50 protein-coding genes and 4 pseudogenes (1 of these 54 only partly in view) are annotated in these 57,671 nt (G+C 41.6%); 27 read left to right on the forward strand and 27 right to left on the reverse strand.

Annotation, left to right across the window (positions count from 1 at the left end; translation table 11 throughout):
* Nucleotides 1-63: 63 nt before the first annotated feature.
* The 4 genes and pseudogenes from K8B83_RS17470 to K8B83_RS17485 form a co-directional block, all read right to left on the reverse strand.
* A pseudogene (locus K8B83_RS17470) lies at nt 64-303 on the reverse strand (integrase core domain-containing protein); the annotation flags it as partial.
* A gap of 30 nt (nt 304-333) precedes the next feature.
* Nucleotides 334-1,029 (reverse strand): hypothetical protein, encoded by a 696-nt coding sequence (locus K8B83_RS17475; RefSeq protein ID WP_223418479.1) that lies wholly within the window; start codon nt 1,027-1,029, stop codon nt 334-336.
* 322 nt (nt 1,030-1,351) lie between these two features.
* Nucleotides 1,352-3,820 carry an alpha/beta hydrolase family protein gene (locus K8B83_RS17480; RefSeq protein ID WP_223418480.1) on the reverse strand — a complete coding sequence of 823 codons (2,469 nt, stop codon included), beginning with the start codon at nt 3,818-3,820 and terminating at the stop codon, nt 1,352-1,354.
* Nucleotides 3,821-3,916: 96 nt separating this feature from the next.
* Nucleotides 3,917-4,603, reverse strand: a complete 687-nt coding sequence (locus tag K8B83_RS17485; protein ID WP_223418482.1) for a DUF6933 domain-containing protein — start codon at nt 4,601-4,603, stop codon at nt 3,917-3,919.
* Between the two features lie 458 nt (nt 4,604-5,061).
* On the opposite strand from K8B83_RS17485, the gene K8B83_RS17490 reads away from it, so the two are divergent.
* Entirely contained in the window at nt 5,062-6,471 is a 1,410-nt protein-coding gene (locus K8B83_RS17490; RefSeq protein WP_223418484.1) for an MBL fold metallo-hydrolase RNA specificity domain-containing protein, read from the forward strand.
* A 46-nt stretch (nt 6,472-6,517) separates the two neighbouring features.
* On the opposite strand, the gene K8B83_RS17495 is transcribed toward K8B83_RS17490, so the two are convergent.
* Nucleotides 6,518-8,575, reverse strand: coding sequence for a TonB-dependent receptor plug domain-containing protein (locus K8B83_RS17495; protein ID WP_223418485.1), 2,058 nt, complete (start codon nt 8,573-8,575; stop codon nt 6,518-6,520).
* A gap of 392 nt (nt 8,576-8,967) precedes the next feature.
* Between K8B83_RS17495 and K8B83_RS17500 the strand changes: the two genes are divergently transcribed.
* The 3 genes from K8B83_RS17500 to tnpC (K8B83_RS17510) all read left to right on the forward strand — a co-directional run bounded on the left by K8B83_RS17500 (nt 8,968) and on the right by tnpC (K8B83_RS17510) (nt 11,233).
* Complete coding sequence (locus tag K8B83_RS17500) at nt 8,968-9,303, forward strand: IS66 family insertion sequence element accessory protein TnpB (RefSeq protein WP_223418487.1); 336 nt, start codon at nt 8,968-8,970, stop codon at nt 9,301-9,303.
* Nucleotides 9,300-9,650, forward strand: coding sequence for an IS66 family insertion sequence element accessory protein TnpB (gene tnpB / locus K8B83_RS17505; RefSeq protein WP_223418489.1), 351 nt, complete (start codon nt 9,300-9,302; stop codon nt 9,648-9,650). Before K8B83_RS17500 ends, tnpB (K8B83_RS17505) begins: the two co-directional genes overlap by 4 nt.
* Before the next feature lie 80 nt (nt 9,651-9,730).
* The gene (gene tnpC / locus K8B83_RS17510) at nt 9,731-11,233 is read left to right on the forward strand and encodes an IS66 family transposase (RefSeq protein WP_223418490.1); all 1,503 of its coding nucleotides are present in this window, start codon (nt 9,731-9,733) and stop codon (nt 11,231-11,233) included.
* 312 nt (nt 11,234-11,545) lie between these two features.
* Here the strand turns inward: tnpC (K8B83_RS17510) and K8B83_RS17515 are convergent, their stop codons facing one another.
* The 3 genes from K8B83_RS17515 to K8B83_RS17525 all read right to left on the reverse strand — a co-directional run bounded on the left by K8B83_RS17515 (nt 11,546) and on the right by K8B83_RS17525 (nt 13,731).
* Entirely contained in the window at nt 11,546-12,814 is a 1,269-nt protein-coding gene (locus K8B83_RS17515) for a vWA domain-containing protein (protein ID WP_223418492.1), read from the reverse strand.
* Nucleotides 12,815-12,837: 23 nt separating this feature from the next.
* Nucleotides 12,838-13,479 carry a P-loop NTPase family protein gene (locus K8B83_RS17520; protein WP_223418494.1) on the reverse strand — a complete coding sequence of 214 codons (642 nt, stop codon included), beginning with the start codon at nt 13,477-13,479 and terminating at the stop codon, nt 12,838-12,840.
* A 63-nt stretch (nt 13,480-13,542) separates the two neighbouring features.
* Nucleotides 13,543-13,731, reverse strand: coding sequence for a TerD family protein (locus K8B83_RS17525; RefSeq protein ID WP_449618985.1), 189 nt, complete (start codon nt 13,729-13,731; stop codon nt 13,543-13,545).
* Nucleotides 13,732-14,046: 315 nt separating this feature from the next.
* On the opposite strand from K8B83_RS17525, the gene K8B83_RS17530 reads away from it, so the two are divergent.
* Complete coding sequence (locus K8B83_RS17530; RefSeq protein ID WP_223418496.1) at nt 14,047-16,053, forward strand: methyl-accepting chemotaxis protein; 2,007 nt, start codon at nt 14,047-14,049, stop codon at nt 16,051-16,053.
* Between the two features lie 138 nt (nt 16,054-16,191).
* Here K8B83_RS17530 and K8B83_RS17535 read toward each other — a convergent pair whose 3' ends face one another.
* Nucleotides 16,192-18,333 (reverse strand): sensor domain-containing protein, encoded by a 2,142-nt coding sequence (locus tag K8B83_RS17535; protein WP_223418498.1) that lies wholly within the window; start codon nt 18,331-18,333, stop codon nt 16,192-16,194.
* Nucleotides 18,334-18,927: 594 nt separating this feature from the next.
* A complete protein-coding gene (locus K8B83_RS17540; RefSeq protein ID WP_223417375.1) occupies nt 18,928-20,181 on the reverse strand; it encodes an RNA-guided endonuclease InsQ/TnpB family protein in 1,254 nt (417 codons plus the stop codon).
* A gap of 124 nt (nt 20,182-20,305) precedes the next feature.
* Between K8B83_RS17540 and tnpA (K8B83_RS17545) the strand changes: the two genes are divergently transcribed.
* The 3 genes from tnpA (K8B83_RS17545) (at nt 20,306) to K8B83_RS21655 (ending at nt 21,354) form a co-directional block, all read left to right on the forward strand.
* On the forward strand, nt 20,306-20,710 hold the full coding sequence (tnpA, locus tag K8B83_RS17545; RefSeq protein WP_223418500.1) for an IS200/IS605 family transposase: 405 nt from the start codon (nt 20,306-20,308) through the stop codon (nt 20,708-20,710).
* 211 nt (nt 20,711-20,921) lie between these two features.
* On the forward strand, nt 20,922-21,065 hold the full coding sequence (locus K8B83_RS17550) for a hypothetical protein (RefSeq protein ID WP_223418502.1): 144 nt from the start codon (nt 20,922-20,924) through the stop codon (nt 21,063-21,065).
* Between the two features lie 163 nt (nt 21,066-21,228).
* On the forward strand, nt 21,229-21,354 hold the full coding sequence (locus K8B83_RS21655) for a hypothetical protein (RefSeq protein WP_263180516.1): 126 nt from the start codon (nt 21,229-21,231) through the stop codon (nt 21,352-21,354).
* A 405-nt stretch (nt 21,355-21,759) separates the two neighbouring features.
* Here the strand turns inward: K8B83_RS21655 and K8B83_RS17560 are convergent, their stop codons facing one another.
* Nucleotides 21,760-22,113 (reverse strand): hypothetical protein, encoded by a 354-nt coding sequence (locus tag K8B83_RS17560; protein ID WP_223418504.1) that lies wholly within the window; start codon nt 22,111-22,113, stop codon nt 21,760-21,762.
* A gap of 779 nt (nt 22,114-22,892) precedes the next feature.
* Between K8B83_RS17560 and K8B83_RS17565 the strand changes: the two genes are divergently transcribed.
* Together K8B83_RS17565 and K8B83_RS17570 are read left to right on the forward strand one after the other, a co-directional pair.
* Nucleotides 22,893-23,207, forward strand: a complete 315-nt coding sequence (locus K8B83_RS17565) for a type II toxin-antitoxin system RelE/ParE family toxin (RefSeq protein ID WP_223418506.1) — start codon at nt 22,893-22,895, stop codon at nt 23,205-23,207.
* A gap of 10 nt (nt 23,208-23,217) precedes the next feature.
* Nucleotides 23,218-23,535, forward strand: a complete 318-nt coding sequence (locus K8B83_RS17570; protein WP_188741208.1) for a HigA family addiction module antitoxin — start codon at nt 23,218-23,220, stop codon at nt 23,533-23,535.
* 432 nt (nt 23,536-23,967) lie between these two features.
* Here K8B83_RS17570 and tnpC (K8B83_RS17575) read toward each other — a convergent pair whose 3' ends face one another.
* The 6 genes from tnpC (K8B83_RS17575) to K8B83_RS17600 all read right to left on the reverse strand — a co-directional run bounded on the left by tnpC (K8B83_RS17575) (nt 23,968) and on the right by K8B83_RS17600 (nt 29,406).
* A complete protein-coding gene (gene tnpC, locus K8B83_RS17575) occupies nt 23,968-25,602 on the reverse strand; it encodes an IS66 family transposase (RefSeq protein WP_223418508.1) in 1,635 nt (544 codons plus the stop codon).
* Nucleotides 25,603-25,625: 23 nt separating this feature from the next.
* A complete protein-coding gene (tnpB, locus tag K8B83_RS17580; RefSeq protein WP_086904928.1) occupies nt 25,626-25,943 on the reverse strand; it encodes an IS66 family insertion sequence element accessory protein TnpB in 318 nt (105 codons plus the stop codon).
* Nucleotides 25,940-26,299: a hypothetical protein gene (locus K8B83_RS17585; protein ID WP_086904927.1), complete on the reverse strand. Its 360-nt coding sequence runs from the start codon at nt 26,297-26,299 to the stop codon at nt 25,940-25,942. The genes tnpB (K8B83_RS17580) and K8B83_RS17585 overlap by 4 nt, the downstream gene beginning before the upstream one ends.
* Nucleotides 26,300-26,439: 140 nt before the next feature.
* The gene (locus K8B83_RS17590) at nt 26,440-27,621 is read right to left on the reverse strand and encodes a J domain-containing protein (RefSeq protein WP_188926762.1); all 1,182 of its coding nucleotides are present in this window, start codon (nt 27,619-27,621) and stop codon (nt 26,440-26,442) included.
* A 233-nt stretch (nt 27,622-27,854) separates the two neighbouring features.
* Nucleotides 27,855-29,087: a type II toxin-antitoxin system HipA family toxin gene (locus K8B83_RS17595; RefSeq protein ID WP_188741206.1), complete on the reverse strand. Its 1,233-nt coding sequence runs from the start codon at nt 29,085-29,087 to the stop codon at nt 27,855-27,857.
* Nucleotides 29,080-29,406, reverse strand: coding sequence for a helix-turn-helix domain-containing protein (locus K8B83_RS17600; protein WP_223418510.1), 327 nt, complete (start codon nt 29,404-29,406; stop codon nt 29,080-29,082). The genes K8B83_RS17595 and K8B83_RS17600 overlap by 8 nt, the downstream gene beginning before the upstream one ends.
* Nucleotides 29,407-29,955: 549 nt before the next feature.
* On the opposite strand from K8B83_RS17600, the gene abiEi reads away from it, so the two are divergent.
* The 3 genes from abiEi to K8B83_RS17615 all read left to right on the forward strand — a co-directional run bounded on the left by abiEi (nt 29,956) and on the right by K8B83_RS17615 (nt 31,900).
* Nucleotides 29,956-30,492 carry a type IV toxin-antitoxin system AbiEi family antitoxin gene (gene abiEi, locus K8B83_RS17605; RefSeq protein WP_223418511.1) on the forward strand — a complete coding sequence of 179 codons (537 nt, stop codon included), beginning with the start codon at nt 29,956-29,958 and terminating at the stop codon, nt 30,490-30,492.
* Nucleotides 30,482-31,402 carry a nucleotidyl transferase AbiEii/AbiGii toxin family protein gene (locus tag K8B83_RS17610; RefSeq protein WP_223418513.1) on the forward strand — a complete coding sequence of 307 codons (921 nt, stop codon included), beginning with the start codon at nt 30,482-30,484 and terminating at the stop codon, nt 31,400-31,402. Before abiEi ends, K8B83_RS17610 begins: the two co-directional genes overlap by 11 nt.
* Nucleotides 31,403-31,603: 201 nt before the next feature.
* Nucleotides 31,604-31,900: a helix-turn-helix domain-containing protein gene (locus K8B83_RS17615; protein WP_223418515.1), complete on the forward strand. Its 297-nt coding sequence runs from the start codon at nt 31,604-31,606 to the stop codon at nt 31,898-31,900.
* Between the two features lie 137 nt (nt 31,901-32,037).
* Here the strand turns inward: K8B83_RS17615 and K8B83_RS17620 are convergent, their stop codons facing one another.
* Nucleotides 32,038-33,291 (reverse strand): RNA-guided endonuclease InsQ/TnpB family protein, encoded by a 1,254-nt coding sequence (locus K8B83_RS17620; protein ID WP_223418516.1) that lies wholly within the window; start codon nt 33,289-33,291, stop codon nt 32,038-32,040.
* A gap of 124 nt (nt 33,292-33,415) precedes the next feature.
* Between K8B83_RS17620 and tnpA (K8B83_RS17625) the strand changes: the two genes are divergently transcribed.
* The 3 genes from tnpA (K8B83_RS17625) to K8B83_RS17635 all read left to right on the forward strand — a co-directional run bounded on the left by tnpA (K8B83_RS17625) (nt 33,416) and on the right by K8B83_RS17635 (nt 36,124).
* Nucleotides 33,416-33,820, forward strand: a complete 405-nt coding sequence (tnpA, locus tag K8B83_RS17625) for an IS200/IS605 family transposase (RefSeq protein WP_223418518.1) — start codon at nt 33,416-33,418, stop codon at nt 33,818-33,820.
* Nucleotides 33,821-34,382: 562 nt separating this feature from the next.
* Complete coding sequence (locus K8B83_RS17630) at nt 34,383-35,732, forward strand: type II toxin-antitoxin system HipA family toxin (RefSeq protein ID WP_223418520.1); 1,350 nt, start codon at nt 34,383-34,385, stop codon at nt 35,730-35,732.
* Nucleotides 35,729-36,124: a helix-turn-helix domain-containing protein gene (locus tag K8B83_RS17635; RefSeq protein WP_223418521.1), complete on the forward strand. Its 396-nt coding sequence runs from the start codon at nt 35,729-35,731 to the stop codon at nt 36,122-36,124. Before K8B83_RS17630 ends, K8B83_RS17635 begins: the two co-directional genes overlap by 4 nt.
* Before the next feature lie 62 nt (nt 36,125-36,186).
* On the opposite strand, the gene K8B83_RS17640 is transcribed toward K8B83_RS17635, so the two are convergent.
* From K8B83_RS17640 to K8B83_RS21755, 3 genes and pseudogenes are all read right to left on the reverse strand, one after another.
* Entirely contained in the window at nt 36,187-37,497 is a 1,311-nt protein-coding gene (locus K8B83_RS17640; RefSeq protein WP_223418523.1) for a type II toxin-antitoxin system HipA family toxin, read from the reverse strand.
* On the reverse strand, nt 37,497-37,778 hold the full coding sequence (locus tag K8B83_RS17645; RefSeq protein WP_188926925.1) for a helix-turn-helix domain-containing protein: 282 nt from the start codon (nt 37,776-37,778) through the stop codon (nt 37,497-37,499). Before K8B83_RS17645 ends, K8B83_RS17640 begins: the two co-directional genes overlap by 1 nt.
* Before the next feature lie 439 nt (nt 37,779-38,217).
* Nucleotides 38,218-38,472 (reverse strand): annotated as a pseudogene (locus K8B83_RS21755) (IS66 family insertion sequence element accessory protein TnpA); the annotation flags it as partial.
* A gap of 413 nt (nt 38,473-38,885) precedes the next feature.
* Here K8B83_RS21755 and K8B83_RS17650 point away from each other — a divergent pair.
* Nucleotides 38,886-40,196 carry an ATP-binding protein gene (locus K8B83_RS17650; RefSeq protein ID WP_188741115.1) on the forward strand — a complete coding sequence of 437 codons (1,311 nt, stop codon included), beginning with the start codon at nt 38,886-38,888 and terminating at the stop codon, nt 40,194-40,196.
* 341 nt (nt 40,197-40,537) lie between these two features.
* On the opposite strand, the gene K8B83_RS17655 is transcribed toward K8B83_RS17650, so the two are convergent.
* The 5 genes from K8B83_RS17655 to K8B83_RS17680 all read right to left on the reverse strand — a co-directional run bounded on the left by K8B83_RS17655 (nt 40,538) and on the right by K8B83_RS17680 (nt 44,418).
* Nucleotides 40,538-41,071 carry a GNAT family N-acetyltransferase gene (locus tag K8B83_RS17655; protein ID WP_137224162.1) on the reverse strand — a complete coding sequence of 178 codons (534 nt, stop codon included), beginning with the start codon at nt 41,069-41,071 and terminating at the stop codon, nt 40,538-40,540.
* On the reverse strand, nt 41,068-41,337 hold the full coding sequence (locus K8B83_RS17660; RefSeq protein WP_123776315.1) for a type II toxin-antitoxin system TacA family antitoxin: 270 nt from the start codon (nt 41,335-41,337) through the stop codon (nt 41,068-41,070). The genes K8B83_RS17655 and K8B83_RS17660 overlap by 4 nt, the downstream gene beginning before the upstream one ends.
* A gap of 732 nt (nt 41,338-42,069) precedes the next feature.
* Complete coding sequence (locus tag K8B83_RS17670) at nt 42,070-42,216, reverse strand: hypothetical protein (RefSeq protein WP_188741255.1); 147 nt, start codon at nt 42,214-42,216, stop codon at nt 42,070-42,072.
* 649 nt (nt 42,217-42,865) lie between these two features.
* Nucleotides 42,866-44,116: a type II toxin-antitoxin system HipA family toxin gene (locus K8B83_RS17675; RefSeq protein ID WP_223418525.1), complete on the reverse strand. Its 1,251-nt coding sequence runs from the start codon at nt 44,114-44,116 to the stop codon at nt 42,866-42,868.
* Entirely contained in the window at nt 44,113-44,418 is a 306-nt protein-coding gene (locus tag K8B83_RS17680; RefSeq protein WP_223418526.1) for a helix-turn-helix domain-containing protein, read from the reverse strand. The genes K8B83_RS17675 and K8B83_RS17680 overlap by 4 nt, the downstream gene beginning before the upstream one ends.
* Nucleotides 44,419-45,592: 1,174 nt before the next feature.
* Between K8B83_RS17680 and K8B83_RS17685 the strand changes: the two genes are divergently transcribed.
* The 6 genes and pseudogenes from K8B83_RS17685 to K8B83_RS17710 all read left to right on the forward strand — a co-directional run.
* Entirely contained in the window at nt 45,593-46,120 is a 528-nt protein-coding gene (locus tag K8B83_RS17685; protein ID WP_223418528.1) for a hypothetical protein, read from the forward strand.
* Nucleotides 46,117-47,700: a site-specific integrase gene (locus tag K8B83_RS17690; RefSeq protein ID WP_223418530.1), complete on the forward strand. Its 1,584-nt coding sequence runs from the start codon at nt 46,117-46,119 to the stop codon at nt 47,698-47,700. Before K8B83_RS17685 ends, K8B83_RS17690 begins: the two co-directional genes overlap by 4 nt.
* Nucleotides 47,701-47,704: 4 nt before the next feature.
* On the forward strand, nt 47,705-50,584 hold the full coding sequence (locus tag K8B83_RS17695) for a site-specific integrase (protein WP_223418532.1): 2,880 nt from the start codon (nt 47,705-47,707) through the stop codon (nt 50,582-50,584).
* Between the two features lie 12 nt (nt 50,585-50,596).
* Nucleotides 50,597-51,853 (forward strand): hypothetical protein, encoded by a 1,257-nt coding sequence (locus K8B83_RS17700; protein WP_223418533.1) that lies wholly within the window; start codon nt 50,597-50,599, stop codon nt 51,851-51,853.
* A 327-nt stretch (nt 51,854-52,180) separates the two neighbouring features.
* Complete coding sequence (locus K8B83_RS17705; protein WP_223418535.1) at nt 52,181-53,347, forward strand: Arm DNA-binding domain-containing protein; 1,167 nt, start codon at nt 52,181-52,183, stop codon at nt 53,345-53,347.
* A gap of 171 nt (nt 53,348-53,518) precedes the next feature.
* Nucleotides 53,519-53,720, forward strand: a pseudogene (locus K8B83_RS17710) (IS66 family transposase); the annotation flags it as partial.
* A gap of 14 nt (nt 53,721-53,734) precedes the next feature.
* Here K8B83_RS17710 and K8B83_RS17715 read toward each other — a convergent pair.
* A complete protein-coding gene (locus tag K8B83_RS17715; protein WP_223418536.1) occupies nt 53,735-55,627 on the reverse strand; it encodes a UvrD-helicase domain-containing protein in 1,893 nt (630 codons plus the stop codon).
* Between the two features lie 286 nt (nt 55,628-55,913).
* On the opposite strand from K8B83_RS17715, the pseudogene K8B83_RS17720 reads away from it, so the two are divergent.
* The 4 genes and pseudogenes from K8B83_RS17720 to K8B83_RS17735 form a co-directional block, all read left to right on the forward strand.
* Nucleotides 55,914-56,081 (forward strand): annotated as a pseudogene (locus K8B83_RS17720) (IS66 family transposase); the annotation flags it as partial.
* A gap of 391 nt (nt 56,082-56,472) precedes the next feature.
* A complete protein-coding gene (locus K8B83_RS17725) occupies nt 56,473-56,763 on the forward strand; it encodes a helix-turn-helix domain-containing protein (protein ID WP_188739364.1) in 291 nt (96 codons plus the stop codon).
* Nucleotides 56,764-56,915: 152 nt separating this feature from the next.
* Nucleotides 56,916-57,239: a HipA N-terminal domain-containing protein gene (locus K8B83_RS17730; RefSeq protein WP_263283600.1), complete on the forward strand. Its 324-nt coding sequence runs from the start codon at nt 56,916-56,918 to the stop codon at nt 57,237-57,239.
* A protein-coding gene (locus K8B83_RS17735; RefSeq protein ID WP_223418538.1) for a HipA domain-containing protein crosses the window boundary here: on the forward strand, nt 57,215-57,671 show its 5' portion. Its footprint extends 428 nt past the window's final position; the window shows 457 of its 885 coding nt (coding positions 1-457); it begins with the start codon at nt 57,215-57,217; its stop codon lies beyond the right edge, outside the window. The genes K8B83_RS17730 and K8B83_RS17735 overlap by 25 nt, the downstream gene beginning before the upstream one ends.

Raw genomic sequence — 57,671 nt, forward strand, 5'->3', positions numbered from 1 at the left:
TCACGGACCAGATCGATTCAATGGGTAATATCCCCATTTTTAGCTGAGATCAAAAGTAGAGACTTAGGCCACTAGTGCCAGTTTTTGCTTTGGTGGAACACCAGCAATTGCAGTATTGGGTCTTTCATTGTTATAAAACCATAGCCATTGTGTCGCATACTCCTGTATCTCGGCAATACTAGCCCAAAGATATTGGCTCAGCCATTCGTATCGCACAGTCCGATTATAGCGTTCTACATAGGCATTCTGCTATGGATTGCCAGGCTGAATAAATTTCAGTTCTACATTGTGCTTTTCAGCCCAGGCAGGTTCCTTACATACATTCAACATCTCTCAATACTGTATGTTTAGTTTTGCATATTTTATTAATGCGCGGATTAAAGGGGCGCTATAGTTTTTATCTTTATTGATTGCGACTTGTGTAGAAAGCTTTTTATATTTGAGGATTTCATCTACGATTTGTTTTGGAGTGTACTCATACCGAATGGATAAGCTGACTAGCATATCACTATCAAATCTCACAGATTGCTCCATTGCAGCGTTAATGGCACGAACGCCTTGAAGCTTCAATGCGATTTTACGCTTACGGGTGTTAATTAAGCTTTCTTTCACTCGGCGTTTATGTGTTTTGAACGCTTCGGGGGATTTTAAAGATTTTATGTCACTGATAATCATTTCTATAGAAAATGGCAAAGAAGAAGTGAGATAGTGAAGTAAATCTACTGCATTAAAACCACGTTTTAAGTATAAAATATATACTATCTTATCCCTGCGACATAATACCTCGGGATCGATGATTTCAAGCTCAACACTCACTTCGGTAAAGTCCGTCGTTTCATGTTGCTCATCAAGTTGGTCAGTAATGACAAGATTTGACAGGCTCTGATTAACCGTTTGATCTGCTAACTCATCATTTTCCGTTACATGCTCTGGTATTATCGCATGCACAACCTGATAGTCATTAAAGCCCCCAGATACACCTATAGTGACCGGTTTTTTGTCATCCGTGTTGTGTTTTTGATTAGGCATATAAACACTCAAGGTAGATACATTAAAAATAAAGTATTAATTATCATAAGCATAAATGGAGTTACATTATTAGCGCAAAATAAGCATTCACTTAATCGCCATAAAATGAATTACCTCTATTGTCGATATTATAGCCAACATCAACATCAATACTAAATGCTAGGTGTATCTTTAATACCAATGCCATTTTTATTGTTTCATACTTTTACCGTAATAAGACGTCTATGGCATTTTGCACTAAAAATCGGTAACACTATCTCAAGCGAATAGAAACATAACAGCCCTACATTACAGAGCTGTTATGAGAAACCAAGGTTAACGACTACTTGTCAGCCGTTTCAGGGTAAAGACTGTTCCACCATTGTGGCTCATCTTTAAGTTTCATATCAAACCAGGCCATGGTGGTGTTCCACCAATCAAAACGCGCCTGGCGAGTATTGATGTGATGGTCTTGATCGTTAAACTCCACCAGCTCAACTTCTTTACCTAATAACTTAAGCGCGGTATACATGTAATGGCTTTCACCTACAGGTACGTTGGTGTCGGCATTACCGTGAATAAGTAATAACGGCGTAGTGATTTTGTCTGCATGGTAAAGCGGGCTTTGCTCAACATAAAGCGCTTGGTTATTCCACGGGAAACTTCCACGACTCGCCACCCCAGAATACCCATAACCCCACCAGCCATGGCCCCAGTAAGATGACAAATTACTGATCCCTGCATGTGACATTGACGCCGCAAAGATATCCGTTTGTGTGGCTAAGTACATGGTCATAAAACCGCCATACGACGCGCCCATGTTGCCCACACGTTTTGCATCAACATAACTGTGGGCATTTAAGAATGCTTTAGTGCCTTCAATAATGTCGTCTGCGCTGTACTTGCCCCAGGCATTAACATGACGTCCGCTGAATGCCTGGCCGTAGCCGGTTGCGCCATTAGGTTGCAACACATACACCACATAGCCTTGCGCGGCCCACAAGTTAAAGGGCCAACGTCCAGTAAAGTGACGTCCAACCGGTGACGTGCCGCCATAATAGTACACCAATGCAGGGTACTTTTTATTGGCATCAAAATCGGCAGGTAAATACACGCGGCCGTCAATGTTATGTCCATGCTTGTTAGTAAAATCGAAATCTTCAATCTTACCGAAACGCGTATCGGCATAGCTTTGCTTTTGGCTGTCGAATAACACTTGTTTACGGCTTGAATTAAGCGACATGCTGTAAGCTTTTTGTGGCGAGGTTGCCGAGGTGCCAGCAAAGACTAACGTCGGTGTTGATTGTTTTGCAGCCACACTAAAGCCATCTACCATATCGACACCTGTATCGATTTGGCTAAAACGGCCTTTACGCTTATCAAATAAGTAAAGCGGTGAGCGATCGCCCTCGGTAACCGTTACCAATAAATCATTATTTTCAAGCTTAGTCATGCTACCAATGGCTGGATCAAAGTCTTTGCTTAATGCATTAACATTACCTTTAGCATCACGCCAATATAACTGGCCGTCATAATCATTGACCTCAATATTGGGGTTTTGCATACCCATGCCATCCATAAAGCGCGGACCAGCGGTGATGTACATGCCATCATCGGCGTATAATGCGCCACTGAAGCTGCGATATTCACCAATCAGAGTTTCGCTTAAATCCGCGACATTAAGTTCGATTAGCTGGGTGATGTCATGAGCGGGTTGTTTGTAATCGACAGGTGAACGAGTGAGCAACAAGGTGCCTTTATCGGCGTTACTGTCTAACAGCGAACTGGTGATGCTGTTGTCAGTAAGTTGACGAATAAAACCCGAACCCACATCTAATTGATAAAGTTGACTGTTGTTACGCCAATAGCTCCAACGATCTTCTAGTGCTTGGAAACGTTTAGAGGTGGCTTTGTCATCGGCTTTAAACGGCTTTTCCCAACTAAACAATAAGCTGTCACCAAACCACTGTAAGCCCGAAATATTTTCAAGCTCAGTGGCGGCAATATCGATGCTTAAATCAGCGACATTGAATAACTGAATTTGTTTGTTAGCCACAAACGCGAGGTGTTTTGAATCATCAGACCACACCGCACTGCTCGGGCGGCTATCTTGCCAGCGATAAATCACGCTGTTGTCTGGCAATTTGCGCAGCTCTGTCACTTGGATAGGCTTATCGCCCTGTGCCGCTTGGTATTCAATGGTTGATTGCAGTAAATATTTACCATTAGGCGATAAGATTAAGTTGCTGATGACCTTTGAGTCAAAAAGCTGCTCTGCCGATACGCGTTGTGATTTTTGCGCGCTGAAATCGAGTTCATCAACATCGCTTTTACCTTGCCAATCCAGACTAAAAGACATGTCTTTTTGTAAGCCATCTGCAAGCAACATGAGTTGATAATCACCGTTGGCGAATTCAAGCTCGACCTTGTCGGCTGATTTTACTAGCTGACCGTTAAGATATACCTGCGGGTTTTCAAGGCCTTTAACGGTTAATGTACCTTGCGTAAAGCGCTGTGTAGAAACCGGCAAACGATAGGCTAACCACCCCTCACCTTCTGCTTTGGCTGTCGCAGCTTGCCACGAAAGCGTTTGGTTAAATAGCTTAAGCTTATCGCCCTGCTGCTCTTGGCTGAGCTTCGCCACCACATTGGCACGCAAGGCATCGGCTTGAGCACTTTTAGATAACGCCGTAGCAGAAACTTGTGTTACCGGACCAATACGTTGAATGTATTTTGCGTCAATGTCGACGCCAAATGCCATGCCTGAAACTGCCATGGCTAAACTGGTTAACACCAGAGAAAAAGCTTTCATTGCACGTCCTTTTGTTTGTAAAAACCAGCTTGTATTAAATCAATTTTAATAGGCCAGTTAATTATTTTTAGTGGATTATTAATCAAATAACTGTGTCTATTTTCTATAATCGCTGAGGTAAACCAGGTTAGTGGTGTCTACCGGGCCGTCTTCAATATCAAGATCGTGTAACCAGCTATCGATAAACACATCATTAGCAAAAAAGTGGCTACTGCGCCCTTTTGCATTTCGAGGGAATTTACCCATAAAAACGCTAAAATCAATAAATTCGTTGGGCATTACCAACATTCCATCTTCATAACATTGTTGCTCTAAGTGCCAAGCAACCTCGTTTAAATGCCCTTGAACGCTGCGATCGCCTCGCGGATGAAATGCACAGGTAATAAATTTATCGTGGTATCGTGCTAAGGCTAAATCAGCCTCGACACTGTCCACGCCTTTTTTATTGGCTAAAAACATAAAGTTCGACACCATCATTTTCTCGAACATATTGAGAAAATCGATTTCATCACCCTTTTTTGTCGCCAAAAAAATCAAGCAATAACGGCTAACATAATCCATCACTAATAAGTATTTTTTGCGTTTAACGGTGACACAGTGCACCACCCAATGCCATTGAGTGCCATCGTGTTCTTGTGGTTCAACATCTAAGGGAAAAACAGGCGCAGCGACTGACTCTGCAATGGTTTTATGCGGTGCGGCTTCTAAACAAGACAACACTTCGCCTTTGCGAGTCACACTAAAAAATTCTGCAGCCGCTTTGGTACAGTTAAACACTAACATCAGCAATCCATCGAACATAAGCCAGAAATTAAGCTGATTATATCAACAACAGGATAATAACGACCACAACACACAAGGGATTAATTCAAAATCGTCGACTTAGTTTGTAAGCGCTTGTTATCGCTAAATCACTACTCTACAGCTAATACCATTCCGCATTAATAAGTGAACACTCAGAATGCGTCCAGCGGTTTTTGATTAAGACGTCGCAATGTAACCTGAGCTCGGATAATAAACGCCTTTCAAATAGCGAGAACGCAGAGCAAAAGCGGCTGGGGCATTCCTTTCAGGCGAGTTTTAAAAGGGCTTACACTGCGTTGCATGACTTCAAAAGAGAATAACTATTCATTCAGTCATACGCCTTGTTTAAGCCCTTTTAAATTCTCGCTGAGAGAGCATTTACTAACGCGCAATGGTATAAGTTATCTAACCGGACCTGATTCAATTAAAGGATTAATATGCAGATTATTCATCATGGCGCAGTTAATGGGGTAACGGGCTCTTGTCATCAGCTCGATATCAACCCACAACTTCCAAGCAGTTATCTTATTGATTGCGGGTTATTTCAAGGAGCGGAAACTGCAGGTAAAAACTCTGCAAACCAACTGCAAATAGACTTTAACATCGACACCATCAAAGCGTTAATCGTCACCCATAGTCATATCGATCATGTTGGCCGGATCCCCTACCTACTCGCAGCCGGTTTTAAGCAACCGATTTACGCCACAACAGCAACGGCGTCGTTATTGCCTTTAGTAATTGAAGATGCATTAAAAGTGGGCGTGACTCGCGACCAAAAGCTGATCCAGGCCTGTTTAAACCAGCTGAATAAACTCATTGTGCCGGTAGACTATAACCAGTGGGTTTCATTGCCGATAAACCTCAGCAGCAATGCGACTCAACCTGTTAAGCAAATTAAGCTTAAGTTTAAACCTGAGGGGCATATTTTAGGCTCGGCCTATGTTGAGCTTGACCTTAAAGGGCCAAATTATAAACACAGAGTGGTTTTTTCAGGTGACTTAGGCGCAACCTACGCCCCATTACTGGCAAGCCCCAAAAGCCCTTACCGAGCCGATACTCTAGTGATTGAGTCAACCTACGGTGATAAAAACCATCAAGGCCGTAAAGATCGCAGTAAACAACTCAAAGAGATTATTGAAAAAGCGGTTAAGGATAATGGCGTTGTGCTCATCCCAGCTTTCAGCATTGGCCGTACACAAGAGTTGTTATACGAGTTTGAGCACATTATTTATCGCAACAAGCACAACCCCATGTGGCAACATATCGACATTATTGTCGACTCCCCCATGGCGGCCAATTTTACTCAACAGTACCGTGCATTTAAGGATTTGTGGGACAAAGAGGCCAAGCGAAAACTGTCACAAGGCCGTCATCCACTCGATTTTGCACAACTCACCACCATCGACAGCCATCAGGATCACCTAGCGGTGATCAACTATCTAGACTCAGTCAACAAACCCGCCATCATCATTGCCGCATCGGGTATGTGCACCGGTGGCCGTATTAGCAATTATCTTAGCCGCTTTTTACCCAAGGCCACTACCGACGTATTATTTGTCGGCTATCAAGCCAAAGGCACCACTGGGCAAGACATCCAACAATACGGACCTCAAGGCGGCTATGTGTATATTGATGAACAACGTATCGACATTAAAGCGAGCATTCATACCATTAGCGGGTATTCTGCCCACGCAGACCAACACAACCTCATCAACTTTGTTAAACTCATGCACCATAAACCTAAACACATTCGTATCGTTCACGGCGATTATGAGGCCAAACAAGCGTTAGCCTCAGCATATCAAGCATTGTTACCCATGGCAGAGATTGAGATAGGTAAAGCATGACAACACCCAACAACAATCAATGACATTTCAGCGGTGAGATGACAAGTTAATGGCCAAATTTAACTCTGATGCCTGCGTTAGCAATAAAGCCATCGTTACGTGACCAAATATCAGTGGTCCATTGGCCGCTAGGCGCGCGACTAGGCAACAACATCGGGTGTTCGTCGGTTTGCTTCACATCGAGTAGGTTTTCTAAATTAATAAACCAACTGACGCTGCCCACTGTAATCTCACCCATTAAGCCTAAATGCCAATAGGGATTGGTTTCATCAATATAAGGATTATCATTTACGCGCTGCGTACCTGTGTAATAGGCCTCAAAACCTGCTCTAAAGTTGCCATGTTGCTCCCACATCGCCACAAAACCGCCAGAGTGTTCTGGGGTTAAGGCAATATCTCGTCGCCCTGTCCCTTCTGGAGACTCCTCGCTTGCATCTAAATATAAATAGCTTGCCGTGAGTTTAACATCGCCCAAATAATAACGTAGCAACACTTCAGAGCCGCGAATTTGGCTTTCACCAGATGCATTGACTAATCTCACGGCGTCTAATGTGCCGTTGCTGTTGTTAGAGAAAGACTCTAACGTAGTGACGTTATCCACATTGGAGCCAAACAAGGTCAAACTGGTTTCTACATCATCAAAACGATAAGTAAAATCAAGCGACGCTGTTTTAGCGCGTTCTTCTTGCAAGTTATCAATAGGCGCGAGCCTTGATAAACCAGCGGCCTCAATCTCTTCTACAAAGGGTGTTGGGGCAAAATAGCCTTCACCATAAGAGCCTCTTATGGTTAAGTCATTTGGGCGATAAAGCACTGACACTCTTGGACTAAATTGCGTACCGTATTCGCTGTGTTCATCAATGCGCGCACTGTAAGAGGTGGTGATTTGATCGGTTAATTCATAATCAAGCTGGGCAAACGCGCCGGGAACGTCGTAAGAATAATCAAACTCAGGGAAAGTATCTGAGCTAAAGACTTCAGATTGATACGCTAAACCAACCACCCAATCACTGTTGTCTGTGTAACCTGCAATACTGTTTTCAAATAAATAACTCTCATGTTGATCTTCTTCAATTTCAGTACCATAAACATGCACATGATCTTGCACCATCGCCGAGCCGCGTGTGGTCATGGTTAAGGTCTCTAATAACGGCATGGTAAACACCAAGCCGCCATCAAGCCTTTCTGAATCTTGTGATTGCTCAAATAAGGTGCCATCGGCTACCGTATTATCACCGAGAGTCCCTCCAGTGCGATCTTCGGTCATATAACCGCTGGTGACATACAATGTTTGTCCCGCTTCACCTTCCCAAAATAATCGAGGACGCACGGTATAGCGCTCATACCCTGCCAGATCGATCCAGCCATCGTCGTCAATATCTTGCTCGTCTTGATAATGCGCCCCAGCGGTAATCGACCCTTTGACATTCTGGCTCAGTGGCGACTCCACATAGGTGGTGACATCCTGACCATTGCGAGTGGTACCATTGACCAATACTTCACCACTTAATTCATCGCCAGGCGTGCGAGAAACAAGGTTAATCACTCCACCAAGCGCAGACCCACCATAAAGCGATGATGCCGAGCCTTTAATAATTTCAACACGGCTTAAATCTGTTGGCGGCACTTGCAACAAACCAATCGATGCCGCTTGGTTACCATAAAGCGGTAAACCATCAGCCAGTAATTGGGTATAGCGACCATACAAACCTTGTAAGCGAATATTGGCACTGCCCAGCGCTGGTGATGTGGTTTGTAATCTCACCCCGCCAGTTTCAGCCACCAGCATAGAAATGTTGCCAGGTCTCATTGCCGCTTTTTCTTCAATTTCTTCGCGGTTAACCACTTCTACACGGATAGGCTGTTCATCGGCAATTCGGCCTGAACGGGTAGCTTGTATCACAATGGTTTCCATTTCTTCTTCGTGTTCATGCTCATCTTCATGCCCCTGCTCATGATGATCAGCATCTGCATGACGTTCATCATGAGAGTCTGAGGCGTGTTGCTTAGACGTGTTAATCAAATGCACCTCATCACTTGCGTGACTTATCCCCACAACACTTAGCGACAAAACTAACGATGCCGTAGCACAATAGCTAAACATACAACTTCCTTATAACAACACATGATCTAAAAATGATATGATTGAGCTTAAAGGTTACAGCTACTGGAAGGTCAAGTTGAAAATTAGTGAATTGGCATCAATTGCCCAGGTTTCGGTAAAAACCATCCGATATTATGAATAAATTGATCTACTCCCCCCCCCGCAAACAACCCTCTCTAAATGACGATTACACTGACCCATTAGGCTTTCATATACAGTAGAGTTAAGTCGGCTTTAATAAGAAAATATCCGAGATCAAAGCAAAGCGATGTCGCGGTGTGGTTTATTCTCAGGCTATCGTTTCTCTTACGTAACCGTCTAGCGAACCACACCTCGCATCATTAATCTGCCTATTTGAAAATACCTGCTCAATGATAAATTTGGAGCAGGTGATGAAAACATACAGAACAGCGGCACAGTGGCTCGGTTTACTTCAGCAGCGCAGCAATTTCAAAGGCACTAATGTTGAATTCTGCCAACATCATAATGTCTCGATTACCACTTATTATAAACAACGTGCTTTACAGGCTGAGAACCAGCAAAAAACAACCTTACCAAAGCGCGCTACATCATCACGCTTTATTCAACTAAAACAAACCACCACTGACGTCTGCGAGTACACTCATCAAAATGCACTGCAGTTTGATACCCGCACCGGCCAACTCACCCTACCAGCAGATTTAGCAACGACCGATATCGTTGCCATTATTAAAGGGCTAATGGCATGAAGATGTTTGTTGATGTGCCCACCGTTTATTTATGTGCCGATGTGGTCGATTTTCGTAAATCGATTAATGGGTTAGCCGCCTTAGTGGAAGCTGAGCTTGAACTCCCAGTGCTCAGTGGTGCGCTATTTGTGTTTTGCAATAAAGGCCGTGACAAGCTCAAACTGCTTTATTGGGATAATACCGGCTTTGCGCTGTGGTATAAGCGATTAGATAAACATAAGTTCAAATGGCCAAAACTCATGTCACCCACCATGACATTAACAGAGCAACAATTACACTGGTTATTGTCGGGTTATGATGTCATTGGTCACAGCAAAATTGATGTCGCAGGTAAGCAACTACTTTAATATTTGCGATCGATTGATGATCATCAAAGGATGTTCATTTAGCACTGGAAACCCGCTGGTTACGCCTTAAAATAGGCGTCATGAAAAATGTACTCGCCCTTCAACAGCGCATTGCTGAACTGGAAAAACTGCTCGAAAATGAGCGGCAATTATCTTTACAAAAAGATGCGCAAATCGCTGCGCTAGAAGAACGCTGGCGCCTGGCCCAACAAAAACAATTTGGCAAAAGTGCTGAAGGCTTTGCAGGGCAAGGCGAGTTATTCAATGAAGTAGAAGAGATTGTTGAAGCCGTTGAGGCTGAGCAACAATCCATTAGCTATACCCGCAAAAAACCGGTGCGTAAGCCACTGCCAAAAGACTTACCCCGTGAGCAAGTTATCCACGACATTGAAGATAAAACCTGTGATTGCTGTGGCGGTGAGCTACATAAAATGGGTGAAGATAAGTCAGAAAAGCTTGAGTTTATCCCAGCGCAAATAAAAGTCATTGAGCACATTCGGCCTAAATACGCGTGCCGTCACTGTGATAAATCCTCGACTCATACACCGATAAAACAAGCACCAATGCCTGCGATGCCGATTAATAAAGGTATCGCGACGAGCAGTTTGCTCAGTCAGCTTATCACCAGTAAATACCAATATGGGTTACCGCTTTATCGCCAGGAAGCGATGTTCAAGCAATACGGTATTGAGCTCAGTCGCCAGACCATGAGCAGCTGGATAGACAAATCCGCCACACTGTTTGCACCACTGGTGGAACGGCTTAAAGCCGAGCTGTTAAAGCAGCCCACGTTGTTTGCCGATGAAACGCCACTGAAAGTGGTGAAATCCGATAAGGTGAACAGCTACATGTGGGTGTATTGCTCAGGTCGAGATTCACCTGAGCCAAACCATCCTACCCCCAATATCGTGCTTTACGATTTTCACAATAGTCGGGCGGCCGCCTGCGTGGTCAATTATCTTGATGGATATCAAGGTTACTTGCACGTAGATGGTTATCAAGCTTATGAAAAAACACAGGCAACCTTAACTGGCTGCTGGGCGCATGCTCGTCGTAAATTTATCGACGCGAAAAAGCTACAAGGGAAAAATAAAACCGGCAAAGCGGATGTGGTATTGAGCCTTATCCAAAAACTGTACGGCGTTGAGTCACGCGTTAAAGATAAAAGTGCGGATGATATATACACGACAAGACAAGCAGTCAGTGTGCCTATACTGGACAAGCTAAAAGCATGGCTTGAGCAAAACCAACCGAATTTAGTGGGTAATACCAAACTGATAGAGGCAGCTAATGACCTGGCTAATCAATGGCACAAACTCATTCGTTATGTTGATGATGGCAGACTGAGTATTGATAATAATCGTGCTGAGCGAGCTGTAAAACCGTTTGTGATTGGCCGAAAAAATTGGTTATTTAGTCAGACAGCTAATGGGGCTCATGCCAGTGCCACGCTTTACAGCATTGTGGAAACCGCAAAGGTTAATGGCTTAGTGCCATTTGATTACATCATGGCTTGTCTTAATGAACTGTGCCAACCAACACCGGATATAGACAGCCTGTTACCATGGAATTTTAAAAGATAGGTGTAGTTGCCCGGACGCTTACGTTTTATCAGAGAGAGTTAGAAGCTTTAAAAGAGTTATATTCCAGGGAAAGAATCTGAACGTACGAGATAACCGCAAAACGGCACGACTGGTGTTCTATCGAAAAAACTAGCTAGATTTTAAATTTTTCGAGTTAGTGGGGGAATACAATGACTTTATGGTGCATATTTGTGTTCAGTGTTTTGGCGGAACATTATTACTGATGCAACGAGGTCATTAAGCGTCGGTAAGGCTATGTTATTTAAGCTGAATAGTGTATTAATGCTATTCAGCTTTAGTGCAAGGGTTTAATTACCTGATTATCGATTTACGCTTGGCCTCAGCAAGCCAGCCTGAGAACTCAATCAACAGCTTGTCATAAAGCACATTGTCCGGTACTGTTTTGAAGTTATCAATAGGGAAAAAGTCAGTGTTATCAAGAAGGCGATCAGTGAAATCGTCTAGTTCTTCTAATATCCCATAATTGTGCCCACCAAGACCTACAAACTTCCAGAAAATTGGGTAATTGGCCGACTCGCGGATTGCATCTTTTATAGCTCTTGCCTTCGTGATGCCACCATCGGTAATGAAAACAACAAACACCGGTTCAAGGCTGTTTTTGAAGTGCTTAATAACATCAGCCATTACAGGTGGCTCATTATTTACCCCACCAAGCGTCGGCAATAATTCGAATAGCCCACGTTTACCCGAGTTTTGGATGCCAGAGATATAACCTTTAATGTTACTTAGCGACACATCAGGGTATTTTTTGTGGCGTTCACCAAATCCCCAAACTTCCATCTGTCCATCATCATCAAACTGTGTTGCCAAGACAGTAATTCGCTCTAAAACAGCTTGAACATTACCTTGCTTGAATTGCTGAGTCATAGAACCAGATGCGTCGAGAACGAAGGCGACCTTAGCCTTAACATGCTCTAGTTTGTGCTTAGCCAAACTAATACTCACTGGTTTGGCTAGGCTGATAAGATGCGGCGCCTGCTCCTGTAGCTTTTTCTCCAGGCTTACCCCCGTAGGCGGCTTGGACGCCTCTAGAATGGGGGTAGGGGTAGGTGCAGATTCATCATCCACATCGACACCATAGTTTGTCGCTAATGCCGCAAGGCCGCCATTAAACCCCATTCCAAGCGCTTTAAACTTCCATGCGCCATTATGCCGGTAAATCTGCCCGACGATTAATGCTTTCTCGCTGCGATTGTCCAATGGCACATTGAAACTAGCCTGTCCATCCACCTTTAAGCTAAGACTGGCAAGATGCCCGACCGTACTGCTTCCATCCACTACCATGGTCAAAGCAATTTTATCTACAGTGGATTCGACCTTGTCAGTGCTAAGAACATAGCGGCCACCTGTAGGTGTCTTGCTATAAACAACCGCCCCATTGGTTGATTCTGGCTGATTATAAAAAATGAAGTCACTATCACTTCTCACTTTGTCTTGGTTCGTCAACAAGAAGGCTGAGGTATCCACTTCACCAGCAAAGTTTACGCCGGGCTGATAGCAAATATCGATGACAAGTTCGCTACCATTTAAGCTAATGTTTTGACCTGAAATAAGTTCCATATTCCCCCCTAACTCGACTCTTATTAATATCCAAAATCACCGCCTCGGCTGACTTTAGTTCTAGCTTGCAAAGCCATTAAGCACTCATCACGCTTTTGCTTATTGGTAAAATTTATTTGACGTGAACCAAATGCACCGTGAATATAAAAGTTGACCCCTTTTTCCCGAGTGATATTGGTGATTAACTTAACAGGTATTTCTTCACACTCTCCCATTCGTCTTAGAAATTGAAAGCGAAGATTTTCGCTTGCACTTGCATTCGCAAGATCAAGTGGGATGATCATCATTTTTGTATCGTTATTGAAAATGACACCTAAGTAACGTACAGCAACCCTTTGAGCCATTTTGTAGATGGCGTAAATGCCGAGAACCAAAATAATGCCATTGACTGCAAGAGCATAATTGATGAAGTCTGGCGGCACTCTGGTCGTGACGTAAAACATTAGTATTAGCGTTGAGGCAATCATACCCGCACTGTAAACGATACATTTCATCAGCAACCCACTATCAAATACTCGTTGCGCATTGCTGTTGCTAAGGTACATTTTTTTAAGTTTTTTATAATGAAAAAATGAAAAAAACATAAATGGTAAGAAAATTAAAACGCCAATTATGACTAATGCTTGTCTTAACGATTCAATATCTGCTTTTTTGCTTCGAGCCATTTCATTAACCCATACTTGCTAATAAAAAAGGGCATCATTGATGCCCTTTTCGTTTACTGATAATTACGACAAGTTAACTCCGTGGGCTGTAGCTAGTGCGTGGAGGCCACCAGCGAAGCCTTGACCAACGGCTTTGAATTTCCATTCTGTACCGTGTAGGTATAGTTCACCGAAGATCATTGCGGTTTCAACAGAAGCATCTTCTGACAAGTCGAAGCGTGCCAGCTCAACTTGACTATCATTTACTTGCATAATCATATACAAAGGCAATTGATTTAACATGCATTTGGGTTAAGAAATATCACCATTAGAGACGATTTCAAACCTCTATTGGCAGTAGATATTTTTGACGATACCCAATCCACAAAGGTGTTATCTTTGGTATGAGAACTTGTGAGAGCATAAGTTTATGATAAAAATTAAAAAAACCTTTCGAATAATTTTACTGTATAGCATTAACAACCTAAAGGCTTAGGCGTAACTAAATATTCAATATGTTTGCTAAGAAAAATTTATCGTCATGCTGTCTGAAAAGTATTCAGTTTACAATAATAGGGATAATATTATATGAGCTATAAGAATTGGCCAATTTCGAAACAGATCGGGTCGCTCGCTTTACTTTGCTCGATTTTAATTTTTGGCCTAATGTCATATTTCTCCTATAAAACCGCATCAACAACGTTGAATGACAAGGCTATAAGTGCAATAAGTGCTCAAATGCAAAGCAATGCAGAGCTGATTAAATTACAATATGACAGCATGTTAACATTAGCTGAACGTAGTGCAGACATTTTCCGAACACTGTATCCCGAAAGACTCTACCTTGATGGCTCAACGGTTTCAATAGCGAACATTACTGCCCCATCATTAATGCATGGTACAGAGCAAATTAACACATCTAACACCAATGTTGATAAATACACTGAACTGACTGGCGGTGTTGCAACTATTTTTGTACGCAACCAAGATGATTTTACTCGCATTTCAACCTCATTAAGAAAAGCTGATGGTGAACGTGCAACAGGGACTAATTTAGGCACTGGGCATCCAGGATATCAACGACTCATAAAGGGTGAAGATTACCAAGGTTATGCAAAATTATTTGGCAAAGATTACATGACGATCTATCGACCACTTAAAAGCGAGAATGGTCAGGTTATAGCGATTCTATTTACTGGTTTTGATATTACTGAGTCAGTGGCTCACGTTCAACAAGCCATAAAACAACAAACACTCGAAGAATCAGGCTACTACGCAATTATCCGTAACTCTGACAATCACATTATCGTTCACAAAAATATCCACAATGACACCGTCTTTGATCCATCATTATTTTATGGACTGCCAATTGAAAAAGTCTTAAGTCATCGAGAGCCTCTTTATTATACATCTCCTAATGGCAAAAATATTTTTGCTTACTCCATTCCTATCTTAGGTTGGAATTGGACCATGACAGGCTTAGTGCCTGAAGCGGAATTACATGATGAAAGTATGGATATTCTGAAGCTTAACTTGCTCATAGCTGTTATCGGGATCATTTTAATCTCAGCCCTGTTATTCACCGTAATCAAGAGCACCATTAATCCTTTACAAAAACTTAAGTCAAAAATTGCCACATTAGGGCAAGGTGACTTATCACAACACTTTGAATTAAGTGATCCTGATAGTGAAAATGAAGTAGACCAAATCACAATGAGCATCAGTAATATGGCTTCAAATCTGTGCTCACTGATCAACTCATTGCAACAATCTGTAGTGATTTTGGAGGATCAAGCCCAAAACAGTTTGCAAGTGGCTTCTATTAATGGGGATGAAGCAAAATCTTTACTTCTTCAAACCGAACACATTGCTACAGCGATTGAAGAAATGTCGGCCTCCATTAAAAATGTGGCAGAAAATTCTGGGCAAGGAGCATTACAAGCACAAGAAATTGATAACGCTTCTAACGATGGGCACCAACAATTGACACAGGTAGTCACTGCAATGCAATCGCTGAGTGAGCAACTCACACAAACTCAACAGAACATTGAGGGAGTAAATCATGAGAGTGTGGCAATCAGTAAAGTAACCGAAGTGATTAATAGTATTGCTGAACAAACAAATCTATTAGCCTTAAACGCCGCAATTGAAGCGGCCCGAGCAGGAGAACAAGGACGTGGTTTTGCCGTGGTGGCTGACGAAGTGAGATCGTTAGCCAAACGTACTCAAGAATCTATCAGTATCATCAGTTCGACTATTAATAAGTTGCAAAAACAAGTTGAAATCACTACGTCACAAATGAAAGAGTGCCAAGAGTTAGGTTTATCTTCAGTTGTACAGGGAGATGCCGCTAACAATCAATTGAGTCAAATTAACGCTAACATCGCTGAAATGGCGATGTTCTCTTCAAGCATCGCAACAGCAACAAAACAACAAAGTACAGTGGCAGATGAGGTTTCTAATAGTCTTCATACTATTTCTTCACTTGCATCTGACAGTGATGAACGTGCAACAAAAGCAGTGAAAGGGGCCACTGAACTCACATTATTAGCCCAGAATATTAAAGGTCAAATAGGAGTGTTTAAAGTAACATAAATACAACTATGCCTAATGCCGTTCACTTAAGGTGAGCGGCATTTTTTTTTCTTTACGACTAGGTAGTCATTTTTATCTGGGCATTGCTGTTCATACACAAACAGGTGGGACCTGTGGTCGATTTAGTTAACTCTCCGACTAGGCAATCCAAGGTGAAGATGTTTTCCATAAATGGATCCACTCAGGAACTGAGCTAGCTGGCATAGGCCTTGCTATTCCGAAACCTTGTGCTAATTGACATCCCATCTTGAGTAATTGTCGACCATGCTCTTTGGTTTCGACTCCCTCAGCGATTACAGTTCGACCGAAAGTCTTCGATAATTCAATGACACTTTTTACAATGGCTTGATCATCCATATCATCTAACATGTCAATAACAAAGGATTGATCTATTTTTATCGAATCGGTCATTAGCTTCCTCAAATAACTTAACGATGAATACCCCGTTCCAAAGTCATCTAACGAAAAGCGTATCCCTAATTGTTTGCATTGATCAATAACCTCAGCGATGTGTTGAGTATCTTTGATAATACTGGATTCAAGAATTTCAAATTCAAGCTGACCTGCTTGAAAACTATTGTTGAGAAATAAGACTTCTTTTAATTGTTCAATGAAATCTTCATGTTGAAGTTGTAATGGACTAACATTCACACTAATGGGTATAACTAAACCCAAATCACGCCATTCGTTATGCTGCTTTATTGCCTGGTCAATTACCCATTTACCTAACTCAATTGCTAGAGGTTCCTCTTCAATGAACGGCAAAAAGCGAAATGGTGGCAAAAGACCTTCTGCCGGATGTTGCCAACGGATTAAGGCCTCTAAACCAACAATTTCATTAGTTTCCATATTGATTTTGGGTTGATAGAATAACAAAAACTCATTATTACTAAATCCTTGGGCTATGTATTCTAGCTCTCGATATTGTAGTTTTATCGCTACATCATTTTCAAAGTCAAATTCATGAATGCAATTTCTCCCTAGCTCTTTAGCCTTATACATTGCTTGATCAGCATGACGAATAAGTATGTCTGCATAACTATTGTCCTGCGGGAAAAAGGTCACTCCAATACTCACGGTTATAGAAAGCCGCGTATTTTCGATAATAAATTTTTCTGTGGTTGAGGAAAGTATTCGCTGTAATACTTCTCTGGCTTGATGCTGAGTGTTTAAATCATCAAGAATCAAAACAAACTCATCTCCGCCAAATCTGGCAAGTGTATCGTCTTCTCGTATTACGGTTTTAAACCGATTGGCTACGAGGCAAAGCAACTCATCCCCTATATCATGACCATAGGCGTCATTTACCTCTTTAAAACCATCCAAGTCTAAGAAAGCTATAGCTATTTGCTTATTATTCCGCTGCGCTTTGATAATCGCTTGCTGCATTCGATCAGCTAACAAATTTCTGTTCGGCAAATGTGTAAGCTGATCATAATTTGCTGCAAACTTTAACTTCTCATTTAACTCTTTTAATTCCTGATTGCGTTTTTCAAGTTTACGTTGATTCTTTTTTGCATCGGTAATATCTTGAAATATACCACTTAACTTTTCAACAACACCATCGACATAAGTGACATTACAGGTCGTTCTAACGTCGATTTTGCGTCCTTTTGTGGTATAAGTCTCAAGCTCTAAATCATACTCTTCACCAAATTGAATAGCAGCATCAAGTGCTTCTGATAATAATTTTTGGGAGTCGGGTAATAAATAACTTACTACGATGTCAACGTTAGGAATATATTCTTGCGGGGTTGTTTCATAAATTCGGTAAGTTTCATCTGTCCAAATTAAGTTATTGTTGTGCAAGTTGAGTTGCCAACCACCTAGCTTGCCTATTTCTTGAGATTCTCTCAATAACTCAGTTGTCGTTGCAAGTAGTTCTTCCTGCTTCTTACGAAAGGTAATTTCTTGGTGCATACCAATCATTCGTGTAGGTTTGCCGTCAACATCCCATGAAATAGCTTTGCCTGTAGACAATACCCAAACATAATGACCACTTTTGTGTTTCAAACGAACTTCTAATTCACAAAGTTCACTTTGGCCTTGACAGTGGTAATCATAATTCTTAATTGCCTTAGGTAAATCATCAGGATGTAATACATCTAGCCAAGTTTGGTAATCAACAGGCATTAACTCCGATAAGCTATAGCCTATAATCTCAGCCCAACGTTCATTACAAACAAGACCACCATTTTCAACACGCCAATCCCAGACACCAACATTGGTAGCATCTAAAACTAACTCATTAACCTCTTGGCTTACCGTATTCTTGTTCATGGCTTCTTACTGTTTGGGATAAAAAGTTATGGTTTGAACTAGCCTTTTATAAATAAGAGTTTTTAGCTTTCATAAATCAAAAAATAGACTTATTACTGTTTATACTTTAATAGTAAGGCTTTATTAAAGAAACAATATTCTTTAAAGTAAGGTAGACCTAACTATCAATTAAATCAAATCAAATAGTTAACAAGCAAAAACACATAACTACCACTTCTGACACCGCATTAAGTATCCGTTCCTCCAGAAGTATTACCAGTTGCTGCCCAGCCTAACGAAGAAAACCATGGTGCTACTGCTTCAAATTCTATACATACACCGTCTTCGTAACAAACCTAAACATTGAATGCTTCAAACTCACCATCGTTCATCGTCGGCACAATACAACTAATTATAGTAGTAACGACAAGAAATTATCGTGATAGCATGATCATCAGCAGCATAAACCTATTTTTGACATGCTCCCCGCCATGAATGACGGGGATCCCTGAATACAGGCGATAATAAATTACTTTATCATCGACTTTCTGCTGCTGATCGCTAATGCAATTCACTTCACAGACGCTACGGCTCTGCCCGAACCTGATTAATTACTTATGCCGCTTGCTCTAATTCGCGTAAATAGCGATTTAGGACCACTTTAGCAGCGTTTTTATCCGCATTATCTGAATGACCGCATGACAGACAGATAAATTCTGCCTGAGTTTTTCGGTTATTCTTTTCTGTATGACCACAGCAAGCACATTCACGGCTAGTATTTCTAGGATTTACTTCACCGTAAATCCCGCCTTTCCATCGCATTTTATATTCAAGTTGGCGACGTAATTCATGCCAGCCTTGATCTAAAATGGATTTATTAAGCCCTGATTTAGCCGCGACATTCTTGCCGTGATTTTCGCTGTCACCTTTCGCTGATTTACTCATATTCGCAACTTTTAAAGCTTCACAGATAATCATTGCGTGGTTCTTGCAGATTTCAGATGTCGCTTTATGTTGGTAGTCGTTGCGAATATTGGTAATGCGTTGATGCAGCCTGCTTACTTTGAGTTTTTGTTTCTTCCAGTTCTCGGAGCCTAAAGTCTTTCTCGATAACTTACGCTGTTCGATAGCTAACTTATCTTGATAGGACTTAAAAGAATGGACGCCATCAAAAACACCCTCGTTACCACAACAATCAGTGGATAAGGTCATGTTTTTGGCGATACCCATATCAATGCCTGTCATTTCACCGGGTACGTGCGTTGATAGCTCAATCTCAACCAAGCACATGATAGAAATATGCCACTCACCAACTGCATTTAGCGATACGGTAGCATTACGCAATTCACCAATTACAGGTTGGCTATTGTGGTAACGAACCAGGCCTAAGCCGTTAGGTAATTTGATATGTTTATTTTGGATATTGATTTGCTTTTTGGGCGCTGGGAACCGCATTGTTGAATGGTGCGATAGTTTGCGCGTGCGAAACACTGGAAATCCTCGCTTACCTTTTGACCATTCATCCAGTGCTTTTACAAAATCACGCTGACGTTGCTGTAAACAATCCGTAAACGCATCATCCAACCATGCCCGATGATTAAGTTTTTTCCATGATGTTAGTTGTTTGTTTAGAAAAGCAGAATTAGGAAAAGATTTTTTAAGCAACTTGCGATCTTGATAAGATAAATCATTTAGGTGCTCATAAATTGCTTTTTTGTCCGTGATTGCCACTGATTTTTTAATAATGTTAAGCACATAATCAAGGCTATCATTGAAAACCACACGCCCGCATCCCGCCATTTGAGCCAGTTTTTTAGCTTGCTCTGACGTTGGTTCTAATTTGAATCTGTAGGCTTTTTCAATTTCCACTTAATTTCAACCTTAGTTTGGCGTTCTAATTGGAGCACCGTTGAATGCTGATTTTACATGGTCTATTTGAGTAAATGATATGTTTAATATATAGTTAAACAATAAACTCAGTCAAGGTCTATTTATGGAATTAAGAAAAGGCAGGCATGTTGTTTACATGCTCCACGCTCATTTGATATTTATCACAAAATACAGGGGAAAGGTTTTCACCAGTGAGCATCTAGATAAGCTAAAAGAGATGATGGGCGATATTTGCAAAAATCATCAAGCAACATTATCAGAATTTAATGGTGAATCAGATCACGTACACTTACTGATTGATTATCACCCGGCAACGTCATTATCTAAATTAACGAACGCACTAAAGGGAATAACAAGCCGTGAAATGAAAAGGCGCTTCCCAGAGTTAAATCAGGTTGCATGGCGTAAAAATGCCCTTTGGTCTCCAAGTTACTTTGTTGGATCGGTAGGTGGTGCTCCTATCGAGGTTTTGCGCCAATACATAGAACAACAAAACAGACCTCACTGAACTCGCTTTCCCCGCCACAGGTGACGGGGCTACTCGCTCGTTATCAAGTTAAGCGCTAGATTTGAGCGGGTTTATTTGGTGTGGTTTGCTAGACACTTAAGTTATTATCAATGTCTTTCAGTGATTAGATACCATATTACAGTTCAAAAAACAATCGACAATATGCTAACATTATCTTATTACTTAGCATGATATAAAGAAGGGCAAACTCATGAGCAGTACACTCAGCTATTGGATGCCGTTTATCTCAATTGGCATCGTTATCATCGGTGGGTTATTCATGGGGATTTACCACATCGTCACCTTTAACTCTTTCAAGGCAAAACAAGCGACAAGTCACGAAGAAGATAGATAGAATGCCCTCCCTGTCTGTTCTGGTCTAATTCCATCGGACACTTAAAGTTGAGACTGTAATGGTCAATAAATTAAGAGGTCTTACTACAACCGACTTGCCATAAAGTTCGCAAAGTAGTTAATCTTTGGTAGATGGTGTGCATTTGGCCCAGAAGGAGACAATTATGTCTTTAAAAAATAGTTCGACAACAGCTCAACGTAAAGCAGATGGTATTCGTCGCCTTATCGCTGCACGTGAAGCGGCTAAGCAAGCAGGGACTCTTCGCCAAGTTTCTGCTGCATCACGTTAACGGCAAACGCCAGTGATACCATGCTGGCGTAATTTCTTGCTAACTTATCAACCGGCGGCAATGATTGACAAACAAATCACTAAACATAATCTTCAACCTAATATGACAGACACCTATGCATGCGTACGTCTGTTCTCATTTTAGCGTAGCGGTATGCTTAGTAAGTGTCTCTCGATTGCTTCAATCATCGACTTGGTAAGTGGTAAATGCGCTTTTTCTCTCGCCCAAATCTCATGAAAGCCTGTTACGGTTTGCTTGGCAGTATCTAACACCAATTTTTTTGGCAGCATGGCCTTAGCGGCTAAGTGTGACAACTCATCCAACGTGAAATCGCTGAATTTTTTGCTACGGCTAACCTTGAGCGACGCACTATCATCAGGGATATAGGGAATGGTTGAAACAAAGTCATAAGCAGGGCTTCACACGGTCAATGACGTTCGGGATCCCCAATTTGCGTTTACCGCCATCAGGTTTGTCGATCTCCACCCGCCTGACCGCTGAGGGTTGGTATTCACCTCGCTCTAATTGAGATTTACACTGTTGCCAGCCGCCTTGTTGCATCCAGAGCGGGAAGGCTTCGATGGTCATGCCATCGATGCCCGCCGCGCCTTTATTGGCTTTAACTTGACGCCAAGCTCGGTGTAGATTTTCAGGTTCGAGCAGTTGTTGGAATAAATCGTTGTTGAAGGCCGGTTGCATATCAATACGCTGCTGATAGTAATCGTCTGGCGACGTAGTGGGTATCGAGAAGTTTGACAAGACTCATCCTTCTTCTAAATGTTCAGGCCTTCACCATATCCCAACCATTACGATGGGCGTTGGGCTACTCGGCAACTGCTCCTGCGTTACTCTACCTCCTGCATCCATGCAGTCGTATGCCGTCTGCTGACTTCTGCTAAATCACATGCCAAGTTACCCCGTCATGCGCTACCGGTTTCCATCTGGTTCGCTCTTTTCAGTCGATGAAGTTGAAAAGCCAAGGCACTTATAGACCAGAGCCTTACTGGTTAATGACCGATCGCGTGTTAAACAGATCTCCCCACTCTTTATTGGTAGAGAAGGAACATGAACTTTCTTTGCACTGCTGCATCATTTACGGTGGCCATTAGATCACGTGGTTTCGTCGTCTTGTCCCCTTACTTCGTGGGGGAGGCCCTGCCAACTCACCTCTAGCCTACGCCTCATATGATGTTCTTGTTCATCAGCTCGCATTCTTTATCAATAAAAAGGCTAGCGGCTTCCTCCAGACCATACCTTGCGATTAAGCCCTTGCCATTCGCTAGTAGTTAACGTTTAATAATAGTATGTTATTCTCTTTTAGAAAGAGTAACGGTGACCTTCCTACAGAGGACTTTCACCTCATTAGTTCATGCCCATGCTGGGCGTACACAAGGCGCTGCACTCGGACAAAATAAGCTGCGTTCGTTCCTCGCTCCGCTTTATTTTGCCGGTGAGCTAGTCGTTATGTACTTTTCTGAAATCCTTCCTACAAATCAAACTTGTGCACAGTGTCATTATGCGTTAGTCTTTGTCTATGGATGCACAATGAGACAGTGCAAGTTGCAATGGCATTAGAATTTAAAGATAAGTGGTTAGAGCAGTTTTACGAGGATGATAAACGACATCGTTTAATTCCAAGTAGCATAGAGAATGCTCTATTTCGGAAGCTAGAAATCTTAGATGCAGCTCAAGCTGAATCAGACTTAAGAATTCCACCGGGTAATCGTTTTGAACATCTTGAAGGAAATCTTAAAGGTTGGTGTTCAATTCGAGTGAACAAACAGTATCGTTTGATTTTTCAGTGGGTTGATGGTGTTGCACTAAATACTTACTTAGACCCACATCAGTATTGAGGTAACGACTATGCGTAAGACAAAACGTCGTCCAGTTAGCGTTGGGGAAATGTTAAAAGTTGAATTTCTTGAACCTATGGGCATCACATCAAAAGCGCTCGCTGAAGCGATGGGCGTACACAGAAATACGGTGAGTAATTTGATTAATGGTGGTGTGTTAACAGCTCCGGTAGCAATCAAGTTAGCAGCGGCATTAGGCAACACACCAGAATTTTGGCTTAACATTCAACATGCAGTTGATCTTTGGGATACGAGAAATCTTTATCAAGAAGAAGCAAAGTTTGTAAAACCGTTGTTTGTTTCGCTGGAACAAAGCGCACGTACATAATCGGGTAGCCGGAGGTATCTAGCCTCCAGCCCCCACACCACCCTGCATGCGGCTCCGCACACGACTGAATGGATTCAGGAGGTAGAGCAACGCAGGAGCATGTTGCCGAGGGCGGTTCATTTAGAACCCTTAACAGCTTGGGCACAGCGACACGCGATTACTGTTTGATGTCTACGCACCTTATGTGGCCAATGCGTCACGCCTCGATGGCACATTAATGAAAAGCGAGGGGCTGGGATAACAACCTTGAACACTATAGACCCTTTAACTAGGTCTAAAGTGGTTTGGATTAAGACCTCATAGTAATAGATCGTGAGCTTACGGCAGCATGGCGTGACATAAGTAATAAAGCAAAAAATCTGGTTTCTTAAATTTCAGGCACGGCAATACTTAGGCCACTGGCCCAAGCATTGCTTGATTATGAGCGGTTTATTATTGGTATTGGTCGAGATAATTCCAAGGTAGGTATTTTTCAGGATGCTTTTTTGCATCATCCGCATCTCGTTGCAGTCGCGTAAAGTAATCAAATACATTGATGCCTGCTTCATTGCCTGTTGCTATCATCGACGTGATAACATCGCCAATGTTCGCACCGAGTAAGCTTTTACGAAACATCGCATTTTTTCTATCTCGCACCACTATTTTTAACATCGATTCTATGCGGTTATTATCTATTTTTACCCCTTCGTGATGGCAAAATAAACTCAGCCCGTCATAGTGTTTTAAAAAATAACGGATAGCTTTGCCTAGACCGCTATTTTTTTCAATGCTTTCATTAGTAAAGTGCTTTTCACCCCAACTTTTAATCGCTTCAAGTATGGGTAATGAATGTTGCTGATGGTACTCAAGTCGCTCGCGTGCGGTGAGTTCACGTTCAATGGTTGTCTGTTCATTGCGCCAAACTTCACCATAGAGTGTGAGTATATTTTCAACCTCTTCGGGGAAATGATTAATGACATCGACAAACTGGCGCCTTGCATGGCTATTACAAAGTGATGTTTCAACCTCGCAAGTACTTGGCTGATTACTGGCGAGCGCATCACTCATTAATATCGGTGCGACAGTGACTTGTCGTTTGTAGAGTATGCGGTCGATAAACTCACCTGCGTGCCCAATATTGGTTTCAAATAACACAATATCATGGCCCGTTTTTAAGCTGGCAATCACTCCTGATGTATAAACACCTGAGCGCAAGCGTGTTTTCTCGCTATTACGTACTTTCTTTTCAACTGGCTTGGCGTCAAGAATACGGTGGGTGGTGTCATCTAAGTAATAGTGCTTAGCATCGCCAGCCAACTCAAACAAGTGCTGGTAAACAGGATAAATCGCATCACAGACAAGCTCTACTTGGTCAAACACCGTCGACGCAGTGATGTTGACGCCCAATAGCTTTTGGATGTTGCCTTGACGATAAAAAGGTAGCCCTGCAAAGTATTTATAAATCGCCATTAACGCACGCGCAGAGTAACCATATTTTTGATGACTATTACCGTCATGTAATACTTCATCGGGCAGGTTTGCCGTGAAATAGGCACCACACGCATTGCAACGCAAGCGCTCCATAATATGTTGCTCTGGGGTAAAAGGCGTTTGCCCTGTAATGCGCAACAAACTGCCAGGCTCGACTTTATAGACCTTACCTTTCAAACATTCTGGGCAGCTATCCCCTTTATTTACTTCGTTTAACGCATGTTTGATGATAACCGGTTTGACCTGTGTAAAGTCTTCATCCTGTGTTTTTAGTTTTTTACTTTTCTTGCTGGTTTTTTTCTGTGCTTTACACAGGTCGCTTTGTTTTTCTGATGATTTTTCAATCCCAAGTAACTTACGTAATTTATGCACGGTGATACCGTGGTCAGCTAGCTTGTTTTGTGTTGTTGTTAATGTCAGTAACGCATCAAGCAATAACTGATAATCATCAGCGCTAAGCGCAAGATTATTTTCTTTGGCTTCAATCACTCGCTTGATTAAATCATCGAGAGATTGTGCATCGATATCGTTAAAAGGTTTTGCCACAATAAGCCTTTTGCCTGCGGGAATAAAAAAGAGGATGGAGTATGATCCCATTTAAAATGAAATCAAGCGGTTATTTATAATGGGTGGTAATTCCCGCTGAGCAATTGCCGTAAATGTTTGGCGTCCACGGACGTCATGGCACTATTAATGGTTGGCCAGCCAGAGAACTTGCCCTTAGATAAACGCTTTGTCATCAACCAAAAACCGTTATTTTCATAAGCGAGTGCGCGCACCATGGTTTTGTTACGATTAATAAAAACAAACAAGGTACCAGAGCGAGGCTCACAATGAAGGCGTTGTTTACACAGCGTAGCTAACCCATCAATGCCTTGACGAAAATCAGCGGGCTGGGTAGCAATCAAAATGTCGCTATGACGGGTTAAATGGATCATGATTTTATGGCCTCAATTAACTGAGCAAACCGTGTTTCGCTGACTTCGCCAGATACGGCTAAAGAATTGCCATTGTTGAACTTCAGGGAGATAGAAAGCGACTCGGTTATCGGCGTTGCATTGGGTAGTGAAATAAAGTGATTGGATACATCACTTGATGAGTTGGCGGTAAGCCAAGTATTGAATTGCTCATGACTAATACGCAACTTTTTAACAATGGTTGTTTTTGAATAATGCGGTAAAAGGGCGATCGCTTGCTGGCGCAAATTTTCAGGGATTGCACTACCTCGAGAAGGTTTATTGCTTCGCCACTGTTCAAAGTTAGCGAGGGTGTTAAGGAGTTTATCTGGCATCATTGTGACCGGGTTGATTTAGTTACAATGATTAAATCAGGTTAATTGAAATAAGTTGAGCTACGCTGCCGTAAGCTCACAATAGATCAAGTGAGCATGCCAAACACTGATAACGCCAGCAATGGCATCTCGACCAGCAAAATCTAATCCAGAAAATCTTCAAACATCTCAAAACCCATCATATCGTTCAACTGTCGCTGATGGGCCCGTTGACTTAACTGTTTACGTAAAGCCTGTACCGTAGTCAGACTATTAATCTTAGCGTATAACGCTTCAGATTCAACAATCAACAATGCACCATATTGTTCCAACGTTTTTGCACGCGATGCCTTAGATCCACCACCAAAACGACGCCAAATTTCTGATTTAATGTCGTTACCATGCTGCATAAATTGATGCTCTTGATTCAGTAATGCAATTTTTGAATGCAATGCGCCCTCAATTCGCTTTAGCATGTCATCATCTGCGGTGAGTTTATATTCGGGTAGATGTTCTTGTGCCATCATCAGTAATGAGAGCGCATCTTTATCTTTTTTAGCCTGCGAAAGCAGCTGCATTAAGTCTTTCTTTAAGGCTTTTTTCTCTGGATCTTGCTCTTTATCAGGATGAAGTTGATTGGCGAGTTGTCGATACAATTTCGTCATTGCCCTATCTTCAAATAATGATGAGTCCATCGGTAATTCAGACTCATCATTTCCAAATGAAAAGTCATCATTCATGTCCCAATCAGGTCCATCCCACTCAAAATCATCTTCATATTCATTTTCTGAATCAGAATGAATATCTTGGCTCATCATGTCTTGCATATACGCTTGAAAACGTTCAGGTTGATGAATCATATCAATTAGCTCTTCGTCGCTTAATGGCAAGTACTGACCAAACATGGCAAACAGATCTTCTCGAAGCGCCTCAAGTTCATCAACACTAACATCTAGCTTTGGCATGCTCGACTGATAATCAATCAATAATGACGTAAAATGCTCACGCAGCTCAGTCGTACTAATTGGATTAAACGGATTTGCCTCAAGTATGGTTAATTCCTCTTGAATCCAATGATAAAGCGTTTCCCTTTGGTTACCTTTAATCGTTTTACGTGGCACAAACGTCAACAAATGCCGGATCCACGTTGCGGTCGCTTTGCAAACAACGTGTTCTTTTGACTCAATGAGCGGTTTAAACTCTTCATAAAAATCATCTAACTTAGCTTGATAGCGTTGATTACGCGTTTGTTTTTTTTCGACGTCTTGCCACAATTTTTCAAGTTTTTGCGACTTTTTTTTGGATTGATGAAGAGCTGTGTCATCGATAATGGTCATTAATGTCATGCAGAGTACCCAAGTGAAACTTATGTTTATTTAATTAAATGTATTAACAATAATGATATCGTTTCATCAACCTTCACGCTAGATTTTTGCGACTAAATGGATGTAACAACCACGTACAGGGCACAGTAATTGTCACCGCCCTAGCAGCGTAGCGCCCTATTCTTAATATCTAGAAACTCGCAGGCTCGCCAGAGGGTCGAGAGTCTAGCAGTGACGAAGTCACGCCCTCACACCTAGAAGCGTAGCGGTATGCTTAGTAGGTGTCTCTCGATTGCTTCAATCATCGACTTGGTAAGTGGTAAATGCGCTTTTTCTCTCGCCCATACCTCATGAAAGCCTGTTACGGTTTGCTTGGCGGTATCTAACACCAATTTTTCTGGCAGCATGGCCTTAGCGGCTAAGTGTGATAACTCATCCAACGTGAAATCGCTGAATTTTTTGCTACGGCTAACCTTGAGCGACGCACTATCATCAGGGATATAGGGAATGGTTGAGACAAAGTCATAAGCAGGTGCAATCGATGCGGTGCGTTTGTCTTTATAAATCACAGACCAATTCTTCAAATGCATATCGGCATTGCCAATTAACGTATTGAACACTAACCTACGCGTAAATTCTGCGATGTCCTCATCTTGACCTTCGATACCAATAACCTGAGCAATATTCCGCATACTGGCTTTTTTGTATTTATCTTGAGGATAGACACCAAAAACTTGTGCAAAGTCCTCAATATGTACAGCTTGACCATCAACACGGTCAAAGCGTTTTATCGCAAAGGCCTGAGCATTTTTAAAAGAATTGCCATATTTGCCGACGCCTTCAGGAATATTGGCAATCTGGTCAATAGAAAGTAGCTGAGTCTCTGGCACCTCCATTCCCAACATTCGAGCCAATTCCATCATCGAATATTCATTTTCTGGCACAGCCTCAAATCGAGACGACGGCAATTTCACAATCCAAGAGCCACCTTTACCCGTAGCAGGAATGGTCAAACCGCCGTTTACTTGTTGTAAGGCTGAAAACTTCAACTGCACACCCGCCAATGAAAAACGCATTGGCGCTTCAACTTTCGTATCATCTTCAATGTCTTGATGCACATTAGGTGGCAGCGCTTCACCATCGGCCGCTTCAACTGTGATCGCACCGGCTAAATCCTGCCCTAGCACCCACAGTAGAAAAAATTCCCGCGCAGGGTTCACACCGGCACGCTCTGCAAGGTAATGGCGCATGGTTTCTTCTGGCAAAAGATTAGAGAAAAACGGGGTTAACTTGGTTTGGGTCGGTTTGAAATGGGTCAGTAAGCCACCTAGCGGATCTTTAAAACCAAGCCCTAACACGGGCCGTGAACCATCATTAATGTATGGATCCATAAAGGCAAATAGCGTTCTGTCATTGCCCACATTAGTGATCGTTGCGATGGGTTCACCATAGAGCAAAACGTTTAACGTAGAGACATTATTAGTCATCGTCGTATTCCTCTAACTGGTATGCTGGCGACATTGGCTCACTTTCATCACTAAGACCGTTATTATGAGTCGCGTTACTACTTCGAATGATCGACTTAATTGCAGGAACAGTCTTTCTAGGTGCGACAAATAACTCTAGGTCGAGTACGCGGGCAAGTGCGATCAAACTGGACATTCTTAAATCAACGTCACCAGACTCAATTTTCGATATATGGCTTTGCGGTACACCCGAACGAGCGCTCAGCTCTCTTTGGCTAAACCCCTTACGTATCCGAGCGTCTCGAAGGCTCCCTAATATCTGCTCTGTTACATAGTTCATTTCAATATATCTTAATGTATCACTAAAGAAAAATTATATATAAAAACATATCACTCTCACCAAAAGAACACAAGAACGATTAGTTATTGCACATCAACAAAGGTATAGCGATATATTATTATAGATAAAACATAACGCGCTCACTTGCTGTAAACAGGTGGCCAATGGACAGTATTAGAATAGCTTACAAAATACCTCGTTTTTAAGGATCGAGTCTTTAGTCACATTCGCTCGGTGTGATCCCGCTTCATCAGGACCACACCATCACCCGTTGAAGCATGGTTCTGATACAAAACCAAGACAGGCCAACATAGCTTTGCTATGTACGCTATCCATCTCCCACCAAACGCTCCTTAACTACGGTTGGAGAATTTCGCTAATTCCGTTAAACACAAAATAAACTGACTAAGTCTATTTAGTAATAGCTCTGGAATCAAATCTACAATTATGACACTTTTTAGTGTCATAATTGTAGACTTGCACCATGCCAAGATTAAATCTACAATTATGACATGTTTAAGTGTCATTTGTGACAACTAGAGGGGTATTGTGAAAAAGGCTGAGGCAATTAAAAAGCTCATAGAATATGACAAGCGTGGCCGCTGTGTTTTTACTAGTTCAGATCTGGCCAAAATCTTTCATCAAGATAATGAGCGTGCATTGCGGGCGGGAATTAAACGTTTGCAAGACGATGGCTTACTCACTCGAATCATTAATGGTGTGTACTTATACAATTTAGCGCAGTCGAAAGGGAGCAATACGTTGGAGCAAATTGCTAAAACTATTCGACGTGGAGAATATAACTACATTAGTTTGGAATCTGCACTTTCTGATTTTGGTGTTATTTCGCAAATTCCAGTAGATCGGTTAACTGTTATGACAACTGGACGTTCCGGTGAATTCAAAACACCTTTAGGTACAATTGAATTTACGCATACGAAACGAGACCCGATGGACATTCTAGATAATACCCGTTTAGTTGGTAGACCACTTAGGTTAGCGACGAAACAAACTGCATACAGAGACTTAAAACGAGTTGGCCGAAATACACATTTAGTAAGCAAGGAAGGACTATATGGGAATTAATCAAGAAAATTTCGCGCAATTGGTGAATAAAGCAATGCAGGTTGAACATGTATCTCACATGCGATCTGTGATAGAGAAAGAGCTCTTACATTACTACATTTTATTTGCGTTAGAGAAAGGTGGGCTTCTAGACAAACTGACCTTTCAAGGTGGCACTTCGTTACGACTGTGTTATGGGGGCAATCGTTTTAGCGAAGATCTGGACTTTGCTGGCGGGAAAGATTTCAGCTCAGCAATGTTAGCAGACATGAAATATTGTATAGAAAAGTACATTGGCGAGCGGTACGGGCTTGAAGTGACGGTAAAAGAGCCAAAGGAGCTAAAGCAAGATCCTAAATATGCGGAATTGAGCATTGATAAGTGGCAAATAGCAGTCGTGACTTCTCCTGAGAGAAAAGACCTACCAAAACAGAAGATTAAAGTAGAAGTGGCAAATATTCCAGCCTATACGAAAGAACCTCAACCTCTTCAAATAAACTATGATTTTTTGCCTGATGGATATAGTGATACGTTAATTTTGACGGAGAGCTTGGATGAAGTCATGGCGGATAAGATCATTTCTTTACCTGCCACTACGAGATATGTCCGTCATCGAGATATATGGGATTTAGCGTGGTTACAGCAGCAAGGCGCGACACTCAATATGGACTTAGTGAAAAACAAGGTGTCAGATTATAAACTTGAGCAATTCGACAAAATGTTGGAAAACTTTCTCGAACGACTTCCTGATATTGTGTCTAGTGAAGCGTTTATTGCAGAAATGAAACGTTTCTTACCAACAGATGTATTTGCTAGAACCCTGGCTCAGGATAAATTTCAAGTCTACTTGCGAAATACGTTGACGAAACTGTTCAAAACTGTGAGTAACGAATTACTAGGCAAAGTCACTACTACTGAATTTAGAATGTAAAAAGTGGATGAGCAAACTGGATTTTCAATAAAAATATCTTTTTACTCAAGAAGACTATCAAACATTAAAGGCCCCAGAGGTTCTTGAACGAGTGCTCGATGCAATCTCGCTTGCTTTAGCTGCGAGTCAAGTCGAGCGATGTTGACTTTACTATTCATTTCATCATCATGACACTGTACATAATTACAGTGAAAGGTAAGTATGCTAACCGGTATCAAATTACGGGCGAACCCAACATCTAATCAAAAGTTGATCTTAAGTCAGTGGATGGGTTGCGCTCGATTAATTTGGAATGCCAAGGTTGATGAAGAAAAGTATTACCGCACTTTTGCGCGAAAATATCATCCGATTGGCACGTATGCTCCTGTTGATCAGAAAGCATCGCAATTCAAATCAAAAGAGCTAACGCCTTGGCTGTCAGCTTGTCCTAGCCAGATAATCCGCAACAGTGCTGTTAACTGGTATCAGACCTACCAGAAATTTATGAAAGGCAGTTGACATGCTCCCCGCCATGAATGACGGGGATTCCTGAATACAGGCGATAATAAATTACTTTATCATCTACTTTCTGCTGCTGATCGCTAATGCAATTCACTTCACAGACGCTACGGCTCTGCCCGAACCTGATTAATTACTTATGCCGCTTGCTCTAATTCGCGTAAATAGCGATTTAGGACCACTTTAGCAGCGTTTTTATCCGCATTATCTGAATGACCGCATGACAGACAGATAAATTCTGCCTGAGTTTTTCGGTTATTCTTTTCTGTATGACCACAGCAAGCACATTCACGGCTAGTATTTCTAGGATTTACTTCACCGTAAATCCCGCCTTTCCATCGCATTTTATATTCAAGTTGGCGACGTAATTCATGCCAGCCTTGATCTAAAATGGATTTATTAAGCCCTGATTTAGCCGCGACATTCTTGCCGTGATTTTCGCTGTCACCTTTCGCTGATTTACTCATATTCGCAACTTTTAAAGCTTCACAGATAATCATTGCGTGGTTCTTGCAGATTTCAGATGTCGCTTTATGTTGGTAGTCGTTGCGAATATTGGTAATGCGTTGATGCAGCCTGCTTACTTTGAGTTTTTGTTTCTTCCAGTTCTCGGAGCCTAAAGTCTTTCTCGATAACTTACGCTGTTCGATAGCTAACTTATCTTGATAGGACTTAAAAGAATGGACGCCATCAAAAACACCCTCGTTACCACAACAATCAGTGGATAAGGTCATGTTTTTGGCGATACCCATATCAATGCCTGTCATTTCACCTGGTACGTGCGTTGATAGCTTAATCTCAACCAAGCACATGATAGAAATATGCCACTCACCAACTGCATTTAGCGATACGGTAGCATTACGCAATTCACCAATTACAGGTTGGCTATTGTGGTAACGAACCAGGCCTAAGCCGTTAGGTAATTTGATATGTTTATTTTGGATATTGATTTGCTTTTTGGGCGCTGGGAATCGCATTGTTGAATGGTGCGATAGCTTGCGCGTGCGAAACACTGGAAATCCTCGCTTGCCTTTTGACCATTCATCCAGTGCTTTTACAAAATCACGCTGACGTTGCTGTAAGCAATCCGTAAATGCATCGTCCAACCATGCCCGATGATTAAGTTTTTTCCATGATGTTAGTTGTTTGTTTAGAAAAGCAGAATTAGGAAAAGATTTTTTAAGCAACTTGCGATCTTGATAAGATAAATCATTTAGGTGTTCATAAATTGCTTTTTTGTCCGTGATTGCCACTGATTTTTTAATAATGTTAAGCACATAATCAAGGCTATCATTGAAAACCACACGCCCGCATCCCGCCATTTGAGCCAGTTTTTTAGCTTGCTCTGACGTTGGTTCTAATTTGAATCTGTAGGCTTTTTCAATTTCCACTTAATTTCAACCTTAGTTTGGCGTTCTAATTGGAGCACCGTTGAATGCTGATTTTGCATGGTCTATTTGAGTAAATGATATGTTTAATATATAGTTAAATAATAAACTCAGTCAAGGTCTATTTATGGAATTAAGAAAAGGCAGGCATGTTGTTTACATGCTCCACGCTCATTTGATATTTATCACAAAATACAGGGGAAAGGTTTTCACCAGTGAGCATCTAGATAAGCTAAAAGAGATGATGGGCGATATTTGCAAAAATCATCAAGCAACATTATCAGAATTTAATGGTGAATCAGATCACGTACACTTACTGATTGATTATCACCCGGCAACGTCATTATCTAAATTAACGAACGCACTAAAGGGAATAACAAGCCGTGAAGTGAAAAGGCACTTCCCAGAGTTAAATCAGGTTGCATGGCGTAAAAATGCCCTTTGGTCTCCAAGTTACTTTGTTGGATCGGTAGGTGGTGCTCCTATCGAGGTTTTGCGCCAATACATAGAACAACAAAACAGACCTCACTGAACTCGCTTTCCCCGCCACAGGTGACGGGGCTACTCGCTCGTTATCAAGTTAAGCGCTAGATTTGAGCGGGTTTATTTGGTGTGCGGTAAATGTGGACACACTGACAATGCAGATAGCAACGCATCATTGGTCATTAAAAAACGGGCAATTAATCTAATTTTAGACACTGGAACGGTGTTGTCTGACGATGGAGTTCTTCGAACTAAGTCAGATAGTGGGCGTGGAGGAAATCGTAAGACTAGTCGAGTCAAAAGCTCGACTAGCGGTGTCCAACGAAGCGTCAAAAAAGAAGATTTAGCGGCTTAGGCTGTTATCTTGGAAGCTCGCTGCTTTAGTTGCGAGTAGTTCACAATAAGCCAGTCGCGAGTATGTTAATGTCAGAATTAAATGGAATTAGTACTAGGATCATGCTCTTTTACTTAGGGCGTTCTGTGGTCACAAAATGGCGCTTGACTTTTTGAGCGTAAATCGTGTCAATAAATAGTGTAATAGCTATTTTATGTGCTAATATTGTTTCAATAAATTAGTTTTACACTCTTTATTGAACCGAAATGGATGCATTATGCCTAAAGCAATTACGCTTCAAATTAACTACGCTTTTGAGTGGCATGATGTTGCGACTATCGAGTTTGCAGAACGCCTTGATTCAAACTTTTGTCGACTGGACTATGAAACAGATCATGTGTTTGCACACTATGATGATTTTGCAGAAACCGCAGTCAGCGTCTCTTTGCCAAACGACACCATGCCCTATCGAAATAATAAAAACTGGTTTCGTTTTTTAGATGACATTATTCCCGCAGGCTCAAGTCGTAAATATTGGCTACGAACACTGCGCTTGCTCGATGAAGATAAGCTTACCAGGAATTTTATCCTGTTATCTCAAGGTACTATCGCACCGATAGGCAATATCAGGGTGAAAGAGTCGGTACCCGCTATTATTATGAACCCAATACCAGTAACGTTTAGCGTTGAGGATGTCTGTAGGCTTGAAGTCGACTTTATCGAATATGCACAGGCCAATGGAGCCGCTGCCGGCGGTGCGTCTGGTGCTGGTGGTGCGGCGCCTAAATTACTTCTTCGCTGTGATCCAGCTGACAGAGTGTGGATCGATACCTTTCAAGATAATCCAAGTAATATAGACACCCGATACTTAGTTAAATTTCCAAGAGGAAGCGCAAGTATCGACCACGATATTTTAAGGGCTGAGTTTCACTTCTATCACGAACTTAACGCGCTTGGTTTCGATACTATACCCATTGATGAAATGCGGTTGATAGAGAGCGAGCGAGGTCCATCACTTTGGTTGCCAAGGTTCGATGTTGCAACAATAGGCAATAAACAGCAATTGCTTGGTATGGAGTCAGTTTACTCTGTTTTAGATATTGCTCCAGCGACTATGATGGAGCATGGCGAGGTGATCCGCGCTTTGATAGAAGTGTTTACTTTAAAAAGCGATAACAGTGAAACAACAACGTTTCTCGATGTAGAGGATGGAATAGCCGCGTTTGTTATCGAGTGGGTTCGCAGGGACTTGCTTAATATTGCTTTTGGTAATTCCGATAATCACGGTCGTAATACGTCATTCATCAAGCAGAACAATCACGTATCCCTCGCGCCTATCTACGACTTTGCCCCCATGAAAGCCGATCCAGAAGTGATATCAAGGACTTTTATATGGGAGGCGGGCCTTGAATTAGGTGGACAATATGACTTTGTTAAAATCGCTAATAGTCTTGCCGATCTTATTGAGCCAAAAGCCCTTTTAGATGCATTGGCTCAAACAGCAATAGAATTAGTTGAACTCAAGCAAAGGCTGGGAAACCGAGGTGTTCCCCAGTCTATTCTCTCTTTCCCAAGTATGGGGTATGAAAATTTAGAGAAGAAATTCAAAACCTGGAAACTACTATGACAGAAAAGGCCAAAATGTCAGCCCAAGATAATCGTCATGGCCGACTACCACTTTCTGCGAAGCGTAAAAAATTGCCGAGCTCTGTCAAAGATGAGCTTATGAAAAGTATTTGCATTGAGCTTATTACCAGTCAGATCACGACGGGTAAGGCTTTGCAAAGGTTGCGTACTGAAATGCTATTCGCTAATCAAGAGCAATATGCCAAAATGGTTGGCATTACAAGGAAGGCATTATCTGAGATTGAGGGAGATAAATCGAAAGCTAGCGCATTAGTTTTAGGCAAAGCCCTAAGGGGGGTTGGACTGGAGTTATTAGTCTTACCAAGAGATAAGTTTTTACAAGGTGAAATCATCAGTTATCAAAGCGCAACTGATGGTTCTGGCAGTGAGTAATCAAAGTTTGGTGTGGGAACTGAGAAAAAAGCAACCTGGTCTTTAAAACAAGAAGCCAATTGCTATTTAAGTAGACGTCTAGATCTATCCTTTAAGCCATCAAGAATTGTATCCCTTATATGCACTGGAAAATCTTTTGGTAACTGTGAGTTAACTTTAGTGATGACTGAGTCAACTGAATTGGCTATCTCATTCATGATATCAGCCATAGTTGCAGTATCAAAGCCAACGGCTTTTGCGGTTTGAATAAAGTGCCTTTGGAAAATCTGTGCTATTTGGTACTTCTTACCTTTTGTCGCTTTAAGCCCCATAGCCAGCTTTGCATCGCGAATATTTAACCCTTTACCACCAAACACAGGATACAAAGATAAAATATCGTAAAAAGGGGTTAGTCGATATCCGCCACCCGCCTCAATAAAAAGTGAGAAATTTTTAGCGTGACCATCGGTTGCCGCTAATAGCCAAAACAGCACCTGAGACTTCATGAAGTTAACTCGATCTTGCTCTGAATTGGTGGAGCCCAATAAAGATGACATAATAAGCTCAATATCGGGGCCGCCGTGGCTTTCATATTTTCTCGCTAACGGAATGTTTAATGCTTGGCAAAAGTCCTCTTGGGGCAAACGCATAATCCATTTACCATCAGATGAGAGCCTACGGTCAAAGCGTTCCACAGCAAGCGCCTTAACATCACCCACCTTAATGACAGAGCACTGCGGTACATCTAAACCAAACTCCCTCACAATCATCATACATAAGTATTCGTTTTCAACACTGTCAGACATATCAAGAGTGTGTGAATGACTCTGTATCGAACCTATGGGTAGCTTAATGATGTGCGTTGTCGGGGTCGCCTTAATAGGAAGCCGCCACTGTCCCTCTAGATTAAGTAAGGCCGTTTTTTCTTGGGCACCTGCTATCGATATTCGAAAGTCATCCTCATCGGTTAACATGCCTAGTGGAATATTCGATTGATAACCCTTTAGCACTCTTTCCAATTCTTGATCCGATAAAGGTTTAGACTCAATTTTTTTAATATCAAATGGCTGCTGATCATGCGGTATGAGCTGCAATGCACCAACACTGTCTTGACCGACTTTGGCCAATAAATCGAATGCTTGGGTCGATTGAGCATTATGGCGAGCAACAATTCTGTTTCTCACCTCTATATTATCTGGGAGTAGATTATCGAAGAAATTGTAAACCTCATCACCTTTATATGCTTGCTTGCGCAGTGGCATAGACAAAGAGATGGGGCGACTATTAGCGGTATCTAACCATTGCTGTTCATACTTAAACAGATGGGAGCCTGTGGTCGATTTAGTTAACTCTCCGACTAGGTAACCATTCATATAAACATCAAGGATAGCCATTACCACTCCTCCTTCCATTCTTGCTCAGTCGGTATGGCTTTATCATCTACAAGTTCACCCCCTAACTCTGGGTTTCTAACCTTAATGTCTAGCTCAAGGTTTAATGCTGATAATATTTTAAACAGTGTTTCTAATTTAGTAGAGTCAGGGTTCTGCTCAAAGCTAGAAACCGTATCCTGACGAATGCCGACCTTACTAGCCGCTTTACTTTGCGATAGCTTCATATTTAGCCGCGCATCTTTAAGATACGCACTAAGCTGCTTTGAGTTCGTCACCTTCATAATCACTTTACCTATATAAACAGTCCCAATATCACTTTACACGCTACAACAGGTAAATCAAGTTTTACACGCCATAACCGTTAAAACGACCTTTACACGCTATAGACGTTAAATATCTAATTACATGCTAACGTGTGTTGCCATAAAAGAGACTGACTAAGAATATGAATGAATAAAAAGAAATACCAAGGGGGGGATTTGCCCATAAGAATATCAGCTTACAGACCAATTAAAGTGGTACTAAAGTGGTGACTAAATGTAATGACCACAAAACAAAATAACAATAACCTATTGAATTAAAGATAAAATAAAACTTGCACCACATTCAGCTCCAGAATATAGAGTAGGAAATTATTAACCTTTACATAGGGTTATAAACCTTCAACCACCGGTGCGCGATGCAGATAAACACTGGGAAGCTCACAAAACATCAACAAACTTACAGGTCTTTTATAATCTCAAGCAGATAGTGTCGGGGTAATGCGCTGGGGGAAGACAATAACCCAGTTTGATGCTGAAAATGGATAACCTGGGATGAAGCACTAGGTTGAGTTGTCATCGCCGTCGGCGAGGCTATTGTGGCCTGAACAAACGGCATAAACTTTGGACTACTTGTTTTAGCCATATCCGCTTTGCGGGCGTAAAACCTGCTTAGACTAAGCTTATGTTGACGGCAAAAATGTGAAATCGTTAAGCCGCTGGCGGATTGTTACTGTATCAAAGCAGCCCAATCCTCATCTGAACGTTTAGACATATTAACTCCTGATGTAATAGTCAGTCGTTAATATAGGAAACCAATACGGGTTTCAGAAGATGTACTTGCCCGGATGCTTACCGTGGAATGTTGATTTGAGCAATTTGGATTAATGTTTCACTGCTTCATTTGCCGCTTACTATGGAATCCATTTATTGCTTGACTCGCCCATTAATGGGCGAGATTGTGCAAGCTTGATGTTCAAAATTAAATAAAGAGTAACATGCATGAAATAAATCCAACAAGCACTTTTATGCGCATAAAAATGTAAAAAATCACACTTTTATGCGCATAAAAGTGTAAATCGAGCTATAGTATAGGTCGTTAACGACATTAATTGGCGAGAAATAACAATGCAGCGCAACTTACTAAACGCCCTAATAGCATGGAAAAAACAACCTGTGCGCAAGCCACTATTGATTGATGGCGCAAGACAAACGGGTAAAACCTATCTGCTGCAGGAGTTGTTTGGTAACACCTTTGCCAACATCCTGCGTATCGACTTTCTTGAAAATCCCGCCTACAAAGAAGCGTTCGATGGCTCACTGTCACCTGATGAGCTATTAATGAACATTGAGCTTTTGACCAATCAGGCATTCAACCCAGAAACCGATCTGCTGATATTAGATGAAATTGGCGAATGTGAACGTGCCGTTACCTCACTAAAGTATTTTGCTGAAAAAGCACCATCCTATTTTGTCGCGGCTAGCGGCTCGAACATTGGCTTGCTCAACACCTTCCCTGTGGGCAAGGTTGAACAATACAATTTACGACCACTAACCTTCCAAGAGTTTATTTACGCATCAAGCGAGCAAGCACTGATCAAAGCGTTTGATAGTCAAGCAAGCACACCGGCAGTGCACACGAAATTGATGGATAAACTAACAGACTACTTTTTTACCGGTGGTATGCCGGAAGCCGTTTCGGCTTGGTATCAGTTAAAAGATTCAAGCATTTTAGAGCGTGTTGAAAAAGTCACTAAAATTCATGCCGATTTAGTTGAAGGTTATCGCCGAGATTTCGGTAAGTATGCGGGCAAGGTCGATGCCACACTGATTGAATCTGTGTTTAATAGCATTCCAGCTCAGTTATCAATTGGGAGCGATGAGTCCGTTAAACGCTTTAAATTTAAACATGTGCATGAACGTAAATCTCGTTATAGCGATTTTGAAACCGCAATTCATTGGCTTAACTTTTGCCGCTTAGCCTTGCCAAACTACCCTATTGAAGGATTGCCGAAATCACCTCTGGCGGCCTATAAAAAAGTAAATATGGTTAAACTGTTTATGTTTGATGTGGGTCTGCTCAATCATATGCTGGGCAGCAGTTATAAAGAGATTAAGCAACAAAACTACGAATACAAAGGCTATGTGGCTGAAAACTTTGTACAACAAGAGCTCACTGCCATTGGCGTTGTCCCAAGTTATTCATGGAATGACGCCCGCGCCGAAATCGAATTTATTTTGGCAACCGATGAAGGCGATATCATCCCTGTTGAAGTAAAAAGTGGTAAACGTACAAGAGCAAAATCGCTGGCATCCTACGTTGAAAAATGTGCTCCAAGTAAAACCTTTAAGTTAACTGGCACACAAGGCTCATCAGCGTTAGAACAAACCAATATTGTGATGCCCTTGTATTTCACCCAGTATTTACCACAGAGATAGTAAAAGCGCGTTGCCTAGAATCACGAGGTCTACACAAAGTTACTTTATAGGTGACAATCTGTAGACCTTGATGCCTGCCATTCGACACTTATGAACGACCATATTAAAGTTTGATAAAAATTTATATCATCATCAACGGTAACAACCCAAAACTTTGATAATTTATTTGAGAACGAATGTCATTTTTTGATAATAAAGTTTGATCATTTTCCCTCTCACTTTTGGACATTTTTGAGCTAACAGGATTAACTAGCTCTTACCAGAACATGGACGCGCTAGCTTACTGTCATACAGCCTTGATCTACAACGAGTTCAGGATTAAGCACTGCCTAATTATTAACTCATTGGTTAAAAAGTCTTTCTATCGTTTTCATTGGTAGAAACATGCGAATGCGTCCATTATGTTCACACAATACTTCAAAGCCAAATTTTGTATAGAATGCCTGTGCTGGATCAGTGAGACAGTCCACGACAATAGCATAAGCCCTCATATGGTGGTTAACTTCCCAAAGGTACTTCAGAGCACGGATTAAACTGACTTTTCCTAGCCCAGAGCCGTGAAATTCCTTATGCACAGCTAACTGAGCTAAAAGAAACACTGGAATTGGGTATCGAGGAAGTTTCTTTGCTAGTTGCTCTGGTAAGGTTTCTCGATTGATTGAGCTAGGCGCAACACTGTAAAATGCACATATTGCAAACTTCTGATTAAGCAATGGCTGAGCACTAGGGAGAATCATTGTTCGACTAATACCTGCTTCCATATGCTTTGCTGCTTGAGTTTTGATAAATGTATTTAGCTCTTGCTCACCACAGTCGAATGAATTGCGGTCGTGATATGATTTACTAAGTTCTACGAACTCTTTACCCCAACTCACTTGATACCGCTCTCATCTGTGAATTTTGCAGCATTCAACAAAGCTTGATTTGGCGATTTTGCTTTGTTACAAGCAGCCATAAATGCGTCAAAGACACTATCTTGAACCACGATACCTTCGTGCTTCTCAATTACGTTTGTTGCATCTTCGTCCATAAGCCTAACTACATATTCAGTTAAACTTTTCAGACCAAGCAATGCTGATGCCTTTTCTGCTTTCGCTTTTATCTCTTCATCAAGACGGATATCTAAACGTGCTGTTGCCATAACTCCTCCAGTGTACGGACGTATTCCGTAACGAAAGAGATTATAGTTCAAACATTGAACACATTCAACTTGTACGGAAAGATTACGGATTATAAAAAGCGTAATAATCTCGATACGACACTGAGATGCATTAATTCGTCGGGAGCTGAGTTCAGATAACTCTTAGTATGGCAAATGCACATTAACAACATGTGAATGAGTATTTACTACACTTTAGCGAATAAAGGGGCATAAATATGTTAGTTCTTAACTGGCTTCTTTATAAAAAACGCAAAAAATATCAAACTTTATTATAAACGCACAACTTAGGCTTATCAGTCGTGGATACTATGATGTTCATTTGAGGTTAGGTGAGTTTTCTGCTGACTCATAACCTATCGCATAGAACAAGCGAAAAAATGGCCACTATTGTATCCATTAATAGAAAACCAAGAAGCTCCACTAAGATTTGGTAAAAGCCATAGGTAAGTGGTGGGCAGTTTGGTGGGCAAACAGGCATTTTTGAACGCGCCGGTTCTCATTCTAGCGTAGCGGTATGCTTCGTAAGTGTGTCTCGATTGTTTCAATCATCGACTTGATAAGTGGTAAATGCGCTTTTTCTTTCGCCCATACCTCATGGAAGCTTGCTACGGTTTGCTTGGCGGTATATAACACCAATTTTCTAGCAGCATGGCCTTAGCGGCTAAGCGTGATAACTCATCCAACGTGAAATCGCTGAATTTTTTGCTACGGCTAACCTTGAGCACCTATAGACTTATCTATGAGCGTAGAGCCATTGACTTTTAGCTTCTCCTGTTCCGCTTTCAACAAAGCCTCATACTCAGCTTTAGCTTCTGGATTTAATAATATTTTCTGTTTAAGCGCATCTAAGCTAGTCATCGTCATTTCCATTTTTTATTTCATATCGATTGAAAAAATATTAAGACCTTCAGACTTTAATAAGCCTGTTGCTACGAGCTTTTTAATTGAGCGTGACACGTTAGGTTGATTTAATGAGTTCAGGGCAAAACTTCATTGCTAGCTTCCAGGTGCACCAGGTATCTGTCTTTGATTTTACCTCTTGTGCTCTAGAGGTAAGATCTCAATACCATTTAAATAATATGATTGAAAATAAAAAAGTTTCTCGAAAACTAAAGCATTTCCCTTACCGTCACTATTGCTCAAACAATGACTACGCTCCAATCAGTGGAATAAGTCGTAATAACACATTCTCCATCTGTAAGACGACAACTAGAAAGCCAACTTAGCGTCAATTAGAATACGCCTCATAGGTCATTATTTCATCAGGCCCTTATATTATCAAGGACAAACCATACTGGTACTCGCTTCGCTCGCATCCTTGACAATACAATACCTGAAGAAGATTGGTTTAGTATGAGGTGTATGGATCACCCTGCGAAGTTCATAGTCCATATAGCTCAAATAATAGACGCCCTAATTGACGCGACATCTATGTGTTAATTGACGTGATATATCCATCACCCGATCTAGATTTTCAATAAAAGTGTCTTTTTACTCAAGAAGACTATCAAACATTAAAGGCTTCTTCCTTCATGGTTTGCTCTGCCCGGCTGATCCCTAAACGCTGGGCAACTTGCTGCCACTGCTTCACTGTATTTAACACCTCATCGTAGATTTTCATTGCTTCGATTTGAGTTAGCCTGAAAAAATCTATTACATCAAAAGCAAGCTGATAATCCAATGCATTATCTGACTCTGTAATGTTCAAGTGAAGGCCTTTTTTACCCACTATGGGGTTTAAATCGTAAGCAGGTGATAGCTTCCAACCCTTGCCGGTTAATAGAAAACCATGATTACGAAGGTGATCATCTGTATTAGACACCGCAATATTAAATACTATTCGTCGCCATAATTGGGCAAGATCTGTTTTCGTTTGCGAGCCCTGATTGGAAAGAAACTCTGCTATTTCAAGATAGCTAGCTCCGTGTGAATGTTCACCATCATAATACTGGAGTTGAGTCATTGCTGATGAAAAATGCAGACGTTTGTCACCAATCCGATCAAAACGTTTAGTCAAAAAGGTATGGTGCTTCGTTGAAAGTTTTCGGATCTCACTAGTAGAAACCTCAATGCCGGCCGCTAATGCAAGTTCGTAGCACACCATCTCCCACGCACCAACATCAAAGGTGTCATTAATATTTGGAAATTTAGCAATCCACAGATGGGTTTTTTCGTCTGTGACGCAGGCTTTTGGCCTTGCACCACCCAAAGAGGAACCCGGAGAAATTAGCATTCTCAGCCAGTGATAATATTCGTCACTGTCTATATTGTCGTCTTTTTCAATTTGAATAGCAGCATGCTCTAACTCACGCAACGATGCCATGGGAGGCGCTGCGAAATCGTCGTTGTTATCCAAAAAATTATGTGAGCCCACTTTTTTAAAGCGGATCCCCCCCATGCGGTAGGCGTCATGTACGCCAAGCAAATAATCAAGCTCCGTTACACGATTACTAGGTCTAATACCTTTACGATATTCGATAGCCGCCCTTCTCTGCATAAGAATACGTCCCCAACGATCTGGCGATGAATCTAAAAAAGCGCGAAAGTTTTTATTGGCTTCATCATTATATAACTCACCAGCATGCAGGGTAAGCAAAGGGTCAATTTGCAAACAATAAGGTGATGTTAAAAAGGCTTTGTCATAAGCAAAGCTAAATACACCGCCTCGACTTAGATCACTATAGGCCAATTGACCTATTAATAACGGCTTTTCGATGGGATGCCAGTCAGCATACACCTCTACCCGTTCTCTGCTCATTTTGGACCTTCCAGAAGTTTGATGTTTTGGAGTTTGATACCTAATTCGTCATGCGCTGCCATTTCAGAGAAGTTGCTATCCATGCCCATCACGGCCATAATTTTCAAATAAGTACCAATCGCAACACCAGGATCACCAGCAAATACCTTGTTCACGGTTTTATGGTCAAACCCGGTTCGCTCGCAGAGCATTTTTTTTGTCAATCCCCGTCGCTTCAACGCAAGCAACAAATCTTCACCAAAGAGAGTGAGAATTTTGAGCTGCTTTGGAAACAGCACGCTGTGTAAGTCTCGCCTTGCCATAAAATCACTCAGAATAGGACTAAATTCTCATTTTAAAAAAGATAATAGGAATATAGTCCAACTATTATGAATTAGCAAATTGAAGCAGAGTACACTATAGGACTATATTCCCATATTTAAGTAAATAATAGGAATTCAGTCCTATTTCGAAGTAAATGCGGCGATGCAGGGCAGATAACAGATTGGCGTCATTTACCACACACGTTAATGGTTACGTCACGTGCCAAGTCATTAATCTTGTCACCTTTTTTAGCAGCGTTTTACGACTATTGTTATTTAAATGTCCTTTTAAATGCAAAAATTTAGATAAACAGGTGTTGTTCGTTAGACGCTTACCGATCAGCCATATCATCCACAGTATTTAAAAGGCCAAGAAATTAACATTATTCAACAACAGCCTAAGTAAGAAACTAATTAATAGTCTGCAATCACCATAGGCCTGTCAAAGACTCCCAAGCAAACTGGTGTACAAGATCGACAAACAAAAACAAAGGTCGAAACCTTGATTTTATGTAGTACAGTGAATTGTTGTTTGTCGTCAAATCGACTTTAACGCTGCTCTAGCGGATCTTGCCTCGACTAGAAATACCGTAATCAATTATTCGTATTGAAAATTTTGTTGCTTTTGCACGGTGCAATCCACGATTGCTAATGTTAAAAAATACTATGATGGAACCGCTTTTTCCCCAATGTGATTAGGTAATCTTCGTTGTATTAGACTTTTTAAAATCAACAAGGTGTAATGCCATTTCATTCAGATAAGCCAATAATTGGTTCGGGGGATGCTATCAATTTACTCTCCACGACAAGCTCAATGACAATCTATAAGTGCATCCACATCAATTTAAATTCATCATCCGAATAAATTTATCTTTCGCCAAAATATGAATCAAAATCACCTAAATCGTTTATTACACAATAAAAAACAACATTTTTGTTGTGTAATATTATGAATAGTAAAGGATTTATTAATAAAGATTAATATTATATCTATTGCAACCACCAGAAATAACTGTACAAATAGACAGTAGTAAAAAATAGAAAGTTAATTTAGTCAGTATCATTTGATATACGCAGACGAAACCTGTCAGAAATTACTATCTACACAGGGCATTTTCACTAAAACAGAAGAGGCACTCGTTACAACATTCCTGAGCAAACGAGTACAGCAGATATGAAAACAAAACAGCGCTTGATTAACAGTTTTACCCTCGAGTATCATCCTTTGGTCGCACGTTTACTCCGCGAGGAGATAACTGTGCAGTCTCCCCCCTGCGTGATTGACCATCTTCATGAGCATGAAATACATATCTTGCTGAAAACAATAACTCTGCATGTCATACCAGTAACTCAAGAGCATTATCTACTTTTAACGCCCGCCCCACTGTTTGTATTGCTAAGGCAACATCCCAGTGTTCAATCACAAAAAGTCAGCATATGTGAATACCAACAATCTGCAGATAACATTGAGCAAATAATCACGACATTAATGCTCACGCTTCCAGCATTGCAATACAACTATCATTCTTCAACCTTAAAAACGCTGGCTTGTAGACTCAATATTGCTAAATCCAACACAGTGCTACCAACCAACCTTATTCCAAAGAAAAGTCAATTAGCACTATTTTCAGGGGTATCTCCATCGGCAATACGATCAGACACCAAGAAACTAGCAATCAATGACGACAATGGTAAAGCATGAGTAAACTAAGTGCTATCAAACGTAAAGCGCGTCAACGAAACAGCGGCGGCGTTAATCCTGAGCCAATGAGCGTAGCATTAACACTTCTTACCGCATTGCATCTATTAAAGTCGTGCATAAAACCTACCATGAGCAACAAAATCAACTCGTACGATCGACATCTATTTTATTTTGTCTATCTGTGGCTCACTGGCGAGCTTGTGAATTGCCGAGCTACTGACGATATCCCGACGATTGTCATCCTCACAGGCAGTGAACTATGTAGAGCCAATGCACTACGGCGAGTGCGTATGAATAATATTTCTTGGGTCGAGTATGCATTGGCACACGACACACAACATGGCATTAAATGGCAGTGGCAGCCGCTACCAAATGGACTCAATGCTTACTTTAGCCATGCATTAACTCAGTCTACCGAACACTGGGAACTCTCTATTCAAGAGAAAGAGACTTTCATTTGCTGGTTGAATACAAAATGGCGTACGCCAACCTCGTTATTAGGACGTTATCGCATACGTCGTGATGGATTTTTTAGCTACTTCACAACGTTAGCGAATCTTGATAGTGGCCTATCGACACTCAGCAAACGTGTATTGCTCGGTGAAGAAGGATTGCATCATCACTCTGCCAGTGCATATCAATCCCAAGACAGCGAACAGGTACGTTACGAAATCTTTCATGCACAGACTCGATATCTAGATAGATTACGTCAAGTACTGATGGATCCGAAGCTCGAACCGATGCTCAATGTACCGCTTCCTATCACCGCCAATGAGCGTTCGCTGCTACATAAAAATGACCCGCTCCCCGAGCATTTACTCGTAGCTGGCCGAATTGCAGCGTTTCACCTCGATCTCACTAAGGCAACCAAAACCTATGTCAAAATGCCAGCACTTGTTATTGGCTCACAGCGCATGTTAGAAGTTGACAATGTCCGGCATTTTTTCCGTCATTTACATCAACAAGGACGACAACTGACTCTCCAGCAGAACACCACTACTAGCTTACGTGAGTTAGTCAATTTTCGTGCTAATGAACTCGCATTACTGTTCATCGTATTAACAGGTGTTCGCCCGACGCATGCGATTACGCTTGAACAGGCTTACTGCTTTAACTTTCAACACGCTATTGTTAGCGACAAAGGACGTTGGCGCACCGTAAGGTTACCTGACTACCTGCAGCAAGCAATACTGCGATTTGAACAACTCAAACATCAACTCAACCAATTTTTCCCAAAGCATACACCTTCTGCATTGTTGTGGTTTCAGATCAATGAAGTGGGTGAGCCGCAGCCTCTTACAGCAAAAACACTGCGTTACTTTCTGAAGCAATGTTGGTCTGAATGCATCCCAAATGTTCAGGTGGTGCCCTACCAACTCAGGCACTTTTTTGCTCAGCATGCGAGAGCGGCACTCGATCCAGTGTTATCCACCCAAGATGTAGATCAACTAATGGGACATTCCTCTTTTGGTGAGCACCTTGGCAGTGCGATGCATTTCCCGGCTTCGCAGAAAAAGCTCACCAAACACCTGAATGGCATTAGTCATTTTTTACAGCTAGCGCCGATCACGGAGGAGTAGTGAGATGCTCAATTATAGTACAATACAGCGTCACCATGAGGATTTGGGACTGGCAATAGAAAATCGCACAGATATAGAATGGATATGTCTGCACATAGATAAATGCGCCCAACAACGTCAACTCAGTGAAGTCAATCTCAAGCAAATAAATTATGCCATAAGCAACATTCCAACAGGGCGACAACGTCGACTTAAGCGAGCACGAGATCAAGTCTTACAATATCTTTATGATGTCTGTGATTGGACCCTACCTCCAAAACAAGAGACGCGGTGTCAAGATAGTGCACTCAAGTGGATGCGTGAAATACAAGTATTCAACGGCAATGCAGGCACATTGCTACGAGGCTATCATCAGCAACGCCAGCGCTTTATCGCCAATCCAAACAGTGGATCTAAGAGTGAGTTAGCTTGGTTACTGATCGTGCTCTACATTGATGTCGCTCCTCTGCCGTTAAGCTACTGGCAAGCGGTTCTCAGTAGTGCTGATCCAATAGAATTTTTTGAAGGTCAATATACCCTAAAGGTGCCGCATCCAACGCCTATCGCCGCATTTGCTAACGACGCCCAACCAAGCTTTACCCGGTTACCACTGCCGCTGTTTGCTTATCAGCTATTACAACAATATATGCTGCAGCAAACTCAGCCACCAACGAAAAATGCCCTTTTAAAAGCATTAAATACTATGTTATCAGCGCAGCCTTATTATCTAGCTCCGCGCTCAGCGGCGAAGTGGCAGCGCACGTTTCAGTCATTGTGGCACCATCATTATCAAGTACCGGCCGAACTGTTGCGCGATATTTCAGATCCTCAACGCCATGTCGCGACGTTACCTCAACATTTCAGCCCAACTTTGCCACTCGCAATCAAAAAATCACTCTACCAACCTATCGTATTTCAGCGACAAGAAAACCAAGATGGCATTAAATCAAACTCGGGCAAGCCTTATTGGCCACACAAAGAGTTAATCAAGTATTATCGCCGTAAAAACAACGCATCCGCAGTAATGCCATTAGTGCCCAGTTGGACTCAAGATAACATCCTACCTAAGCTGCTGTTTCATTTCTGTGAGTCACTCTTTATTGACGGAGGTATTAAACGTGACAACCTACCAGCAGACACTGTCGACAGATACAGTAACTTTTACAAAAACCTTGCTCCGTTATCGTATCAAGCGGCCAGCGAACCCGATAAATTAGCATTATGGGCGCAGCAAGCTTTTGAAACCCTTGATGAGAAAGACTCGCAATCATGGCATTTCTACCAATTTTTACGCAGTGTGTCACAGCAACCATTAACTGATCACTTAGATTTGAGTCAATTTGAGAAGCCTAGTTTACCTGCACGAGTGGATCCATTTCGGCTAAGTGTTTCTCAGTTACACTTAGTTATCAAACACTTATTATCGAACAACAATGGTCACGCTCTGCAACGACTCTTTGCCAGTGTCGCTGCATTACTCGCGTTTTATGGTGCTTTGCGTCGCGGTGAAGTGTTACGCCTTAGAGTGGGTGATATTCGCCAAGTCGCCAATCAAAATAACCATTTTGTACTGACTATCACAAAAACAGATGAAGGCAGTACAAAAAACGGGCAAACTCGCCATGTTTATATTGTCATGCCGAACGTGGCAGCAAAGCTTGTACGCATAACGATTAAGATCAATGCAGAGAGTGATTACGCAAAACCGCTATTAGCATTATGTGGTGAATCCATAGCTTCACGCGCAAGCCATTATTTATATCCAGTGACCCAGGTGCTTAAAGGGTTGTTTGGCCAACAGGTACGCTTCCATCATTTACGTCATTCAGGTATTGAGCTCACTTATCTGCAGGGGTTGCATTTAGCATATGATCAAGAAGATAACCATTTGGCAACTTTGCTCGACGACAAAGCAATGCAAACAATGCTGACCAAGCAGACTTGCTTAGCACGCTTTAGCTTTTGGCTTGAGGGACGCGATTTTAGCGAGGTAAACGATAGCCTCCTGTTTGATGTGATTAGCGCTCAATTTGGACATTCTCATTATGCAACGACTCGACGTCATTACTTACATGGACTTGAGAGGATTATCCCGCTTTTTAAGCCACAAAAGCGTCACTATAGCCGTGATGAATTGCGCTACCTTTTGGATATGCCCACTGGTTCAAATGATATCTCAAGAGTGCTTGCAGAGCTCAGTCCTGAGTATGCTGCATTGCCAGAGCAAGCCAAAAAGCACTATCAACCCTACTTTAGCGAGGCGGAATTACTAAAAAGAATCGCTCCCAAACAACGTACTTCTAAACTTGAACAGGAATGGAATGAAAATGACTGGTTAAAAATGTGGACTGCTTACGCACCTGGAGAATGGCACAACGGGCAAGTATTTAATCTCATAAATGGTCAAGCAATGCGCAAGTTAACAACTGGTGAGCTGACAATGAAGTCTCTGAGCGAAGCATGGATGCTGTTGGGGCAACACCAAGGGTTAGTGTTGGATAAAAAGCAATGCACCGCGATAAAGCACTTAGGCGGAGCAATGATTACAGAAACATGCATAAGTGAAAACTCAGCAAGACCGCATGAACTAGGCAAGCTAGATATTGTATTTAATTGTCCAAGCAATCAACGCACACTCCAAGCATTTCAGAGTTTATGTCATCTAGGACCACTTAAATCATTTAATGCAACACTGACTTTAATTCAAAACAGAAAAAGTCTTAAAAGTCATAAACTTGATTTGGTCAAAAAAGACTTTGCTCGCAAACAAGACACCGTGTTGCTTAAAAAGATCCCTCTTGGTGGCACAAGCTTGAACATCACATTACATACACCATTTTCAGCAGCCATATTCAAGCGTCCACTCGCTCAATATTTTACCGGCATATTAGCTATAACCACTTAAAAGGATCTCACAATGCCAAAACTTGAATTTCATGCCGACCGCAAACAAGGTATCAGCTACTTAGTTGACGCGATCAACGATAAAGATTGTATTCCTTATGTCACTGTGGTGATAGAGACCAAAGAGCTCGGTTATTTAATCGGAGGGCAGAGCGACTTTCCCTCTATGGTTCAATTGCCACTTAACAGTGAATGGGGGCTCAAAAAAGGTCAATGGTCATTATGTGCAAGTAGCTTTAGTACATGGTGGCAGGCTGAGTTAAAGAACACGTTAAATAAAGACCCAATCACTATTGAAGTTGAATATGGTAAACAGCAAGATCTTCCATCCCTCAACGGCTTGATGGCGCAAGTATCTCGTCTATACATTCAAGCTAAACCGCCAATCGAGGAGCATCTTGCCTTTCTTTTGCAGCATAAAAACCAAGCTTACCAATCTTTACCCACTGATTCAGCCAGAGTGATCCTTGAAGTCGCAGAGGCCCATAAGCCGTTTGATGTGTTTGAGCTCAATAAAGAGCAACAAAAAGTCCGTATTGAGCGTGACAACAATATTCAGACCTGTACCCTACCCGAGAATATGGAAGTGACACATGGCATATTACTCAACAAAGAAAGCGTGGTACAACTAGAAAGGATCTGTAATAACACTGATGCAGAACAGATCCAGTATTATCTGGATGATGAGCGCGCAATATTTAGTGATGGTAACTGCGTGAGTTCAAGCTCGTTAGCATCACTGCGTGAATATCGATTAAAAAAAGAAACAGCGTATAGTACAGAAGTTAAAATTATCATCAACATTTATGATTTTAAAGACGATCTCAAAAGATATTTGTCGATTATGCCGCTAAAAAAAGCCAACCAAGCACTACTCTATATCGATAAAGACTATGTCATGCTTGCCAGCTTAGTTGAAGAGACTGGCAGTAATCGCTTCATTCGCACAAAACACATAGATTGCCCCAAACCCTCGTTATACAGCATTAATCTAAGTCAGCTAAGCCGTGTGCCAATTAAAGATATTACCCATGCTGAACAAATGAAAATCGCGGTATTAATTAACGATAAAGGTGAACTAAAGTTGGGGTTTTATAACGACAGAGATAATACCGAGCCTTACCACAGTGTCACTGACATCGAATACGCTTCACCTAAAATGGAACTGATACTGCAATCAAAAGCCAAACTAGAGACGATGCTAAAACAGAAAAATGCGAGTGGGGATTTAGACAGCCAAGAAGATTTATTTGGTTTTGATGACGTTTAATAGCGCAATAAATCGGACGTGACACAATGTATTGGTGTGTTATTTGAATAAGCACAACAAAACACTGGACAAATACACAGTGGTAGTTGTATAAATAGAAGTGGTTAACTAATAAGCTAAAACATCAGCCTATTGGGAAACACAATGTGGTGGTTAACTTGCGCGATTGGCAAGTTGAGTTACCCTAACAATAGCAGTTGGGAGAGAGTGGCGGCAACCACTCTCCCCCGTACCGGCTGCACCGAACCTTTAATCCGAACCCAGCCGATGGCTAAATTCTAACGAATTCCATCGGATAGGGATAGATCTATTTGATGGAGGCCTCTTATGGCTCAAATTCGTGTTCGCCCCAATGGGCGTATTCAGTTCGACATACATCTTTATGGCTGCCGTTTTCGTGAAGGCACTAAACTGATGGCCACACCGAAAAACCTTGCCAATGCCAAAGCCACACTCAAAAAAATGAGTGCTGAAATCGACTTAGGCACCTTTCAATATCGCGACTACTTTCCAAGCAGTAAAAAAGTGGCGCAGTTTGAAGCGCTACAACGCACAGCTCACCCCGACCGCCAATACCCTTTCTTTGATAATTTTGCCAACCAATGGTTTGAACGCAAAAAAGCCACCTGGAAAAGCAGCTACCAAGCCATGGTTCGCGCAGCATTAGACAAATACCTAATCCCAACGTTTGGTAATACCCTCATTAACGAAGTCACCTTGTCGCAGGTCGATTACTTTCGGCAGGCACTAAAAGAAGGCGAGAAAAAAGACGGTTCACGCCTGATGTCGAATCGGCGCATTAATTTTATTCTGTGGCCTTTGATTGCCATCGTAAGCCTGGCCGCTGATGAATGTAAATTCGAATACCCGTTACGCCGCTACAAAGCACTAAAAGAAGAAAAAGCCGAGTCTAACCCCATGACCATCGATGAGGTGCGCAAGTTTCTTGCGTGTGCCCCTAAAAAATGGAAAGACTATTTTATCATTCGATTCTGGACCGGTATGCGCAGTTGTGAGGTGCATGGCCTCGAATGGGAACATATCGACTTCAACCATCGCTTAATTCGAATTCGTCAAAACTGGGTCAATGGTGAAATCTGTGATGTAAAAACACCAAAATCACGCCGCGAATTAAAAATGTGCGACACCGTTTTTGATGCGTTTAAACGTATTCAGGCAGTAAAACCTAAACACTCAAACTTTGTGTTTGTGTCCCCCACAGGACTCCCCCCCTCAACTCACTTTGTCAGCCGCAAATTATGGTTCCCGACGCTAAAAGCCGCAGGCTTAAAAGCGCGCCGCCCTTATGAAACTCGCCATACGGCCGCTGTGCTTCATATCGCCGCGCACGAAAATCCCTTGTACATCTCTCAAATGCTTGGGCACAGCGACACGCGATTACTGTTTGATGTCTACGCACCTTATGTGGCCAATGCGTCACGCCTTGATGGCAGTGCGTTTGAATCATTAATGAAAAGCGAAGGGCTGGGCTAAAAGCCTTAGCCACTATCGATAATGTTATGAGTCGATTGTGGCTTTGGCTAAGACGCCATCATAATTGATGAAGTGAGCATGACAAACATTGATAACGCCTGCAATGACATCTCGGCAAACAACATCTATTTTAGAAAGTCTTCGAACATCCCAAAATCCATCATACGATTCAAATGGCCAAAATTATTAATGTATCTTGATGATGGTGATATTAGCATCAATAACAATGTTACCGAACGAGATATACGCCCGTTCACAACGGGACGTAAAAACTAGATTTTCTCAACCTCAGTCAACGGCGCGCATGCCTGTGATAACTTGTATACTTTAGTGATGACATTGTCGCGCTATCTATATCTGTGATTTTTATTTTCATTTGCCTAGTTGTCATATGTCTAAATTCTCAAAGAAGGGTTTCAATCCATGTGGGATGTAGGCTTTTTTCTTTGCCCGTGTTACTGCTACATACAAAATACAAAGTTCATCATCTAATTGCACGTTTGGTGAATCTACTAAGTATAAGTAATCACTCGAAATAACTATCGTATCCCATTCTCGCCCCTTCAATGCATGAGTTGTACTAATCAGTCTGGTCGACTCGGATTCGGGTTGATTAAGGCGCTCAACTTGGTCGATTATTTTAAGTATTTCATCGCCAAACTTTTTGTATAACTTAAGAGCAAAGTAAACATCACCATCAGGTGAGCTTTCTAATTCAGTTTCTAAATTGCTTAATGAATAACAGCGAGCAATCATGGGATGCTTCAACTGATCAGTTTTTTTATGCGCCAATGCCATGATGTTTTGGCAAAGGAACCTTATGCTACCGAATTCTGTCTTAACACTAATCGCATGGCCTTGTTCTAGCTCATTCTTTGCAATAGAAATTATTTCAGTGCGTGTTCTGGTAAGAATTGCACCTACGTCCTTAGGAAAAGCCTCGTTTGGCTGGTAGTACACTATTTTTGAATCTAGATTTTGATTTCCTCTGATTATCTCTTTGGGCGGTTCGCTGTGCTTAGCTAAAACATTGTTGGCTACTTTAGCAATGCTTTCTCCAAACCTATGCGACATGGTAAGAGACTTGTTTTTCAACTCGAACAAATTCATGGTATTTACGGCACCTCGCCATTGAAATAGTTGCTGATGACGATCACCAATAACGACAAAATTTCGATCAATGTGGTTTTTCATCACCTGGTAAAAAGCACCATTGGTATCTTGAGCTTCGTCCACAATAATATTTGCATACTTTTGAGGTAGTTGAATATCTGGTCGCATTGCCCAAAACTTCATCAAATGTGAAAAATTTATGATGTGCTTGTCGTGATTTTTTTGTGAGATTAGGAATTCCCAATAAGATGTGGCCCAGTGCATAATTTTCTGTGCGGCTTGAGAAGAAAGTACTTGCTTTGGCACATGTATTATTGAAACTTCCGATTCAACACTGCTGCAGAAGTTATATACAGTGTCTTGAACCAGCCTTGATAGCGTATAATACTTTACTATATTCTCACCTAAATCTAACTTCATTGGTAACCCCAACAGCATTTGGAGAGCACCAGCGTCAGATTGTTTCCTCGACAGCTTTGGATCCAGAGAATTCATAAAAGGCGATTGTTTAAGAGCAAATTTATATGCGAGTGAATCTTGAGTAAATGCTTGTGTTGTCACTCGCTCCTTGGCTTCGCTAGCATTTTCTTTTAAAAAGGCGGTATATAATGTTTTTTCATATCCTAATTTTTCAGCGACCTGCCCTGAAAAAGTGGTTTTACCTGTACCAGCAAAGCTATTGACTAATATACCGCTATCACATAAATCCAATGCCTCTTGTTGCTCTAAAGTTGGATTACGCACATTAAACTTTGCTTTCATACTCGTGAACTTGCGCTTGGCTGGCGAAAGTTTATTTTCATAACTCAGAACAGAATTCTTTTTAGCGGCTATCTTATCAGACTTAAATACAATAGGTTTAGTATAGCTTGGCACATAATCAGGTGGGCTTTGATTTTCATCTTTAAGCAGACTAATTAAATGATTCAGGATGTCAGATTCAAAGTTTTCATGTTCCTTTACCTGCTCTGAAAATGCGACCAGAGCATCGTTAATGTATACCGAAGCTAAGGAGAACACAATTTGGTCAGTTGGAGCAGAAATGTATTTGGCAATATCAGTCAGCAAGCTTACTTTGATGTTATGCTCAAGTGATTCAACCAGCTTGTATTTCAAATTTTCATGTAAACTACAAAATTGCAGCATAATATTTTTATTGCTAGTCACATTTTTTCCTTAGGCTATTTTTCTGATACTAAAAATCACACGCTTATTTATGGGCTAAACGCTCAGCTATTAGGCGTGTTGAAAACTAAGGGGACTTACCGATGTTCAGTTGAGCCAGATGTTAATGTTTGGCCCAAGCAAATAGAAAGTCACAAGGTGCAAGCGTTCTTCAGCAACAAAGAAGCTGTTCCAATATTAGCAGAGTTTAAAACCTAGTTGGAAAAACAACGGATACTTCACAAAGTGATATCTAGGCAAAGCGATTACCTGAGCACTAAACTAATGACCAAAATTATTAACTTATCTTGATGATGGTGATATTAGCATCGACAACAATGTCACCGAACGCGATATTCGCCCGTTCACAACGGGGCGCAAAAACTGGATGTTCTCAACGTCAGTCAACGGCGCGCATGCCAGTGCGAACTTGTATCGTCAAGTGATGACCTGTCGCTAAACATAATCTTCAACTCAATATGACAGACACCTATGCATGCGTACGTATCTGCTCTCATTCTAACGTAGCGGTATGTTTAGTAAGTGTCTCTCGATTGCGTCAATCATCGACTTGGTATTAAAAGCCCACATCGAGTAGGGTGAGGCGTTGCCGCCTCTTCCCTCTCACATATTAAATTAAAGCAACTCAACAAAAATCAACATTGAAATAGATTGCCGCTGGAGTGATCATTTGTTGAACAGCCATATAATCACCACTATCGGTTATTTATTAGTAGTGCATTTCACGAGAGCAATATAATCACTCTTATCGGTGAATATATTTAAAAGTTACTGAAATCGATCTATAATCACTGAAATCGGTGATTATTTTTAGTAAGGTTCGATTGATGGCTAAGAAAGTAACAGCTTCAAAAATGCCTAGCGCTGCATTCATAGATAATGCAGCCGTTCTGGGCCAACTCATCAAAGCAAAAAGAACTGAACTCGGCCTAAAGTTAGCAGACTGCGCCGCGCTATGCGGAATTGGTATTAATACTTTATCACGTATTGAAAACGGAAATTCAAACTGTACTTTATCAGCAGTATTTTCTGTTTTAAACGGATTGGGTATTAAGCTAACCTCCAAAGAATTAACCCCTTTAGAAAAGATATCATCACCTTTTGATGAGTGGGTCTAGATATGACAAAAGCTGACGCATACAGGCTAGACATCAAATACGCTGATCAAGTGATCGGAAATTTATCTTTAGATAACACGACCAACTTATTAAAACTGAGTTATTCACCACTGTGACAAACCGAAGGTTTTGCTATCTCCCCCCATTTATCACTGGATAATCAACACTCACCAGAAGTCGCGTACAGCTTTCTAGATAATGCCTTGCCTGAAGGTGAAGCAAGAAAACTTTTGGCTGAAAATCTGGGTGTTTCAGAGAAAAATGTTTATTCACAAGTCCGTGCCATTGGAAATGACTTAGCAGGCGCAGTGACATTTTTACCGTCATTAGAAGAACACAACCAGCCGTCATTTAGAATACTTGAAGAAGAAGAAGAAGAAGAGCCATTACAAGACTCGACAATAAAGAAGAATTGGGCCTACTCACATGGGACTATAAGCTACGTCTCAGCGTGGCCGGAGTTCAAGATAAACTAAATGTTTTTATTGATGAGAAAGGCAATATTGGCTTTGGAGATGGGTCACTCTGCTCTACCCATATTATAAAATTTGAAAAGAGAAACTGTCCAAATCTCGTCTTAAACGAATTTTTTTGTATGAAGCTCTCTAGTGCAGTTGGATTGCCAACTGCTGATGTTGAGTATAGACATTTTGGACCTCACCCATCGCTCATCGTAAAACGATTCGACCGCAAATATGTTGCCGACGCCAACAAAGTAATGAGACGTCATGTTATCGATGGCTGCCAGGTATTGAATTTACCAAGAGACTACAAATATGAGCGAAACTTGGGTGATGGAAGAGATGTCCAACATATTCGAGATGGCGCTAGCTTAGAAAAGTTATTTGAATTCACTGGACATATGTCTTCCCCAATTGAAAGTAAGCAATGGCTTATAAACTGGCAAC

Origin of the sequence: Shewanella inventionis (assembly GCF_019931735.1) — a bacterium.
In the GTDB taxonomy this organism is placed as follows: Bacteria; Pseudomonadota; Gammaproteobacteria; order Enterobacterales; family Shewanellaceae; genus Shewanella; species Shewanella inventionis.

Coding starts and splice junctions, on each gene's coding strand:
- K8B83_RS17475 (WP_223418479.1), bottom strand. CDS start 1,029: ATGCCTAATCAAAAACACAACACGGATGACAAAAAACCGGTCACTATA.
- K8B83_RS17480 (WP_223418480.1), bottom strand. CDS start 3,820: ATGAAAGCTTTTTCTCTGGTGTTAACCAGTTTAGCCATGGCAGTTTCA.
- K8B83_RS17485 (WP_223418482.1), bottom strand. CDS start 4,603: ATGTTAGTGTTTAACTGTACCAAAGCGGCTGCAGAATTTTTTAGTGTG.
- K8B83_RS17490 (WP_223418484.1), top strand. CDS start 5,062: ATGCAGATTATTCATCATGGCGCAGTTAATGGGGTAACGGGCTCTTGT.
- K8B83_RS17495 (WP_223418485.1), bottom strand. CDS start 8,575: ATGTTTAGCTATTGTGCTACGGCATCGTTAGTTTTGTCGCTAAGTGTT.
- K8B83_RS17500 (WP_223418487.1), top strand. CDS start 8,968: ATGAAAACATACAGAACAGCGGCACAGTGGCTCGGTTTACTTCAGCAG.
- tnpB (WP_223418489.1), top strand. CDS start 9,300: ATGAAGATGTTTGTTGATGTGCCCACCGTTTATTTATGTGCCGATGTG.
- tnpC (WP_223418490.1), top strand. CDS start 9,731: ATGAAAAATGTACTCGCCCTTCAACAGCGCATTGCTGAACTGGAAAAA.
- K8B83_RS17515 (WP_223418492.1), bottom strand. CDS start 12,814: ATGGAACTTATTTCAGGTCAAAACATTAGCTTAAATGGTAGCGAACTT.
- K8B83_RS17520 (WP_223418494.1), bottom strand. CDS start 13,479: ATGGCTCGAAGCAAAAAAGCAGATATTGAATCGTTAAGACAAGCATTA.
- K8B83_RS17525 (WP_449618985.1), bottom strand. CDS start 13,731: ATGCAAGTAAATGATAGTCAAGTTGAGCTGGCACGCTTCGACTTGTCA.
- K8B83_RS17530 (WP_223418496.1), top strand. CDS start 14,047: ATGAGCTATAAGAATTGGCCAATTTCGAAACAGATCGGGTCGCTCGCT.
- K8B83_RS17535 (WP_223418498.1), bottom strand. CDS start 18,333: ATGAACAAGAATACGGTAAGCCAAGAGGTTAATGAGTTAGTTTTAGAT.
- tnpA (WP_223418500.1), top strand. CDS start 20,306: ATGGAATTAAGAAAAGGCAGGCATGTTGTTTACATGCTCCACGCTCAT.
- K8B83_RS17550 (WP_223418502.1), top strand. CDS start 20,922: ATGAGCAGTACACTCAGCTATTGGATGCCGTTTATCTCAATTGGCATC.
- K8B83_RS21655 (WP_263180516.1), top strand. CDS start 21,229: ATGTCTTTAAAAAATAGTTCGACAACAGCTCAACGTAAAGCAGATGGT.
- K8B83_RS17565 (WP_223418506.1), top strand. CDS start 22,893: ATGCACAATGAGACAGTGCAAGTTGCAATGGCATTAGAATTTAAAGAT.
- K8B83_RS17570 (WP_188741208.1), top strand. CDS start 23,218: ATGCGTAAGACAAAACGTCGTCCAGTTAGCGTTGGGGAAATGTTAAAA.
- tnpC (WP_223418508.1), bottom strand. CDS start 25,602: ATGGGATCATACTCCATCCTCTTTTTTATTCCCGCAGGCAAAAGGCTT.
- tnpB (WP_086904928.1), bottom strand. CDS start 25,943: ATGATCCATTTAACCCGTCATAGCGACATTTTGATTGCTACCCAGCCC.
- K8B83_RS17585 (WP_086904927.1), bottom strand. CDS start 26,299: ATGATGCCAGATAAACTCCTTAACACCCTCGCTAACTTTGAACAGTGG.
- K8B83_RS17590 (WP_188926762.1), bottom strand. CDS start 27,621: ATGACATTAATGACCATTATCGATGACACAGCTCTTCATCAATCCAAA.
- K8B83_RS17595 (WP_188741206.1), bottom strand. CDS start 29,087: ATGACTAATAATGTCTCTACGTTAAACGTTTTGCTCTATGGTGAACCC.
- K8B83_RS17600 (WP_223418510.1), bottom strand. CDS start 29,406: ATGAACTATGTAACAGAGCAGATATTAGGGAGCCTTCGAGACGCTCGG.
- K8B83_RS17610 (WP_223418513.1), top strand. CDS start 30,482: ATGGGAATTAATCAAGAAAATTTCGCGCAATTGGTGAATAAAGCAATG.
- K8B83_RS17615 (WP_223418515.1), top strand. CDS start 31,604: ATGCTAACCGGTATCAAATTACGGGCGAACCCAACATCTAATCAAAAG.
- tnpA (WP_223418518.1), top strand. CDS start 33,416: ATGGAATTAAGAAAAGGCAGGCATGTTGTTTACATGCTCCACGCTCAT.
- K8B83_RS17630 (WP_223418520.1), top strand. CDS start 34,383: ATGCCTAAAGCAATTACGCTTCAAATTAACTACGCTTTTGAGTGGCAT.
- K8B83_RS17635 (WP_223418521.1), top strand. CDS start 35,729: ATGACAGAAAAGGCCAAAATGTCAGCCCAAGATAATCGTCATGGCCGA.
- K8B83_RS17640 (WP_223418523.1), bottom strand. CDS start 37,497: ATGGCTATCCTTGATGTTTATATGAATGGTTACCTAGTCGGAGAGTTA.
- K8B83_RS17645 (WP_188926925.1), bottom strand. CDS start 37,778: ATGAAGGTGACGAACTCAAAGCAGCTTAGTGCGTATCTTAAAGATGCG.
- K8B83_RS17650 (WP_188741115.1), top strand. CDS start 38,886: ATGCAGCGCAACTTACTAAACGCCCTAATAGCATGGAAAAAACAACCT.
- K8B83_RS17660 (WP_123776315.1), bottom strand. CDS start 41,337: ATGGCAACAGCACGTTTAGATATCCGTCTTGATGAAGAGATAAAAGCG.
- K8B83_RS17670 (WP_188741255.1), bottom strand. CDS start 42,216: ATGACTAGCTTAGATGCGCTTAAACAGAAAATATTATTAAATCCAGAA.
- K8B83_RS17675 (WP_223418525.1), bottom strand. CDS start 44,116: ATGAGCAGAGAACGGGTAGAGGTGTATGCTGACTGGCATCCCATCGAA.
- K8B83_RS17680 (WP_223418526.1), bottom strand. CDS start 44,418: ATGGCAAGGCGAGACTTACACAGCGTGCTGTTTCCAAAGCAGCTCAAA.
- K8B83_RS17685 (WP_223418528.1), top strand. CDS start 45,593: ATGAAAACAAAACAGCGCTTGATTAACAGTTTTACCCTCGAGTATCAT.
- K8B83_RS17690 (WP_223418530.1), top strand. CDS start 46,117: ATGAGTAAACTAAGTGCTATCAAACGTAAAGCGCGTCAACGAAACAGC.
- K8B83_RS17695 (WP_223418532.1), top strand. CDS start 47,705: ATGCTCAATTATAGTACAATACAGCGTCACCATGAGGATTTGGGACTG.
- K8B83_RS17700 (WP_223418533.1), top strand. CDS start 50,597: ATGCCAAAACTTGAATTTCATGCCGACCGCAAACAAGGTATCAGCTAC.
- K8B83_RS17705 (WP_223418535.1), top strand. CDS start 52,181: ATGGCTCAAATTCGTGTTCGCCCCAATGGGCGTATTCAGTTCGACATA.
- K8B83_RS17725 (WP_188739364.1), top strand. CDS start 56,473: ATGGCTAAGAAAGTAACAGCTTCAAAAATGCCTAGCGCTGCATTCATA.